Consider the following 55,153-nt stretch of genomic DNA (forward strand, 5'->3'; position numbering starts at 1 on the left):
CCGCCACCGCCGCCGCCACCACCGCCACCTCCGATGCGGCCGGCCGCCCGGCCGCATCGGTGCGGGTGGTGACGTGGAACATCTACAAGGGCGGCCACGGCATCGGGGCGGGCAACCTGCCGCACGCGCTCGACCAGCTCGTGGAGCTGCGGCCGGACATCTACCTCGCGGTCGAGACCTACGGCTCGGGCGAGGCGATCCGCGAGGCGCTGTCGCGCGGCGCCGGCCACGGCAGGTACACCGGCGTGCAGATCACCGACAGGCCCGCGGGCAAGGACAACCTGTGGATCTTCACCCATCTGCCCGTCGCCCACGTCTATCCCAAGCCCGCGGGCGGCACGCACATCACCGACTTCAACCTCGGCGGCATCCGCGTACGGCTGGCCGACGGGCAGCAGCTGAACGCCTTCGTCACCTGGATCAACTACACCGACCCGTGGGTCGGCTACCTCATCGACGAGAACGCCGCGGGCGTCAGGGCGGGGCTCACCCCCCGGCACACCGCCGAGCAGGTCGTGGCCGCCGACCAGCGCCAGACCGCGCAGCTCAGGGAGATCGTCGACCGGCATCTGCCCGCCATGCTCGCGGGCAACACCGATCCCCTTGTGATCGGCGGCGACCTCAACACCGTGCCCGCCGAGGACTGGAGCGCCACCTGGGCGGCGGCCCCCAACCATCTCGGCACGAGTTACCCGCTCACCGCGACGAAGGTCGTCACCGACGCCGGGTTCGTCGACACCTTCCGCGCCGCGCACCCCGACGCGGGCGCGGTGGAGGGCAGGACCTGGTCGCCGCTGCCGACCGAGCGGCTCATCACCCCGCAGCGCATCGACATGATCTTCGCCAGGGGCCCGGTCGCCGTCGAGGGCGCCCAGGTCGTCGACCAGCGGATGCGCCGCCATGGCCCCGGCACGTTCTACTCCGACCACGCCGCCGTCCTCGCCGACCTTCGTCTCTCCCGCTAGCGCCCCTCCCACCGATCCTGGACCTCACCCCCGTCACCCGGCCGGGACGTCACCCGGCCGGGTGACGTCCCGGCCCGCGCGAACCCGCGTGGGGCCGGCGCTAGCGGCCGAGCATCCGCAGCAGCAGGTCCCTGAGCTGCTCCCGCTCGGCCTCGCTCAGCGCGGCCAGCGGCTCGCCCGCGAACCCCAGTACGCCTCTCAGCTCCTCCGCCACGCCCAGACCCGCCGGGGTCAGCGTGACGTTCTTCACCCGCCGGTCGGCCGCGCCGGGTTCGCGGCTGACCAGACCGCGCCGCTCCAGCCGGTCGACGATGCCGGTGACGTTGGAGGGATCGCAGCGGAACACCTCGGCCATGCGCCGCATCGGCAGCGGCTCGCGCGCCAGGAGCACGAGAGCCTTGGCCTGCAGGGCGGTCAGCCGTCTGGCGGCCGCCGCCGCCTCGTAGCCCTCGTTGTACCTGGCCGCCACCTCGGCGAACAGGGCCACGACCTCCCGTGTCTCGCTCATGCCCTGGAGTATAGTTGATGTGCATCAATCTTTTAGGGGAGTCAACTATGCCGCGACAGATCAACCTCGCCTCCAGGCCCTCGGGGTGGCCGACCGCCGACAACTTCGACCTGGTCGAGGTCGCCTCGCAGCCGCTGGAGGAGGGCCAGGTCAGGGTCCGCAACCAGTTCATGTCCGTCGACCCCTACATGCGGGGACGGATGAACGACGTGCCGTCCTACATCCCGCCCTTCCAACTCGGCCGGCCCCTCGACGGCGGCGCGGTCGGCGTGGTCGTGGAGTCAAGCTCAGCAGACCTGGCCGAGGGAGACCTGGTCCTGCACGGCCTCGGCTGGCGTGACGAGGCCGTGCTCGACGCCGCGCGAGCGCGCAAGCTCACCCCCGTCGAGGGCCTGTCCAACTCGGCCTTCCTGGCCGTGCTCGGCATGACCTCGCTCACCGCGTACGCGGGCCTGCTGGACGTGGCCTCCTTCAAGGAGGGCGACGCCGTCTTCGTCTCAGGAGCCGCGGGGGCGGTCGGGAGCATCGTCGGCCAGATCGCCAAGCTGAAGGGCGCCTCACTCGTCGTCGGCAGCGCGGGCTCGGCGGAGAAGGTGGAGTACCTGCGCGGGATCGGTTACGACGCGGCGTTCAACTACAAGGACGCGCCCGTGGCCGAGCAGCTGAGGAAGGCCGCTCCCGACGGGATCGACGTCTACTTCGACAACGTCGGCGCCGACCACCTCGAGGCGGCCATCGGGTCGCTGCGCACTTTCGGCAGGGTGGCGATGTGCGGGGCGATCGCCGTCTACAACAGCACCGAGCCGACGCCCGCGCCGCGCAACCTCGCGCTCGCGATCGGCAAGCGGCTGACGCTGCGCGGCTTCATCGCCAGCGACCACGCCGACCGGATGCCTGCCATGGTGGACGAGGTCGGCGGATGGCTGCGTGAGGGCAGGCTGTCGTACGAGGAGACGATCGTGGACGGCCTGGAGAACGCGCCCGAGGCCTTCCTCGGGCTGCTGCGGGGCGAGAACACGGGGAAGATGATCGTCCGGCTGTAGCCGGCGGGTCAGGCGCGGAAGGTGTCCTTCGCCATCCTGCGCACGCGCTCCTCGTCGATCGTGTGGCCGAGGCCCGGCTGGGTGAGCGGAACGGCCACCACCCCGCCCGAGGCGCCCACGGCGGGGGTCACGATCTGCGCGTTGCGGGGCGGCTGCGTCACGTCGCACGGCAGCGTGCAGCCCGGCAGGCTGGCCACCGCGACCGCCGCCGCCCTGGACAGCCCCGCGCCCTGCCCGCCCGCGCACTGGATGTCCCAGCCCGCGGCCACCGCTCTGTCGTGCGCGCGCCTGGCGTCGCTCAGGGACGGCAGCGCCGCGGGCCTCAGGAGCAGCACCTTCGCCGCGCGCAGGGTGAGGTAGTCGTCGAGCTCGGCGGTCGAGCGGGGCTCCACGGCGACCGAGGCGCGCACCCTGTCCTGGAGGTCGGCGTGGGCGTAGGCGTCGTCGATGCCGAACGGGCGCTCGATCACCTCGAGGCCGTACTCGTCGAGGGCCACCAGTTGCTCGGGCGAGGTGTAGGCGCCGCCGCAGTCGACGGCGAGACTCAGCGCCGGGTAGGCCTGCCGTACAGCGCGCACGGGCTCGACGTCCCAGCCGGGCCGCACGTCCAGCGTGACGTGCGCGTAGCCCCCGCAGACCTGCTGGTTGACCCTGGCGACCATGCTCTCGGTCGAGGGGTCGAGCCCCAGCCTGACGGTGGCCATCAGCGAGGTGCCTGCGCCGCCCAGCGCGTGGGAGAGGGGGACGCCGCGCATCCTGGTCCACAGGTCCCAGAGGGCCATGTCGACCGCGCTGCCCCCACCAGGCACCTGGTCGGGGTGCTCCCAGTCGACGCCGATCAGCTGGGCGGCCAGCCCTTCCTCCAGCGCGCTCCACAGCTTCGGTTCGGGCGAGACGAGCTCGCCCCATCCGCTCATTCCGCCGTGGTCGGTGAGCCGGACGAGCAGGGTCTCCGGCCGCCTGCCGTACGGCAGGACCAGCCGGAAGACCTCGAGCTCCCGCACTCGCGGCATGTTCCCCCCTAAGAACGGACTCCTTCCATGGTGCCCGTAGGAGTGGAGTGCGCAAAACGGGGCGCGATCAGCGCGGCCAGGATGGCCAGGACAAAAGTGAATCCGAACCCAACGAGATACATTTCGCCCGAGGCGGTGAAAAGCGCTCCGGTGCCGGCGACGGCGCCGACGGTGAAGACGGACTCGCCCACCCCGACGGCGGCGCTGTTCTGCCCCTCCTCGCCCTGCCTGGACATCTCCAGCACCAGCACGGAGACCGTGGGGTGCAGGGCGCCGATGCCGAAGCCGGAGATCGCCATGGCGATGTAGGCCAGAGCGATGGGCACCGCGTCGATCAGCACGAGCGCGATGAGCGCGGTGCCGAGGGCGATGAGGAAGGCGCCGCCGCGCATGGCGGTCAGGCTGCCGATCGTGCCCCTGCCCTTGAACCACGAGCCGGTGGACCAGCCGAGCGCGCCGACGGTCAGCACGATGCCCGCCCCGGTCGGCGACAGGCCGCGCTCGCTGATCAGCATGAGCGGGATCAGCACCTGCGAGGCGGTCAGCGAGCCGAAGGCCAGGCCACGCAGCACAGGAGCGGACGGCAGGCCGCGGGCGGCCCTCAGGGAGCCGGGCATCAGCAGCTTGGGCAGCGCCACGGCCAGCAGCACGACGCCGGCGACCAACAGCGGGATCCCGGCCAGGGCCAGCGCGCTGCCGTACTGGATCAGGGCGGCGGCCACGGCGGTCAGGGTGGCCCACACCAGCTTGCCGCCCAGGCCGGGAGCGGGCTGGGCGCTGCCGGTGTCGAGGCGCTGGCCGGCCGTACCGCGCCAGAGCAGCAGGGCGGAGGGGACGACGATCAGGGCCACGCCGAGGAAGACCCAGCGCCAGTCGATGTTCTCCACGACCAGGCCGGCGATCGCGGGACCCACCATGGAAGGCACCACCCAGGCCGCCGAGAACAGCGCGAAGACCTTCGGATGCATCGCCTGCGGGTAGGCCCTGGCGACCAGGACGTACAGGGAGACCTGGATCAGGCCCGCGCCGAGACCCTGAACGAAGCGGCCGCCGACGAAGACCTCCATCGTGGGGGCGAAACCGGCGAGCAGCAGTCCCGCGACGAAGGTGACCACTCCGACCGCGATGGGCGGCAGGGGCCCCTTGACGTCGCTCCATCTGCCGCCCAGCACGGTGGCGATCACGCTGGCGGCCAGGGTGGCGCTGAAGGCCAGGTTGTACAGGTGCATGCCGTCGAGCTCTCTGGCGACGACCGGCATGGCCGTGGCCACCGCCATCGCCTCGAACGCCACCAGCATGACGAGGGCGACCAGGCCCGAGCTCAGCGAGCGGTACTTGGCGGACATCACACTGACAGGGGGTGCGGTCTCAACAGTCGCGGTCATGCAGCGAAACGTATGGCCGAACCCCAGGTCAGCACATCGGGCGGCGGTCCTAGGTCATTCGGCGGACGGCACCTGCGCCGCCAGCCCCGCGATCATCAGGTCGAGACCGAAGGCGAACCTCTCATCCCCGCTCGGCTTCACCATCTCGTCGGCGTAGCGCGCCAGGTAGGGAAAGCGGTCGGCGGGCAGGCTGCGCATGTACTCCTCGATCTGCCTGAAGTGCTCGGCGACGAACTCCTCCGACTCCATGCCGCTGGCGCGCTGCATGCCGCGGTAGAGCGAGCCCTCGTGCGCGTCGGCCGCGACCAGCTGGCCGATGCGGTCGATGGCGATGGCGGCGGCCCTCGGCGGCACCCCTCCCTCGACCATGATGGCCATCATCCCCTCGGCCAGGCGCAGGGCGTTCGGGCCCGTCGGGATGTTGGCCAGCGAGACCCTGGCGACGTCGGCGTGACGGCTGAACACCGCGTGCTGCGCGAACACCGCCTCGCGCAGCTGCTCGGCCCAGCGTCCGGGCTCGGGCGCGGGCAGCTCGATCTCCTCGAGAACCCGCTCGTAGATCAGCTCCAGCAGCTCGTCCTTGTTGGCGACGTGCGCGTAGAGGGAGGCGGGGCCCGTGTCGAGCTCCTGGGCGACCCTGCGCATGCTCAGCGCGTCGAGGCCCTCGTGATCCACGATCCGCAGACCGGTCTGCACGATGAGCTCCTGGGTGAGCTGCGGCTTCACCGGCCTGGCACGACGGGTCTTTCGCCACGGAGGCGCGGGCACTGGATCCATACGAACAATGTACTTGACACGAACGGCGTTCGTTAATAGAACGGTGTCTGCGAACGAACAGTGTTCGCCCTAAGAACAACGTTCCCCCGAGGAGATCCCCCATGACCGCCACGCTGGAGCGTGCCACCGCCTACCGGTGGCGCTGGCCCGCCCTCTTCGTCATCCTCGCGGCCGAGGTGATGGACCTGATCGACGCGATGATCACCCAGATCGCCGCCCCCACCATCCAGAAGGAGATCGGCGGCTCGGCCGGCCTGATCCAGTGGCTCGTCTCCGGCTACACGCTCGCGATGGCGGTCGGCCTCATCACCGGAGGCCGCCTCGGCGACCTCTACGGCCGCAAGCGCATGTTCGTGATCGGCGCGCTCGGCTTCACCGTCGCCTCGCTGCTGTGCGGCGTGTCCATGAGCCCCGAGATGCTGATCGGCTCACGGGTGCTGCAGGGCCTGTTCGGCGCCGTCATGATCCCCCAGGGCCTCGGCCTGATCAGGGAGATGTTCCCTCCTGAGGAGATCGGCAAGGCGTTCGGCCTGTTCGGGCCCGTCATGACCATCTCCTCTGTCGGCGGCCCCGTGCTGGCGGGCTGGCTGGTCGACGCCGACCTGTTCGGCACCGGCTGGCGCATGATCTTCCTGATCAACCTGCCGATCGGCGTCGCCGCCGTGCTCGCCGCGCTGAGGTTCCTGCCGGAGTTCCGCCTCTCGAACGCCACCAGGCTCGACCTCGGCGGCATGGTCCTGGTCTCCGCCGCCGCGTTCCTGCTGATCTTCCCGCTCATCCAGGGCCAGGAGGCAGGCTGGCCGGCCTGGACCTTCGCCTGTATGGCGGGCTCCGTCGTGATGTTCGCGCTGTTCGGCGCCTACGAGGCGCGCCGCCAGCGTTCCGGCAAGGACCCGCTCGTCACTCCCGGCCTGTTCCGCGAGCGGGCCTTCACCGGCGGTCTCGTCGCGGGGCTGTCCTTCTTCACCGGCATGATCGGGCTGTCGCTGGTCTTCACGCTCTACGTCCAGGAGGGCCTGCACTTCAGCCCCCTCAAGGCAGGACTGGCCAGCCTTCCCCAGGCGGTCGGCGGCGTGGTCGGATTCGGCATCGCCATGGCGCTGGTCGCCAAGCTCGGCCGTACCCTTCTGCAGCTCGGCACCCTCGTCATGGCGGCGGGCGCGGGCGTGCTCGGCCTGACCATCCACCTGGCGGGGCTCGACATCGACGCCTGGCAGCTGGCTCCGGGGCTCGCCCTGGTCGGCATCGGGATGGGCCTGACCATGGCGCCGTTCTTCGACATCGTCCTGGCGGGCGTCGAACCGCACGAGTCGGGCTCGGCCTCCGGCACGCTCACCGCCATCCAGCAGCTGGGCGGCGCGCTCGGCGCGGCCCTGCTCGGCACCCTCTTCTTCCACCTGCTCACGAGCCGGTGGAGCTTCGGCGAGGCCATGCAGGCGATGGTGGCGGTGGAGATCGGGCTGCTGCTCCTCACCTGCGCCCTGTCCTTCCTCCTGCCCCGCCACGCGAGGGAGGAGCCCTCCCACTGACCCCCGTACGGCAGGCGCCCCGGGCCCTGCGGGCCGGGGCCTCGGCCGTCGGCGGTCAGGACGGGGCGCGCTCCGCCCACCCGGCCAGGTCGCGCCTTTCGATGGCGGCGGCCATCAGGGCGGGGAAGGCGTCGGGCGTGCACGCGAACGCGGGCACCCCCATGGCCGCCAGCGCGGCCGCGTTGTCGTGGTCGTAGAAGGGCGCGCCGTCATCGGAGAGCGCGAGCAGCACGATCACCTGCACGCCCGCCCTGGTCATCGCCGCGATCCTGCGCAGCATCTCCTGCCGCGCACCACCCTCGAACAGATCGCTGACCAGCACGAAGATCGAATCGGCCGGCCGGGAGATCAGCCCCTCGGCGTAGGCGACCGCCCTGTTGATGTCGGTGCCGCCGCCGAGCTGGGTGCCGAACAGCACCTCCACAGGATCGTGCAGATGCTCGGTGAGGTCGGCCACGGCGGTGTCGAACACCACCAGCGACGTCTTCAACGACCCCATCGAGGCCAGCACCGCCCCGAACACCCCGGCATGGACGACCGAGGAGGCCATCGAGCCGCTCTGGTCGACGCACAGCACGACCTCGCGCTGCACGCCGCGCCGTCTGCGCGCGTAACCGACCAGCCTCGACGGCACGACCGTGCGCCTGTCGGGCAGGTAGTGCCTGAGGTTGACCCTGATCGTGCGGTCCCAGTCGATGTCGGCCGCGCGCCTCGGCCTGTTGGTCCTGGCCGACCTGTTCAGCGCGCCGTCGACGGCCGACCTGACCCGCTGCGCCATCTCGCGTTCGAGCTCGGAGACGACCTTGCGCACCACCGCCCTCGCCGACTCGCGCGCCCTGTCAGGCATGACGTTGTTGAGCGCGAGCAGCGTGCCGACCAGGTGCACGTCCGGCTCGACCGCCTCCAGCATCTCGGGTTCGAGCAGCAGGCTCGTGAGGTCGAGCCGCTCGATCGCGTCCTGCTGCATGACCTGGACCACCGTCGAGGGGAAGTACGACCTGATGTCGCCGAGCCAGCGCGCCACCCTCGGCGCCGACGCCCCGAGCCCTCCCGCCCTTTCGGGCCGCAGGTCGTAGACGGCGTCGAGCGCCTCGTCCATCCGCACGTCGCTCCCCTGTGGGACGAACCCGGTGCCGTCGGCCTCGCCGCCGCCCAGCACCATCCGCCACCTGCGCAGCCGTTCATCCACGAGCGACCCCCAAGATCATCTCCACCGTTCGGACGGCGGGCGCTGCCCTGCCCTCGTCCACCTGCCGCCGTCTGCCCTCCTCCTCGCCGCCGGAGGCCCGCACCCGCTGGCCGATCGCGCGCCTCTCCGGAGCCTCGAACCTGCTGAAGGTACGGCGCAGCAGCGGGAGCACGCCGGTGAACTCCTCGGGTGTCAGTCCGGTCAGCCAGTCGTCGACCAGGGTGAGCAGGCGGGAGTCGTGCACGAGCAGCAGGCCCTTGCCCGCCATGAACCCCTCCACCCATGCGGCGGCCCTGGCGGGGGGATTGCCCCTGGACATCGACCTCGCCATGCGCTCGCCCGCGCCCGAGGGGGTGAGCTCGCCGGCGTCGAGCAGGAGGCGGACCAGGCGGCCTTCGATGAGGGCGTGCAGGCGTGGGCGGTCGCACACGGCCCGCAGCGTGGCGAGCCACCGCTCGCGCGCCGCCACCCGCCCACGCCCCGTAGGGGCCTCCGCGTCGGGCGCGCCCGGCTGAGGGGGCGATCCCGGCTGCCTGTCCCCACCATCAGCCGGCGACTGCCCCCCAGGGCCTGAGGACGCGGGGTTGCCGGGGGGTGGGGTCAGGAGGGCGACGGCGGCGTGGACGGCCTCGAGCTGTCCGACCAGTCCCGCCGCGGCCTCGTCGGAGATCCCCGTGACCGCCGCCGGCAGCCCGGCGCGGATGCGGTCGAGCATCGACTCCGCGATCGCCTCGAGCCCGTCGGCCGGGGTTCCCCGCACGTCCCCGTAGCGCTGGGCACGCACCATCGAGGGAAGGGCCGCCATGAGGTGGGTGACGTCGGTGTCGAGGGCCGCTCTGTCCGACAGCGCCGCCAGCACCTGCGGCAGCGCCCCGCCCAGATCGGCCAGCAGGCACCGCTCCACCAGCCCGGCCAGCTCCGCCAGCGACACCGCCGGCTCCGGCGCCGTGCCGCCGAAGGCCGCGCCGCCGGGGGTCGCGCCGCCGGGGGTCGCGCCGCCGGGGGTCGCGCCGGGAACCCCGTGCGCGCTGGGGCGAGCCGCGCCCCCCGGCCGGGGACGCCCTCGGGCTGCCGATCCTGGAGACCCGTGGGCAGCCGCGCCACCGGGGCCGGAAGGGGCGGAGGCGCCGCGGGCCAGGGCGCGGGCGCGCTGGGTGGCGGCGGACTCCACGGTGGTGCCGAGGGCGGCCGACTCGATCAGCACGAGGTCGTACTCGGGACGCCACGCCAGATGCCACACCTCCCTGAACGTCCCCCTCCCCCGCGCCTCGCCCGGCCTGCCCCACTCGACCCCGAGCAGCCGCAGCCGGTGCAGCAGCCGGCTGCGCGTCAGGTCGAGCGGCTTGCGCAGGTCGAGGTCGAGCTCCCGCTCCAGCGCCTCCATCCCGAGCTTCGCCCTGCGCTGCTGCTCGCGCAGGTCGCGTTGCAGCGGCACCATCGGGGTGCGCGGGCTGACCGAGCCGAGCCTGTCGCCCACCACCAACCGCCGCTGGACCAGCCGCACGAGGAGCTCGTCGCCGTCGCACAGCACCGCGCGCACCGCCTCGGTGACCTCGCCCAGCCCGGCGAGGGGCCGCCCGCGCAGCGCCGCGAGGGTCTCCGCCAGCCGTACGGCCTCGATGACGTGGGCGGGGGAGACGGCCGTGCCCTCCTGCCTGAGGGCCGCCGCCGCGGAGGTGAGCCAGCGTTCGACGGGCCGGTCGGGCGCGGTGAACAGGTGGTGGTACCAGCCGGGCGAGGTGACACCCGCGCCGTAGCCGCTGTGGGAGGCGAGCCTGCCGTACGTCCACGGCACCCAGGTCAGCTCGGCCTTGACCTTGGGCAGCCCGCGCAGCAGCGCGTTGTCGGCGGTCGCGGACGGCAGCGCGCCGGTGAGCGCGGGGACGTGCCAGGCCCCGCACACCATCGCGACGCGCTCGAAGCCCTCCTTCAGCGCCGCCCTCAGACAGCGGCGCATGTGGGCCTCGCGGCGCGCCTCGTGCGGGCCCGGCTGGTGGCCCTCCCGCACGGCCGCCATGGCCTCGGCGATCGTCTGGAAGGGGGTGTCGCCCCTGTGCTCGACGACGTCCTCCCACCAGCGCTCGGGGTCGTCGTATCCGGCGGCCGCCGCCAGCTCGCCGAGGGGGTCGGCGTGCGCGGTGCCGCCGCCGTCCGTGGCCAGCGTGTGCACCGCGGGCAGGTCGACGAAGCGCACGGGGACGCCTTCGGCCGTGCCGTACAGGATGGCCTGCCATTCGGGCGAGAAGAGCGCGAACGGCCAGAAGGCCGAGCGCGTCGTGCCGGGCACGTGGGCGAGCAGCGCGACCGGCGGCTCCATCTCGGGCGCGAGCGCGATCAGCGGGTCGGCCTCGGGCGGGCCCTCGATGAGGATCGCGTCGGGGCGCAGGCGCGCGAGCTCGGCGCGGACGGCCCGCGCCGAGCCCGGCCCGTGGTGCCTGACCCCGAGGACGGTGACGCTCACGACACCTCCGAGCAGCCGCCTCGCGGCATCAGGAGACCTCCCTGCAGGCGCGGTAGAAGTCGCGCCAGTCTTCGCGCTCGCGCACGACGGTCTCGAGGTACTCGCGCCACACCACCTGGTCGGAGACCGGCTCCTGCACGACCGCGCCGACGATGCCCGCCGCCACGTCGGCCGCCCTGAGCACCCCGTCGCCGAAGTGGGCGGCCAGGGCCAGGCCGTTGGTCAGCACGGAGATGGCCTCGGCGGTGGACAGGGTGCCGCTCGGCGACTTGACCTTGGTGCGCCCGTCCTCGGTGACGCCGTCGCGCAGCTCCCTGAAGACGGTGACGACCCTGCGGATCTCGGCCATCCCTGTCGTCGTCTCCGGCAGCTCGAGCGACCTGCCGAGCTGGGCGACGCGCCGAGTGACGATGTCGACCTCCTCCTCGGCGGTGGCCGGCACGGGGAGCACGACGGTGTTGAAGCGCCGCCGCAGCGCGCTGGACAGCTCGTTGACGCCCCTGTCACGGTCGTTGGCGGTGGCGATGATGTTGAAGCCGCGCCGCGCCTGCACCTCCTCGTTGAGCTCGGGGATCGGCAGCGTCTTCTCCGACAGCGCGGTGATCAGCGCGTCCTGCACGTCGGAGGGCATGCGGGTCAGCTCCTCCACCCGCGCGATCCTGCCCTCGGCCATGGCCCGCATGACGGGCGAGGGCGTCAGCGCCGCCCGCGAGGGCCCTTCGGCCAGGAGCCTGGCGTAGTTCCAGCCGTAGCGGATCGCCTCCTCGGCGGTGCCCGCCGTGCCCTGCACCAGAAGGGTGGAGTCGCCGCTGATGGCGGCGGCCAGGTGCTCCGACAGCCAGGTCTTGGCGGTGCCCGGCACGCCGAGCAGCAGCAGCGCGCGGTCGGTGGCCAGCGTGGCGACGGCGACCTCGACGATGCGCCTGGCGCCGACGTACTTCGGGCTGATCCGGTCGCCGTCGCCCAGCAGGTAGGTCGTGACCGCCCACGGCGACAGCTTCCAGCCCGGTGGCCTGACCCTGTCGTCCTCCTTGGCGAGCAGGGCCAGTTCCTCGGCGTGGTCGTCTTCGGCGTGCGGCCGCAGCACGGTGGTCAACGCAGCTCCTTCATCATGTTGGCGCGAAAGCGCAGCAGGCCGGGGACCTCTCCGACGCCCTCGGCGAGGAAGTGCAGGGCGGGGTCGATCCGCTCACCCGCCATCGCCGACAGCTCACTCAGGTTCCACGGCTGGGTCACCGCCACCTGCCTGATCTTGCTCAGCACGGCCTGGGCGAGCCCCTGCCGCCACGGGGTCGCGGCCCCGCCCAAAACCATGATCATCTGTCCGTCGACGCCGTGCCTGCGCACGAAGTCGGCGGCCACCTCGTCCTGGTCGACCGGCGGGAGGACGGCCAGCAGGTCGGCGAGCGGGTCCCACGCGAACAGCGCTCTGGCCCACTCGGGATCGCGCTGCAGCACCGCGGCCCGCACCCACCCCGAGCGCACCTCACGAGCCCACTCGGGGATCTTCGAGCTGAGCAGCGCGGTGCTCCACTCGCGTAGCGGCGCCCGCGAGACCACCTGCTGCAGCCACCAGGCGCGCTCCCCCGTGCCTCTCGGCGGCCTGGCCCTGATGCCGTCGCGCTCCATGGCCCTGTCGCAGGCGGCGGGCGGCTCGACCACGAGCGTCGTGCCCTCGACCCTGAGGCAGCGCGCGGCCCTGTCGGCCATCCTGGCGGCCAGGCGGGAGTCGGGCAGCCTCGTCAGCAGGTCGGCCGCCACCTGGCGCACCTCCCTGCGGCGGTCGTCGAGCGCGCTCTCGAGGAACGGCTCGTCGGCCATCGACAGCCCTTCGTCCAGCAGCGGGAGGAAGCGCGCCCTGTCGTCGGGCGTCTCCTTCTCCCACGCCTCCTCCAGCAGCACCCTGGCCGCCTCGGGATCCCTGCCCCTCAGCTCGCCGAGGTAGGCCCTGCGATCTCCCTGGCTGCCCAGCTCCCAGATCTCGCCGGTCGGCTCCTCCAGCAGGTAGGCCCATGAGGGGTTGAGCCCGGCCAGCCACCTGCCCCGCCGCCCCGCCAGCACGCCGAGGTGCGCCCTGATCGAACGGTCTCTGGCCCCCTTGTCGAGCAGCTCGGGCAGCGCCTGCGGCGGCACCCTCCGCCCGGCGGCGGCCGCCGCGGCCAGCCATTCGGGCAGCACGCGAGGGTGCTCGCCGCCGAGGATGCGCGCCAGCCTCGCGGCCGCCGCGGCCCCGACCACCTCGCGCTCCTCCTCGGGGGCGGGCGTGAGCGCCCGCGGCTCCTGCTCGGGCGCGCTCTGCCCCGCCCGCAGGCGCACCACCTCGACCGCCGCGTCGCCCAGCAGGTCTCCGTCGTACGGCCTGCGGTCCGTGCCGACCAGCGCCGCCGACACCAGCTCCTCCCATCTGCCGCTCACAGGATCACCGCCAGGCCTTGCTCGTCCCACGCGGTGAGCGGCACCAGGCCGCGCGGTGTCCATTCGGCGGCCACCGTCAGCGGACGCCCTCCGGACAGCGCGATCAGCCGCCAGGGGGTGGCGAGCCCGGGGTGGAGGGGGAGGCCCGCGAGCGTGCCCGCGGTGGGGAGCGCCCCCGCCAGGACCAGGGGCCACGAGTCGGTCCACGGGTCTCCCGCGAGGGCCTTCGCCACCGTGTCGAGGGCCACGCTCACCGATCCGCCGGGCGGCACCGGCGCGCTGACGCGCCGGCCCTGCTCGGGCCCCTGGAGCCGCTCGATCCGCTCGATCCCCGTCACGGAGGAGGGCTCGTCGTGGCGGGTGGCGACCAAAGCTCGCAGGGGAGAGGCTCCCGGGTAGAAGGCGAGCGAGGCGTCGAGGAGTTCCCCGGTGACCAGCGAGTCGTCGAGCGGCAGGCCGACGGGCGCGAAGGACAGCACGAGGGCGGCCCGCCCCGTGCTCCGCCCCAGCAGCCACACCCTGCGCGCCACCAGCCGGTCGTGGGTCTCATCCCGCCGCCCGAGGACGTGCCAGAGATCGCGGACCGCGGGCCCTGCCAGCACCTTCTCTCGCGTGACGAGGTAGCCCACCCTGGTGCGCACCGTCTGGGCGAGCTCGTCGGGCAGCTCGTCGAGCCCGCGGTGGCCCGCCGCGAGCAGGTGGAGCATCGCGATCTGGGCGAGCAGCCGCTCTGGCCAGTCGGCGGCCGAGCGCGCTTCGGCCAGCCCGCCCACCATGGCCGCCACTCCGGGCGCCTGGGCGTCGACGAGCCGCCTGGCCAGATGCTGCCACTCGCTCTCGCTCGCCGCGGCGAGACCCTTGCGCACCTGGTCGGCCAGCCACCTCTCCAGCTCCGCCAGCCCCGCCTCCACCCGCGCCCGCCTGCCCGCGCCGCCCCGCGCGCCACCGCCGACACCCTTCGAGCCGGCGCCGAAGGCCGCGACCCCGGCGGAGGAGAGGGCCGCGCCGGGAGGACCGGCCACACGGGAGACGGTGTGCGGTGCCGAGGGAGACCACCGTTCGATCACTCGCGGCACACTAACGGCCCGCACCGACAATTCAAGGCCAGGCGACACATCCCCAGGAAAGCCTGAGCCGGCCGCGACAGCGCGCAAACGCGCCATAAACCGCCGGAATGCTGCCAGGCGAGAACTTCTCCCGACGAACAGCCATCTAACCCGGCATGATCACATCTTCTCTCAGGCCCCTGACGCTCACCGCGACCGCCCTGCTCGCCATGACGATCACCGCGGCGCCCGCGTCCGCGCTCACCGGCACCGCGACCGCTGACACCGCCGCCGTCACGGCCGCCTCCGGGAAGAAGGTCCACTTCCGATCCATGACCCTGACGTTCCCCTCGGGCTGGAAGGTCGTGAAGGCCGCCGGTCACGGCGGGGACTGGGTCAGCGTGGAGCCCGCGGGCTGCGGCCCCACCTGCGCGCACGTCCAGCTGATCGGCCCCAAGGTGCTCAAGCCCGGCCCCGAGGACTTCCTGGAGACGTACAAGACCAGCCACCCCTTCGCCCCGGGAACCGGCGTGTCGACCTGCCGCCTCACCACCGGCACGGAATACGGCGAGCGCTTCCCCGACCGCAGGCCCGTCGCCTCGGGCACCCGCAAGGTCGGGGCCGGCCACACGGCGCAGTACCGCGCCTGGCGGGGGGAGTGCTACAGCATGAAGACCGACAAGAAGACCAGGACCTTCGTCCAGCGGGAGTGGTACCTGCCCAAGGAGCGGATCCTCATCGTGGACAGCTCGGGCGTCGCGGGGCTGGACCAGATCGTGAAGGCGGCCACCTGGAAATGACGCGATGAGCCGACCGGCCCTGACGGAGCCCGCCCGCGCCTAGAATCGGCGGGATGAAGCTGAAGGTCCACCCCGACGGTCCCAGCGTCGACGTCGCCGACGAGGCGGAGGCGCTGGCCAGCGACCTGCCGGGTCAGCTCGTCCTCGACGGCAACCGCTTCCTGCGCCGCGACGTCACCGGCAGGGCCGTCGCCTTCGTCGAGCGCCCGCCCATCGCCGAGGCCCTCGACCTGCTCCCCCATCCCGAGGGCGGCTGGTTCAGGCAGACGTGGAAGAGCGCGCTCACCTTCGAGCCCGACGGCTACGACGGCCCCCGAGCCACCGCCACCGGCATCTACTTCCTCCTCCAGCCCGGCGAGGAGTCCGTCCCCCACATGGTCAAGTCCGACGAGGTCTGGCTCTGGCACAGGGGCGGCCCCCTCATCCTCACCATCGGCGACGAGCGCCTCACGCTCGGCCCCCTCGTAGAGGAGGGTCAGGTGCCGCAGGCCAGGGTGCCCGCAGGGGTCTGGCAGGCCGCCCGCCCTGCGGGTGAGGAGGCGGTGCTGGTCAGCTGCGTGGTCTCCCCCGGCTTCGAGTTCGCCGACTTCACGGCCTGAGACCATGACCGTCGACGACTACCTCGCAGCGGTGCCGCCCGAGCGCGCCGAGGCCATGATGCTGATCAGGCGGATGTGCCTGGAGGAGCTGACCGGCTTCACCGAGACCATCATGTACGGCATGCCCACCTACACCCGCGACGGCGTCGGGGAGGTGGCCTTCGCCAGCCAGAAGCAGTACATCTCCATCTATCTCATGCGCACCGACGTCCGCGACGCGCACGCCGACCGTCTGGTGGGGCATGACATGGGCAAGAGCTGCCTGCGCCTGCGCCGTCCCGACCGGCTGGACACCGACCTCGTCCGCTCCATGCTGAGGGCGACGGCCGCCGCGCGAGGTCCGGTCTGCTGAGGGAGCTTCCCCGCAAGACGTGCGGAATGATTGGCTGGCTCCAGGAAAATCCACGAGGAGGTCACCGGTGACCCGTCAGATCGTCTCCGTCGTCGGCGGCAAGGATGCCGCCTCCTTCACGACCTACGACTCCACCAACCCCGCGAGAACCTCCGAGGTCGTGGCGCGCGTGGGGCTGGCCGACGCGGGCACCTTCGCCGCCGCCTGCCGTACCGCCAAGGAGGCGCAGCGGGAGTGGGCGCGCACGCCCGCGCCGGTGCGCGGCAGGGTGATCGCCTCGATCGGCCGCCTGGTCGAGGCCAACGCCGAGTCGCTGGCCGCGCTGGTCACCGAGGAGATCGGCAAGCCGTACGTCGAGGCGCTGGGAGAGGTCCGCGAGATCGTCGACACCTGCGACTTCTTCCTCGGCGAGGGCCGCAGGCTCTACGGCCAGACGGTGCCCTCGGAGATGCCCGACAAGAACCTGTTCACCTTCCGCAACCCTGTGGGGGTCGCCGCGGTGATCACGGCGGGCAACTTCCCCGTGGCGGTGCCGAGCTGGTACCTCGTGCCCGCCCTGCTGTGCGGCAACGCGGTGGTGTGGAAGCCCGCCGAGTACGCCGCCGCCTCGGCGCACGCGATGTACCGCCTGTTCGCCGCCTCGGGGCTGCCCGAGGGCGTGCTCAACGTGGTCTTCGCCGACGGCGTGCAGACCTTCGAGGGGCTCGAGACGGCCCTGGAGGAGGGCACGGTGCAGAAGGTCGGCTTCACCGGCTCCTCCGAGGTGGGCAGGAAGATCGGCGAGCTGTGCGGACGGCACCTGCAGTCGCCGTGCCTGGAGCTCGGTGGCAAGAACCCGATGGTCGTCATGCCCGACGCCGACCTCGACCTGGCCGTGGAGGGCGCGCTGTTCGCCGGGTTCGGCACGGCGGGCCAGCGCTGCACCAGCCTCGGCACGGTGATCGTGCACGAGTCGATCCATGACGCCTTCGTCGAGCGCTTCGCCTCGGCCGTCGAGGAGGCCGTCGTGGGCGACCCGGCCGGTGAGGTGCTGATGGGGCCGCTGCTGGACCAGAAGTTCGCCGACCGGTTCGAGGAGTTCATCGGCTGGATCGCCGACCACCACACCGTCCTCGGAAAGGTCGGAAAAATCACGAGGAGTGAGCCGCACGGCGACTTCACCGGCGAGGGCGGCATCTACTACCACCCGACGGTCGTCGACGGCGTCACCCCCGAGGACCGGCTGTTCCTGGAGGAGACCTTCGGCCCGATCGTCGGCGTGACCACCTTCAGGACGCTCGACGAGGCGATCGAGCTGGCGAACCTGCCCGGCTACGGCCTGTCGTCGTCGATCTACACCACCGACCCCCGCCACGCCTTCCGCTTCCGCGAGGGCGTCTCGGCGGGCATGGTCAGCGTCAACAACTCCACCAGCGGCGCCGAGGCGCACCTGCCCTTCGGGGGCAACGGCAAGTCGGGCAACGGCAGCCGCCAGTCGGGCATGTGGGTGCTCGACCAGTTCACCCGCTGGCAGGCGATGAACTGGGACCACTCGGGCAGGCTGCAGAAGGCCCAGATGGACGTGGCCGACATCGTCCCGGACCTGGAGTTCCGCCTCTGACGTTGATCCGGGTCGAAGCTGGCTCACCCCGGGTGGGGGAAAACCATATCCGCCCCTCCGCAGGCCAACGCCGGTATGTGTCACGATGACGGCGCCTGCGATTACGGGGAGAGACCGATGCGTGACGATCCGATGCTTCCAGAGCCCGTCGCCCGGATGCTGGAGGAGTACCGACAACTTCTCGCCGATCACGGGATGACCTGGGGCGAACCCCCCATCGCCTACGTCAGGGTCATGAGCCAGTCACGGTTCGTGGAGGTCGGCCCGTTCTGGCGGGAGGCCAGGCGCCTGGCCAGGGAGCAGGCTCCCGGCGCGGTGCCGGCCGAGCTGCAGCGGCTGGAGTGCGAGCTCGACTACGACGAGGTGCTGCGCGGCGCGCTCGGCCCCATCCCGCCCGAGGGGCTGGCGGTGCTGCGCCTCACCCCCGACGGCCATGACCTGCGCGGCCGGACCAGAGCGGTGCTGGGCGGCGCGCCGCTGCCGCTCACACTGTTGATCGACAGCGTCTGCGACCACGCCGCCTACGTGACGGTGGGCGGGCAGGAGCACGAGGTCGGCGTGAAGGGCGCCCGTCTGGTGGAGCTCGACACCTCCGCCGAGGTGCGCGTCGACGGGCGCGTCATCGACCTGTCCGGCCTGACCCGCACCGCCCCGAGGGCCGCCCTCCGGCTGCGCGCGGGCTTCCCGTGCCGGTGGAGCGTGTGGAGCGCCGACGGCCAGGGCTGGTATCCGCCGGGCGTGCCGCCCAAGCGCGACTACAACGGCGTGCCGTACTTCCACGGCGACGACCTGATCCTGCCGGTGCCCGCCGAACCGCTGACCGTGCGCGTCACCAGGGGCATGGAGTACGGCTGCGCCGAGACCTCGCTCACCCCGCCCGAGCACATCGAGACGCTGGTGGAGCTGGCGCCCAAGCGCATCTACGACGCGGCGGCCAGAGGCTGGTACGGCGGCGACCTGCACGTCCACCTCAACTACGTCGGCGACCTGGTCGCGCCGCCGAAGTGGGCGGCCGACTCCCAGCACGGCGAGGACCTCCACGTGCTGAGCCTGCTGGCGGCCAACGTCTCGGGCGAGCGGGTGCTCGACAAGGAGGCGCTGGAGCACTGGGCGGGCCAGGACCTGCCGTGGTCCGACGCGACCCACGTGGCCAGGATGGGCGTCGAGCACCGCAACGACCTGTTCGGCCACCTGCACGCCTTCGCGCCCGACGGCCCTCCTTCGCTCTACTCCACGGGGTTCGCGGGCACGCCCGACTGGCCGCCGACGACGCAGGCGCTGAAGGAGCTGAGGGAGCTGGGCGCATTGGTCGGCTACGCCCACGCCTTCCGCGGCCCGACCGAGACACCCGAGCAGTTGGTCGGCACGCCGGGGTGCACGGCCAGGATGGTCGTCGTCGACGCGGCGCTCGGCCTCGTCGACGGCTTCGAGCTGCTGCACTTCTCCAGCGCGACGGGCTCGGCGCAGGCCTACCGGCGGCTGATCGGCGCGGGCAACAGGCTGGCGGCGGTGGCGGGCACCGACTCGATGCTCACCTTCACCAGGCAGCGGATGGAGATGGTGGCCAGCCCCATCGGCTGGGAGCGCACCTACGCCCGCGTGGAGGGGCCGCTGACCGCGGCCGCCTACGCCGACGCCGTACGGCGGGGCCGCACGTTCGCCACCACGGGGCCGTTCCTGGAGCTGTCGGTGGAGGGCAGAGGCCCGGGTGAGACGCTCGACCTGACGCAGGGCGAGCGCGTGCGGGTGACGGCCAAGGTGGTGGGGCCCGAGGTCGAGCGCCTGACGCTGCTGACGGCCGACGGCGAGCTGGCCTCCTCCTCGGGCTCGGAGGTGAGCGCCGAGCTGACCGTGCAGTGGCCGACGTACGTGGTGGCGGTGGCCGACGGAGGGGCCCATCCGCGCTCGCTGTTCACCCACGTCTACGCCCACACCAGCCCGGTGTACCTGGACGTCGACCACCGCAGGGTGGCGAGGGAGGACGACGTGACGTTCTGCCTGCGGTGGATCGACCTGCTGGAGGAGCTGGTGCGTACGACGGCCAGGCTGGAGCACCGGCGTCAGCTCGAGGACTACCTGTCGGTCTTCGACGAGGCCCGCAGGGTCTACCGCGCCCGCCTGACCTGAAAGGGAGGTCATGGTTGCATATATCATGCATGCATCGCATACTGGCCGTATGGCTGAGACTCCCAGATCGACGTCCATCCGGGTACCGGAAGACCTGCGCGACCAACTCGCCGCGATCGCCGGCCGCCGCCCTCTCGCCGATGCGCTCGCCCAGCTCATCGAGGAACACGAGACCCGAAGGATGCAGGCTCAGGCGGCGTTCGCTGATGCCCTTGAGAAGGGCCGCATGGAGCACCCGGAGATCCACGAGTTGTCTCAGAAGCGTGCGGACAACGCCATCGAACTGCTGCGGCGGATGAGCGCGCAGTGATCGATCTGGGATACGTGCTCGACACCTCGCTGCTGGCCGAGATGGGCCGGGGAGACTTCGGTCTGATCGATCTGATCGCCACACTCGACGGGCGAAGCGTCCGGATGAGCGTCCCGATCCTTGCGCTGTCAGTCGCAGCGGCGCATCTGCACAAGGAGCAGCGAGACCGTCTCGCCGGGGCGCTGCTGCTCGATCACGTCGAGCTCGACGCTCTCTCCAGCATCGATGACGCCGCGCGCCTCACCTTGCTGGTCGAGCGGTTGGCGGACGCACCGAGCGAGCGGCCCTCGGAGCTATCCGTGGCGCACACAGCAGCGGTGGCGCGCCGGCTTGGCTGGCCCGTCCTGACGGCCGATCGCAAGCCCTGGGATGCGGAGGTCAGGCCGCTGCTGCCTTGGGACCTAATCGTGGTGGATCTACAGGAGCTCGACAGGTGATGGTGGCAGGACACGACGAAGCCCGTCGCTGCGACGCAGCGACGGGCTTCGTCGATGTCTGTCTCAACCCGCCGAACGCGGGTGAGCCTGCGGTCAGACCTGGCCGGCCTTCTCCAGGGCGGCGCAGCAGGTGTCGACCAGGAGGCGGGTCACCACGTAGGGGTCGACGTTGGCGTTCGGGCGGCGGTCCTCGATGTAGCCCTTCTTGTCCACCTCGACCTGCCACGGGATGCGCACCGAAGCGCCGCGGTGGGAGACGCCGTAGCTGTACTTGTTCCACGGGGCGGTCTCGTGGGCGCCGGTCAGGCGCGACTCGATGCCCGAGCCGTACTGGGTGACGTGCTCCATCGGCTTGTCGCCCTCGCCCAGCGCCTCGCAGGCGGTGATGATGGCGTCGTAGCCCTCGCGCATGGCCTTGGTGGAGAAGTTGGTGTGCGCGCCTGCGCCGTTCCAGTCGCCGCGGGCGGGCTTGGCGTCGAGGGTGGCCTCCACGCCGAACTCCTCGGCGGTGCGGTAGAGCAGCCAGCGCGCGATCCACAGGTGGTCGGAGACCTCGAGGGGGCCGGCGGGGCCTACCTGGAACTCCCACTGGCCCGGCATGACCTCGGCGTTGATGCCGGAGATGGCCAGACCGGCGGCGAGGCAGCGGTCGAGGTGCAGCTCGACGATCTCGCGGCCGAAGATGGCGTCGGCGCCGACACCGCAGTAGTACGGGCCCTGCGGGGCGGGGAAGCCGCCCTCGGGGAAGCCGAGCGGACGCGAGCCCTTGAAGAAGGTGTACTCCTGCTCGATGCCGAACCACGACTCCTGGTCGGCGTAGCGCTCGGCGATGGGACGCAGCAGCGCACGCGTGTTGCTGGTGTGCGCCTGGCCGTCGATCTCCTCCACCTCGCACAGGACGAGAATGTGCTCGCCACCGCGAATGGGGTCGGGACAGGTGAAGACAGGGCGGAGCACGCGGTCGGAGGAGTGACCCTCGGCCTGGTTCGTGCTCGAGCCGTCGAAGCCCCACACCGGCGGCGTGGCGCCGTCGGCCAGGATCTTGGTCTTCGAGCGGAGCAGAGCCGTGGGCTCGGTGCCGTCGATCCAGATGTACTCAGCCTTGATGCTCACGGCGGTCCTTTCGGGGTGTTTCTCAGCCACGCCGAGATTCGCATTGCGCCGTTTCGAGGTCTTTGCCCATATGTGAACGCCGTGTTAATCGGTGCGGCTGTGAGCAAGGTCACTCGTCGGGTCGGTCATCAGCGACATGGGGATGAGCACCACCGCGGTCGTGCCCCCGTAGGGCGAGCGTTGCAGGGTGACCTTGATGCCGTGCCGGACGGCCAGCCGCCCGACGACGAACAGGCCGAGCCTGTCGCTGTCGGCCAGGTCGAACTCGGGCGGCTCGGCCAGGCGGCGGTTGTGCTCGTCGCGCTCGGCGTCGGCCAGGCCCAGGCCGCGGTCCTCGATCTCGACGGCGAAGCCGCGAGCGACCAGCTCGCCGCTCACGTTGACGTGGGTGTTGGGCGGGGAGAAGACGGTCGCGTTCTCGACCAGCTCGGCCAGCAGGTGGATGACGTCGGCCGCGGCGCCGCCGGTGAGCGTGGAGTGCGGCATGGGCTGCACGTTGACGCGCAGGTAGTCCTCGACCTCGGCGACCGCGCCGCGCACGACGTCGATCATGGCGACGGGGCGGCGCCAGTGCCGGCCGGCGGGCGCGCCGGACAGGATGACCAGTCCCTCGGCCTGCCGCCGCATGCGGGTGGTGAGGTGGTCGAGCCTGAACAGGTCGCTGAGCTGGTCGGGCTCGGTGGTCTTGCGCTGCATCGCGTCGAGCTGGCCGAGCTGACGGTGGACGAGCGACTGGTTGCGCCTGGCGAGGTTGCGGAAGACCCTGTTGAGCCCCTGGCGCAGCTCGGCCTGGCCGACGGCGGCCTGAACGGCGGTGCGCTGCACGCTGTCGAAGGCGTTGGCCAGGTCGCGTACCTCCTGGGTGGCGGCGGTGGCGGCGATGCGCGGGGTTCCCGCCTCGACAGGCTGGCCGAGGCTGAGCCGCCTGACGAGCTGGGGCAGGCGCACCTCGGCCAGGTCGGTGGCGGCGCCGCGCAGGCCGTCCAGCTCCTCGACCAGGCCGCGGCCCAGCCGTACCGACCAGATGACGGCGGCCAGGATGGCCGCGAGCCCGAGCCCGCCGACGATGACGATCGTGGCGATGATGCCGCCCGCCGAGTCGTCGGCCCTCTCGGTGAGCAGGCCGATGCGTGAGGCCAGCAACTGGTCGAGGGCGGGATCGAGCCTGGCGGTGACGGACTGCCACGCGGCGCGGTCGGCGGGCAGTTCGGCCTCCTCGATGATCTCGTGCTCGAGGCCGATGAGCTGCTTGTGGTCGGGCGAGTCGACCATCCGCTCGAAGGGGGCGCGCAGTTCGGCGTCGAGCGTGGCGACGCCCTCGGCCAGCAGGAGCTGCCGGTTGGGAGAGAGCACCTCCATGGCCTCGTACTCGTCGTGCGTGAGCTTGCCGGACATCACCGCGCCAGAGACCAGCGCGTCCTCGCGGGAGAGCAGGTCCTGGGCGTGGGCGATGCGCCGCAGGCCGACCGCCTGCTGGAACAGCCGCACCTGCGGCACGGTGATGAGCTGGTCGAAGAGCCGGTAGACCGTGTCGGTCACGCCGCCGTAGGCCTGGACGGCCTCCAGCCTGTTCGTCAGCCGCTCGTCCACCTTCTCCCTGAGCCTGGCCAGGCCCTGCGCGCCGTCGAGCACCGCCTCGACGGCCACGCGAATTTCCTCCGTGGTCACGGTCGAGGCCCGCTCGCCGGTGGCCATGGTCCTGAACAGCGCGACCGCCTGGTCCGTACGGCGGCGCGAGTCGGCCAACCGCACCGCGTCGGGCCGATCGGAGCTGAGGAACAGGGCGGAGTCCCTGCGTTCCTGCTGGAGCGCGCCGACCAGGCCCGTGGCGGGCGAGCCGATCTCCTCGAAGACCGCCGTGGCGGTGGACAGCTCGAAGAAGTCGCCGAGCGTGTGTCCCGCCACGAACGTCCACAGCCCGATGAGCGCCACGATCGGCAGGCTGAGCAGCGAGTACAGCTTGAAACGGAGACTCTGGGAGGCCATGTGTCCTAGGTCATTTCGGTCAGGGGTGAACCGCCCACCACGGTCGCCGCGCAGCGGCCCGCGCCGCGCTCGGCCAGCGATCTGTAGGGGTTCTCGGAGAAGGGGTCGAGGTCGAACACCGCGAAGTCGGCGCGGTGTCCTGGGGTGAGGCTGCCGATCTCGTGCTCCAGGCCCATGGCGCGCGCTCCCCCGAGCGTCGCCGCCTCGATGAGGCGCTGGTCGAGGTCGGGCTCGTGGTAGCCCTGCCGTACAGCCAGCTCTCTGAGCGCGGCGACGTCGGCGAGCAGGTCGAGTGAGGGCGAGGACGACAGCGAGTCGGTGCCGACGGCGATGGGGTTGCCCTCGCGCAGCAGCGCCGCGACGTCGGGCCCCGGCAGTCCGAGCACGTGGTTGGAGCGGGGACAGAGCGCGACGGCGGTGCGCCGCTCGCGCAGCAGCGCGCGGTCCTCGGCGGTGAGGTCGACGCCGTGCGCGATGTGGCAGCCGGGCCCGAGCAGGCCCGTCGAGTCGATGTAGGCGGTGGGCGGCAGGCCCGAGCCGTGCTCGCGCAGGATGGCGAAGTCGAGGCCGAGCTTGGTGACGTACTGCTCCAGCGGCCCCGAGCCGTGCACCGTGAACTCGCGCTCGTGGACCGACTCCGAGAGGTGGATGTGGGTGCGCATGCCCCGCTCGGCCGCCAGGCGGGCCAGGTCGGCCAGCACGCCGGTGTCGAGGGAGTAGGGGGCGTGCGGGGAGATGCCGTCGGCCTTGGCCAGCAGGTCGAGGAAGCGGCCGCGTCCGCCGTCGCGCCAGCTGGCGTCGCTGTCGCCGATCGCCTCCAGGTAGCGCAGGCCGCCGAGCGGGGTGTCGACGAGCGCCTCGGGGTCGGTGACGATGTCGGCGGCGGCGGTGGTGCCGGTGCGCAGGCACTGCCAGGCGCCGTCCATGGCGCCCGCTGCCCAGTCCCACACACCCTCGCGGTGGGCGGAGTTCCAGCTGCCGTCCTGGCCGCCGAAGTAGGCCAGGTCGAAGGCGCGCGCCCAGTCCTCGAAGGAGGCGTAGACCCGGCTGCCGATCTCGGCCATGGCCGTGTACTGCAGGTGGGTGTGCGCGTTGACCAGCCCCGCGACGAGGATGCCCTCGTAGTGGACCTCGCCTCGTCCCGTGCCGACCTCCTCGATCCTGCCCTCGCGCACGACGATCCTGCCGTCGCGCACGGGCGGCCCCGAGATGGGCAGGACCAGCGGGGCGCTGAAGCTCACGGGACCCATACGACGTCGCTCCCGAAGATCTTGAAGGCGAGCAGGGCCGCCGCGAGAGCGGCGAAGCCGGACAGCACAAGGTAGTCGGTGCGGTCGAAGGCCAGCTCGCGCATCCAGGTGCGGTGCTTGGCGCCGAACCCGCGCAGGTCCATGGCGTTGGAGGTGTCCTCGGCGTCGATCAGGGAGTTGACGGTGAGCGGGATGACGATGGGCTTGAGCGACTTCAATCGCCTGACGGGGTTGCTGGTGCGGGGGTGGTTGTAGCCGCGTACGCGCTGGGCGTCGACGATCTCCTGCATGCGCGCGGCGGTGGACGGCAGGAAGCGGAAGGTGAGATCCACCCCGAACGCCAGCCGCTGCGACACCCTGAGCCTGGCGAAGGTGACACCCAGGTCGCCCGGCGCGATGCAGAAGGCGACGGGAAAGCCCATCATCGCCAGCGACACGAACCGCACGAGCAGCGTCGCCGAGTACGACAGCGTCGCGGTGCTGACCGCGTTGCCGGTGACGGGCATCGAGAACAGCGTCGGCGCCTCGGCGGCCGCCTCGATCTGCAGGGCGTCGGTGAAGACGCTGTTGACCACCACGGTGATCGTCATCAGCGTGAGCACGAACGCCCAGTTGGCCCTGACCGCCCGCCACGGAATTCCCGCCGACAGGTAGTAGGCCAGGGCCACCAGGCCGCAGAGCAGGATCACCCGCAGGTCGCTGAGCCGCGCCACGGCCACGAGGTAGAACACCGGGACCAGCAGGAGCACGCGCGGATCACGGCGACCGAGGAAGGAGTCCCCTCCCAGGTAACGTGGCGTGACGTCCATCGGCTACCTGCCGATGCGCTTGGAGATCGGCTCCCAGACCGCGTCCAGCGCGGGCGTGAGGATGAGCGCGACGAGGGTGTTGCTGAGCAGCAGCGGGCCGAAGGCCACCCCTGCCCATGCCCCCAGGGTCAGGTCCTGCAGCCACATGTCGGTGATCGTGGTGGCGAAGGCGATCAGCATCGCCACCCAGGTCAGCACGCCCACCGCGACCAGGCGCACGGCCTCCTTGTTGATGCGGGAGACGACGAGGGCGAACAGGAGGCCGGCGATCAGTCCCGTGAGGGCGTTGGCCAGGCTCCAGTTCCAGTAGGTGAGGGCGCCGTAGCCCTTGATCTGATCGATGACGATGTTGCCGACCAGGCCGGTGAAGAACCCGGCGATGGGCCCGAACCTCATGCCGAAGAACGGGACGAGGGCGAAGGCGGGGCGGATGTCGACGTTCTGGGTACCGGGGATGGTGAAGCTGATGAGGCCGAGCACCGCGTAGAGGGCGGCGCCGACGGCGGCGAACACCACCACCCTGGAGTTGATCTCCCAGAGCGGGGGCCGGACTGTCTCGGACTTCATGGGGGGTGAGTCCTTCCTCATGGATGGGTTAATCGCGCCAACTCGAAGGGGTGCGGGACGGTTCCCGCTCCCTGAAGACGGTCGCGGACGGCACGCACCAGGCTGGTGGCGCGCAGGCCGGAGTCGGCCCACAGCTGCTCGCGATGGGCCAGCTCGGAGGGGGAGGCGTCCGCGACGATCCGTCCCCCGTCGACGATCACGATGCGGTCGGCGGAGGTGATCGCCAGGTCGACGTCGTGGGTGATGAAGTAGACGCTGCGCAACCCGCCGAGCACCCGCTCCATGAACGTCGTGGTCGTGTGGAGGTCCTGTCCCGCGGTCGGCTCGTCGAGGATGAGCGTCTCGGGGCGCATGGCCAGGGCGAGCGCCACGGTGAGGCGGCGCTGCTGGCCGTGCGAGAGCGTGTGCGGCGAGCGGTTCATGATGTCGGGCTCGTGGTGCAGCAGCATCGTGGCCAGGGCCTCGCTCGACACCTCGGCGATCTGCTCGGCCGTCCAGCCGAGGTTGCGGGGGCCGAAGGCCAGCTCCTCCTTCACCGTGGCGGAGAACAGCGCCTGGCTGGGGTTCTGGAAGACGTAGCCGAAGGTCGTGGCCAGGCTCAGCACCGAGCGGTCACCGATGGGGGCGCCGTCCACGAGCACCTCGCCCTTCGACGGCTCGATCAGCCGCACCGCCGCCCGCAGCAGCGTGGACTTGCCCGCGCCGTTGCGGCCCAGCACGGCGACCCGTTCGGTCGCGCCGAGCGCGAGATCGACCTCGCGCAGGACGGGCCGCTCGCCGTAGCCCAGGCTGACCCCTCTGTACTCCAGGCGGGTCGCCTCGGAGACGGCCTGCGCCCTCGGTACGGACGGCGCCTCGGGCAGCTCGCCCGCCCTGGCCACCAGCGCCTCGAAGGGCAGCTTGACGTGCGCGACGGGCGCCTCGCGCAGGAAGCCCGGCACGTCACCGGTGTAGCGGGCTCGCCCCTCCTCCAGGTAGAGCACCTGGGTGGGGCCGAACTCCAGCAGCTCCTCGACCCTGTGCTCGACGACGACCGCCGCGCCGCCGTCGTCCACGAAGCGGCGCAGCTCGCCCAGCAGGCGGCGGCTGGCGGCGGGGTCGAGATTGGCCAGCGGCTCGTCGACCACCACCACCCGCGGGCGCATGACCAGGACGCCCGCGAAGGCGACCATCTGCAGCTCGCCGCCGCTCAGCTCGTGCGTGGCGCGCTGGAGCAGGTGGGTGATGCCGACCCTGGCGGCGACCTCCTCGATGCGGGCGAGGATGTCGGCCCTGGGCAGGGCGAGGTTCTCGGGGCCGAAGGCGAGCTCGCTGAAGACGGTGGCGCCGACGATCTGCTTGTGCGGGTCCTGGAGCAGGGTGCCGACGACGGTGGAGAGCTGCCTGATCGTCTGCTCGGCGACCGGCCTGCCGCCGACGTTCACCGTGCCCTGGACCTCGGACCTGTAGGAGTGGGGGACCAGGCCGTTGACCATCCTGAGCAGCGTGCTCTTGCCGCACCCCGAGGGGCCGCTCACGAGCGCGAAGTCTCCTGCCGCGACGGCGAGGGAGACCCCGCTCAGCACCTGCTGCCCGGTGCTGCGGTAGCGGACGGACGCGTCGCGGATGTCGATGATCACTGGTCGAGCTCCAGTCCGAGCGCGTCGAGCTTGAGCCTGGCCACCCGTTCGTCGAGGTGGTCGGGCAGCAGGTGCAGCCCCGGCGGGAGGTCGTGGGTGAGCAGGTGCCCGACCGCGAGCGCCTGCAGCGACAGGGACAGGTCCATGATCTCGATCGGGTTCCCCTCGGCGGCGGCGCAGTTGACGCACTCGCCGTCGGCCAGCAGCCGGTACGCGCCCTCCACCCCCGGCTCGACCTCGTCCAGCACCCCTCCTGCGACGGCCACGAAGGCGCCGGGTCTGAGCGCCCGCAGGTGCTCGCGGGTGATCGTGTGCCGTACACCGGTCGCGGAGAAGACCAGGTCGGCCTCGGGGCAGGCGTCGGCCAGCCGCCTGACCTCGTGTCCGTCGTGGTGGGCGCGCAGGGCGGCCAGCGGGTCGGTCTCGCTGACGATCACCCTGGCGCCGAGCGCGGCGGCGTAGCGGGAGACGCCCTGGCCGACATGGCCGTAGCCGGCCACGGCGACGGTGGCGCCCTCCAGGTCCAGGCCTGACAGGTCGAGGGCGGCCATGACGCACGACTGCCCCGTGCCGTGGACGTTGTCGAAGAGGTACTTGGAGCGGGCGTCGTTGACGGCCATGACGGGCACCCGCAGCGTCATCTCGCGCAGCGGGCGCAGCCCGCTCGTGGTCTCCTCGGCCGCGCCGCGCAACCCGCCCAGGCGGTCCTCGGCGTGGGCGAGCCTGATGACGCGCGAGCCGTCGTCGACCAGGACGTCGAGGCCGGCGTCGAGCATGCGCCTGGCCAGCTCGTCGTCCTGGTCCCTGCCGGAGTCGGAGCGGGCCAGCACCGCGACGCCCTCGTGGACGAGCGCGGCGGCCACGTCGTCCATGGTCTCCCTGCCCGGGCAGGTGACGGTCACCTCGGCCCCTGCGTCCCTGAGCGCGAGCGCGAGGTTGGCCGTCTTCGGCTCGAGGACCAGCACCAGCCCCACCCTGGCGCCCTCGAGCGAGAGCTCCGAGCGCAGGGCGCCCAGGACCGGCATGAACCGGCGCGCCCAGGCGATCTTCTCCAGCCCCTCCCGCCAGCGGTCGGGGTGGCGGATGTCGGTCAGCACGTCAGGTCCACCACGAACACGTGACCGCTGGCCACCACTCCCTCGCGCATCCGCTCCCCCTCGACCGGCCGGGTGGTGGCCAGGATCGCGCCGGGTTTGAGCGTGCCGAGGTCCACGCCGTCCCCGATCACGAGGTCGGCGTCGGCGGGCGCGGCGCCGGGGTGGGCGCCCATCGCGCGCAGACGCGAGGCGAGCCCTGGCACGTCGCCCACGATCGCCACGCGTCTGCCCGCCATGAGGAGGTTGGTGCGGCGCAGGAAGGTCTGGATGACGACCTGAGCGCCAGGAAGCCGGGTCAATGCTCTCCGTCCGAATGCGCAGAGTCCGATTAAAGGGGAGATCAGGGGCTCACTGCAAGGAACAGGAAAGCACCGAAAAGCACCAGATGGACGGTTCCCTGCATGAGTGTCGCCCTTCCCGGAGCGACTGTCAGCGTTGTCACCACCACGGTCAGCGCGAGCAGCACCATCTGGAGCGGTCCAAGGCCGAGCGCGAGGCTGCTGCCGGTGATGATCGAGACGACCGCGATCGTCGGGATGGTGAGGCCGATGCTCGCCAGAGCCGAGCCGAGCGCGAGGTTGAAGCTGTTCTGCACCCTGTCGCGGGCCGCGGCGCGCACGGCGGCGGCCGTCTCGGGCAGCAGCACCAGCATCGCGATGGCGACGCCGACCGTGGTGCGCGGCGCGCCCACGGCCGCGATGCTCGCCTCGATGGCGGGCGAGGCCGTCTTGGCCAGCCCGACCACGGCGACCAGGCAGAACACGAGCAGGCCGAGGCTGATCAGGGCGGTGCGCGCGGACGGCGGGTCGGCGTGGTCGTCCTCACCCCCCGCCTGGACGGGCAGGAAGTAGTCGCGGTGACGCACGGTCTGCATGAAGACGAACACGCCGTAGAGGACCAGCGAGGCGACACCGGCGAAGGCCAGCTGCGCGGTGGAGTACGTCGGGCCCGGCGTGGTCACCGTGAAGGAGGGCAGCACCAGCGCGAGCGTGGCGACCGCGCTCAGCGTGGCGAGCGCCGCGGTCACGCCCTCCACCCTGAACTCCAGCACCCGGTGCTTGAGCGCGCCGACGAGCAGGCACAGTCCCATCACGCCGTTGCACACGATCATGAATGCGGAGAACACCGTGTCGCGCGCCAGCGACTCCGACCCTTCGCCGCCAGCGCTCATCAGCATGACGATCAGGCCGACCTCGATGACGGTGACGGCGATGGCCAGGATCAGGGTGCCGAACGGCTCGCCCACCCGATGGGCGACGATCTCGGCGTGGTGGACGGCGGCTATCACCGCCCCGATCAGGGCCAGGGCGACCACCGCGACGAGCAGGCCGCCGGGCGAGCGGCCCCAGGTGAGCACGAGTACCAGAAAAGCGACGATGGGCACGATAAGGGTCCAACGCATCATGTGATCACCCTATCGAACAGGCTTGACGGAGTGAGTACTCACTCCTTAGCGTGTTCGGTATGACGACTCCCTCTCCCCGGCGCCGCGCGCCGGGCATGAGCCCCGATCAGCGCCGCGCCATGATCGTCGCGGCGGCGCTGCCGCTGGTCGCGGAGTCCGGCACCGCCGTGACGACCAGCCAGATCGCCCGCGCCGCGGGCATCGGTGAGGCGACCGTCTTCCGCGTCTTCGCCGACAAGGACGAGGTGCTCAACGCCTGCATGGCCGAGGCGCTGCGCCCCGACCACGCCGTCGCCGAGATCGCCGCCATCTCCATGGACCGGCCGCTGGCCGACCGCCTGACGGAGGCCGCCGACGCCCTCCAGGCCCACCTGGCCCGCATCGGCACGGTCGCGGGCGCCCTGATGGCCTCGGGACACGCCAGGCGTGAGAGCGCCGCCCGCCACGGCGACCGCGAAGGGTCCATGGAGGCGATCAAGGCCGCGGTCGCCGAGTTGTTCGAGCCTGGCACGCTGCGGGTGCCCGCCGACCAGGCCGCCGCCGTCTTCCTCGGCCTGCTGTTCACCCGCGGCAGGACGGGCGAGCCCGGCACGGCCGCCCTGGTCGAGATCTTCCTGCACGGCGCGCTGAGCGGCGGGCCCGCATGAGCCCCACGCGCCCGGCGCTCAGGTCGCCTCGCTGAGCCCGCCGTCGCCCGAGACCGTGATCGCGGCCTGAGGGCCGCCCTCACCGCAGTCGGGACCGTTGGGGAAGCTGCCCCGCGGCGTGACCGTCAGCGTCCTGTCCAGCACTGTGCCGCCGTCCGCCCCCTTCAGCTTCACCCGCACATCCACCGGGGCCTTCGGCAGGCCCGCGACGTCGCCGAAGCCGCGTTTGCCGCCCGTCCGGGTGAGCGTCGCCCCGCAGCTGTCCGCGTCGCAGGTCTGCGTCGTCACCCGATCGGCAGGGCTCAGCAGCGGCCGCGCCGTCGTGCACGAGCCACCCCAGCAGGCCATCAGCTCCGCCTCCGACACCCTGGCCGCCAGCGGCGGGGCGATCGTCAGCGAGACCCCCGCGGGGGCGCCGATGAGGGTGCAGACCTTCTCGGGGGCGCAACCGGGCAGCGCGAGCATCACGCTCAGCGCGCAGAGCATCGTCAGCCGACCTGTCACACCTCCACAGACGTGAGCCGGTCCCGTCAGGTTCACTCTTGATAGCGTCGGGCTGTGCGCGCCCGTGATCTGCTCGCCGACTTCCCCGTCGTCGCGCTCGACTCCTCAGCGATCGAGGCGGCGCGGCTGCTGGCCGACCAGGACCTGCCCGGGCTGATCTTCGTCGACGACGCGGGGTCGCCCTTCACGATCCTGCCGGGCACCCAGGTGCTGAGGCTGGCCGTCCCCGCCTACTGTCAGGACGATCCCGCGCTGGCGCGGGTGGTGGACGAGGCGCACGCCGACCGGTTCCTGCGCGGGCTCGACGGCCTGTCGGTGCGCCAGTGCCTGCCGAAGGAGCATCGCGAGCTGCCGGTCGCCAGGCCTGAGGCGACGGTGCTCGAACTGGCGGCGCTGATGGCCCGTACCCGGAGCCCGCTGGTGGCGGTCGTGGAGGGCGGGAGGCTGCTCGGCGCGGTCACGCTCCAGGCGCTGCTGGACAGGGTCCTGTGACCGTCCTGGCCTGGATCTCACTCGCCGTCTTCCTGTGCTCCTACGCCCTGATCGCCACCGAGCGGATCCACCGTGTGGCGGCGGCGCTGGGCGGCGCGGGGATCATGCTGCTCATCCACGCGACCGACGCCAGGGCCGCCTTCTTCACCGAGCACACCGGCATCGACTGGAACGTCATACTCCTGCTGCTCGGCATGATGATCATCGTCGGTGTGCTCAAGGAGACCGGCGTCTTCGAGTACCTGGCCATCTGGGCGGCAAAACGGGCCAGGGGCAGGCCCTTCCGGTTGATGGTGCTGCTGATCCTCATCACCGCCTGCGCCTCGGCGCTGCTCGACAACGTCACCACCGTGCTGCTGATCGCGCCCGTGACGTTCCTGGTCTGCGAGCGGCTGGCGCTGCCCGTCGCGCCGTACCTGATCGCCGAGGCGATGGCCGCCAACATCGGCGGCACCGCGACGCTGGTCGGTGACCCGCCCAACATCATCATCGCCAGCAGAGGCGGGTTGTCGTTCAACGACTTCCTCGTCCACCTCGCGCCGCTGGTCGTGGTGCTGCTCGTGATCTTCATCGGGCTGTGCAGGTTCCTCTTCCGCGGGTCCTTCGCCTACCACCCCGAGCGCGCGGCCGAGATCATGGCGCTCAACGAGCGCGAGGCCATCCGCGACCGGAGGCTGCTGTGGCAGTCGCTCGGCGTGCTCACCCTCGTCATGGTCGCCTTCGTGCTCCACCCCCTGCTGCACTACGAGCCCTCGGTCGTGGCGCTGCTGGGCGCGGGCGCGCTGGTGGCGGCCACCAGGGTCACCACCGAGCAGGCCATCGCCGAGGTCGAGTGGCCGACGCTGGTCTTCTTCGCGGGGTTGTTCGTCATGGTCGGCGCGCTGGTGGAGACGGGCGTCATCGGCACGGTCTCCGACAGGGTCGTCGACCTCACCGACGGCGACCTCAGGTTCACCACGATGCTGCTGCTGTGGGGGTCGGCGGCCATCTCGGCGATCGTCGACAACATCCCCTACGTGGCCACGATGAGCCCGATCGTCTCCGACCTGGTCAACGCCACCGGCGGTGACGGCACCTCGCAGGTGCTGTGGTGGGCCCTGGCCGTCGGCGCGGACCTCGGCGGCAACGCCACGGCCGTGGAAGCGGCGGCGAACGTGGTGATCATCGGCATCGCCGCGCGGAACAGGACCCCCATCAGCTTCTGGGAGTTCACCCGATACGGTCTGGTAGTGACGTTCGTGACGGTTCTCGCGAGCGTGCCCTACTTCTGGGTGAGATACCTGATTTGAACCACGCACTACCTGAGGGACGGGTCATAGTTGGTTGACATGAGGAACGACCCGGTCGTCGTGATCGGTCTCGGCCGGTTCGGCACCGCGCTCGCACTGGAGCTGACCAGACGCGGCACCGAGGTCCTGGCCATCGACAACCGCCCCAAGCTCGTCCAGGCGCTCTCCGGTCAGATCACCCAGATCGCCGCCGCCGACTCCACCGACCTCGAGTCGCTCACCCAGCTCGGCGTGCCCGACTTCTACCGGGCCGTCGTCGCGATCGGCAGCGACCTCGAGGCCAGCATCCTGACCACCTCCCTCCTGGTGGACATGGGGATCGACGACATCTGGGCCAAGGCGGTCAGCAGGCAGCACGGGCAGATCCTCAGCAGGATCGGCGCCCACCACGTCGTCCTGCCCGAGCACGACATGGGCGAGCGCGTGGCCCACCTGGTGAGCGGCAGGATGCTCGACTACATGCAGGTCGACGCCGGCTTCGCGCTGGCCAAGACCAGGCCGCCCAAGGACTACGTCGGGGTGCGGCTGGGCACGTCGGGGATGCGCAAGAAGTTCGGGGTGACCGTGGTCGCGGTCAAGAGCCCCGGCGAGGAGTTCACCTACGCCACGGCCGAGACCGAGCTCACCTACGACGACGTCATCCTGGTCTCGGGCAGGACCGCGGACGTCGAACGCTTCGCCGAACTCCCCTAGCTCCACGCTTTTCGCGGTCGTGGCCACGGGCCTGCGGCCCTTCCCCCGCCACGGCGTGACCGCTTCCCGCGACCCGCGCCGCACCGCTTCCCACCGCCATACGAATGCCCGAAATATCATGATCAATCAGTAAATGATCTGCTAGTTTTCAGGCATGCGGGGGGGTTTATCCAGGCAGGGCAAGGCATGGCGGCTGGCAGCGGCGGGGGCCGTGATCGCCGCACTCGGGTACGGCACGGTGCTGGGGGACGACGACCTGTTCCCCTTCGGGCCCATGGTGCAGTACGCCTTCAGCATCCCGCCTGACGGCGAGATCAAGTCGCTGCACCTGCACGCCGAGACCGCCGCGGGCACCAGGGTCGAGATCCCGATCGAGCCCTACTACGTCGGCATCCGCAGGGCCGAGCTCGAAGGACAGCTCAGCCGCTACCTGGCCCGTCCCGAGCTGCTCCAGGGGCTGGCCGACGCCCACGCCAGGATCAGGCCCGGCGACCCGAGGCTCACCAAGCTCATCGTGGTGACCAAGGTGATCACGCTCAGGGACCGCCGTCCCGCCTGGACGACGAACGTGGAGAGGCTCTCATGGGTGGTGCGCTAGATCGCTGGTGGTTCGCGCCCGTCTCGCCGCGACGCGTGCGGATCCTGTCGGTGGTCGTCTACCTGTTCCTCCCGCTGGACATGATCCTGTTCACCGGCGGCGTCTGGGGCAACGCCGGCAACCCCTCCGGCTACCGGCCCGTGCTGGTGGCCCGCCTGCTGCACCTGCCGGGCGCCAACCCTGCGCTGGTCTACGCGCTGTTCGCGGTGGTGGTCGGCGCGGCCCTGATCGCCGCATGGGGCAGGCTGCCGCGCGCGGCGGGCTACACCGTCGCGGCCGGCTACCTCTACTGGGCGCTGCTGGCGATGTCGTACGGCAAGGTCGACCACGACCACCTCGCGCTGGTCGTCGCCCTGTTCGTGCTGCCCACCGCCGTCCGCGCAGGAGAGCAGGCGGCGGGGTGGGCGATCAGGTGCGTCCAGATCGCGGTCGTGGCCGCCTACTTCCTGTCGGCCTACGCCAAGATCAGGCACGGCGGCTGGGAGTGGCCGAACGGCGCCACCTTCCAGTGGGCGGTCAGCAGACGCGGCACGTTCTTCGGCGAGTTCGTCGCCTCCCTGCCCGGCGCGCTGCTGGTCGGGCAGTGGGTCGTGCTGCTGGCCGAGACGGCCGCGCCCGCGCTGCTGTTCACGCGCGGGCGCGTGCTGTACGCGGGGGTCGGCTTCTTCGCGCTGTTCCACCTGATGACGTGGGCGGCGATCACGATCCACTTCCTGCCGCACGTGATCTGCCTGCTGGCCTTCCTACCGCTGGAGCGGGCGGCGATCGGCGGGAAGCGCGCACGCAGGGGTACCGCCGGGCAGCCTGCCACGGTTGTCGGCGACGGCGCGGTAGAGCCAGTGAGCTAGCCAGCGCACCGGCGGCACCCGCAGCAGCAGGCCCGGCGCGCTCCACGGCAGCCCCGCGTGGATCAGCAGCTTGGCCACGGCCTGCGCGCCGCCGAAGGCCCTGCCGCGCTGGTCGACCCACAGCAGCTCGTACTCGGCCCGTTCCCTGGTCACCCCCAGCTCGCCCAGGTCGGCGAACTGCCAGGCGATGATCGTCGCGTCGGGGCGCAGGTAACGTTCGACGAAACGCACGCAGGTGGTGCAGAAGCCGCAGTCGCCGTCGAAGACGAGCACAGGTCTCATGATCCGACTCTACGCCCCGAGGAGCTTGCGGACGCGGTCGGCCCCGACGGCCAGCAGCAGCGTGGGCAGCCTCGGGCCGGTGTCGCGGCCGACGAGCAGCGTGTAGAGCAGGACGAAGAACTCGCGCTGCGCCGCCTTCAGCTCCGGTGTCGCCTTCGCGTCGGCGGGCAGGCCCGCCTGGAGCTTCGGCACGCCGTACACCAGGGCGGTCAGTCCCTCCAGCGACCAGTGCTCGTCGAGCCCTTCGAGCAGCAGCCGCAGGGACTCGCGCTGCTCGTCGCCGAGCCCGGCCAGCAGGTCGGCGTCGGGCTCGGCCAGGACACTGGTGCGCTGCTCGGCGGGCACCTGCGTGCTCACCCACCGCTGCGCCCTGTCCAGGCGCGGACGCACCGACTCCAGGTCGGTGACCGGGTCGGCGGGGTCGAGCTCGCGCAGGATCCGCAGCGTCTGCTCCTCGTCGCCGGTGGTGACGTCCGCGATCGAGGCGAGCATCCGGTACGGCACCCGCCGCCGCGTCGACTCGAGCGGCCCCTCCGCCGTGCGCACCGACCTGGCGTGGACGGTCAGGTCCGCGGGCAGCGCCGTGCCGTCGGCGACCTTGCGCTCCAGCGCGTCCCACTCGTCGTAGAGGCGCTGGATCTCCTGGTCGAAGGCGACCTTGAACGACTGCGCGGGCTTGCGGCGCGCGTACATCCAGCGCAGCAGCGGCGCCTCCATGATCTCCAGGGCGTCCGCCGCGGTCGGGACGCCGCCCTTGGAGCTGCTCATCTTCGCCATGCCGCTGATGCCGACGAAGGCGTAGCGGGGGCCGATCGGCTGCTGCCCGCCGAACACCTCGCCGACCAGATGGCCGCCGACCTCGAAGGAGGAGCCCGGCGAGGTGTGGTCGACGCCCGAGGGCTCGAAGACGACGCCCTCGTAGGCCCAGCGCATCGGCCAGTCGACCTTCCACACGAGCTTGCCGCGGTCGTGGGTGGCCAGCCGTACGGTCTCGCCGTAACCGCACGCGCAGGTGTAGGCCAGCTCGGTCGTCTCGTCGTCGTAGCCGGTGACGGTGGTGAGGTCGCGCCCGCACAGCGCGCAGTAGGGCTTGTACGGGTAGTAGCCCGCCTCCTCCTCGGCCGCGCCTGAGCCTTCGAGCGCGGCGGCCTCGTCGGCGTCCTTCGCCTTCGGCTTGGCCTTGGTGCGGAAGCGGGACAGCACCGCGTCGATGCGGTCGCGCTCGCGCATCGCGTGCAGGATCTGCTCGCGGTAGACGCCCGAGGTGTACTGCTTGGTCTGGCTGACGCCCCGGTAGGTCACGCCCAGGCGCGCCAGCGCGGAGATCATCGGGGTCTTGAAGTGCTCGGCCCAGTTCGGGTAGGCGCTGCCGGGCGGGGCGGGGACCGAGGTGAGCGGCTTGCCGATGTGCTCGGCCCACTCCTCGGGGATGCCCACCGGCACCTTCCTGAAGCGGTCGTAGTCGTCCCACGAGAGCAGGTGCACGCAGTCGAGGCCGCGCCGCCTGATCTCGTCGGCCACCAGGTGCGGGGTCATCACCTCGCGCAGGTTGCCCAGGTGGATCGGGCCGGACGGGCTGAGCCCCGAGGCGCAGACGATCGTTTTGCCGGGGGCGCGGCGCTCGGCCTCGGCGATGACGTCGTCCGCGAGTTGGGAGACCCAGTCGGTCATGGAACAACCCTTCGATCGAGGTGTGGCGACCCATTCTTCCCGAAGAATGGGGACCCATGGACTGGACTGCCCTCCGCGACCGTTTCCGCCGCGCTCCCCTGCGCCCTCCCCCGGCCCCGTGGCGGCCCGTGCCCGCGCAGAAGACGGGCGGCATCACGGACGTCGGCTTCGGGAGGCCCTCGCGGGAGGAAGGGCTCACCGCGCCCGATCTCCTGCTCGTCGCCTCGAGCACCGGCAGAGGCGTCTTCGACTGCGCGAACGGGCAGCGGGTGTACCGCGACCACGGGGAAACCTACCCCGACGACTCTCTGGTGCGCGAGGGCATCGGCCCGCTGGAGGGCGTCCAGGTCACGATGGCGGGGCTGTGGGGCGGCGGTCTGCGCACCACGACGGACGACGGATGGGCGGTCCACCTCGTCGCCCCCGACTGGCCTGCCGAGAGCGTGCTCCTGTCGAAGGACGACGAGCCCTACCGCGGCTCGAACTGGTGGCACATCCATCGCGAGGAGGCCTGCGAGCTGCGCGCCTCCGGCTTCTCCCCCAGCGGCAGGACCCTGGTCATCGCCACGGCCTGCGACCTCGTCATCTACTCCAGAGGGGTAGAAAGGAGATCATGACCGATCCCGCCACATGGGTGGACGCCTACGTCAGGGCGTGGCACACCAACGAGCCGGCCGACATCGGCGCACTGTTCACCGACGACGCCGCCTACTTCACCGAGCCCTACGCCCGGCCGTGGCGAGGGCGCGACGCGATCGTGCGCGGATGGCTGGAGCGCGAGGACGAGGGCGGCCCCTCGGCGTTCGAGTACGAGCCCGTCGCCGTCGAGGGCGAGACGGCCGTCGTCAAGGGCGTGACGACCTATCCCGACCGGGTCCTCAGCAACCTGTGGGTGCTCAGGCTGGACGGCGAGGGCCGCTGCGCCGAGTTCACCGAGTACTGGATGGAGCAGCCCGCATGAGATCACCGGTCGTCTTCGACCTCGACGGCGTGCTCGTCGACTCCGAGCCGGTCTGGGAGGAGGTCCGCAGGGCCTTCGTCGCCGAGCACGGCGGCACGTGGCGCGAGGAGACGCAGTCGAGGTTGATGGGCATGAGCACCGGCGAGTGGTCGGCCTACCTGGCCGAGCTCGGCGTACGGCTGCCGCCCGAGGAGATCGCGCGCGGGGTGGTCGGGCAGATGGCCGAGCGCTATCGGCACGGCGTGCCGCTCCTGCCCGGCGCCAAGGAGGCGGTCGAGCGGCTGGCGGCCGGCCGTCCCCTCGGCCTGGCCAGCTCCTCCCCCCGCGCGCTGATCGACGTGGTGCTGGAGGCCACAGGGCTGGGCGCCTTCTTCGGCGCGACGGTCTCGACAGAGGAGGTCGCGTACGGCAAGCCGGCCCCCGACGGCTACCTGGAGGCGGCCTCACGGCTCGGCGTGGACCCCTCGGACTGCGTGGCGGTCGAGGACTCCAGCAACGGGCTGCGGTCGGCGCACGCGGCGGGGATGCGGGTGGTCGCGGTGCCGCACCCGCTCTACCCGCCCGCTCCCGACGCCCTGGCCCTGGCCGCCGGCACGGCCAAGACCCTGGACGATCTGACCCCCGATCTGGTCGACTCCCTGTCCCGCTAGGCCAGGGGAGGCCGTGCCGTGCCCCGGAGGTCTTCGGGGCACGGCGTGAGCGGGTTCATGGACGGTCGTCGGGGCGCTGGCCGTCGTAGCCGAGCAGGCGCATCGCCGTTTCCGGGTCCATCGCCGCGGCCAGCAGCTGGGCCCTGGCGTTGGCCCTGTCGCGTTCCTGTTCGGCCCTTCGCTGGGCGGTGCGCACCGCCTTCACCGCGATGAGCGCCACCGCGACGCCCACGACGATCGCGACGACGATGATGAACAGCACCAGCAGCAACCCGGGCGACAGCGCCCCTGCCACGCTGCCGATCGCGCCCGTCGCGGCCAGCGCGCCGAACAGCGCCAGGCCCACCAGCACGATCACGCTGCCCGCCACGACCCACACCGTCGCGGGCGACCTGCGGGAGGGCGGTGGCTCCGCCGTACCGAAGGCATGGGGGGCGCCTCCCGCGAGACCCGGGGTGGCCGGCGCGCTCGCGGTCATGGCCTCCGGCGACCAGGGGACGAACTCGGGACGGCGTTCCTCCCCGTGGGCCGCCGGCTGCACCTGGGCGGAGCCCTGCGTCGCCGGCTGAACCACCGCCGGCTGGATCGGGACGGGCGCGGCCCCCGCGGGGGCGTAGACCACGTCGGCCTCGACGACCTCGGCCTCCACGGTGACAGGGCCCGGCAGGTCGCGCTCGACCCTGTTGTGCTCGCGGTGCGCCCTGGCCGCGTCGCGGTGGTACTCCTCCAGCTCCTCGAGGAGCTCCTGCGAGCGGTAGATCGCACCGTCCACCAGCGGGCCCTGCCTGCCCTCGAGGACAGCGACCACGTCCTCGCCGTTGAGCGTCTTGTGGGTCTCCAGCGCGTGCGCCAGGCACAGCACCTCGCGCCGGTGCTCACGCAGCAGCTCCTCGGTCTGCTCCAGAAGCCTGACCAGGTTGAACTCGACCCGCTCGCTGAGGTGCTCGGGGACGGCGGCCTCGCGCGGCGCGGGATCCTGGGCGGCGCCCTGCTGCCCGCGCATCGCCTTGCCCGCGTGGATGCCCAGCTCCTGCAGCGCGGGCAGCGAGGCGATGCCGGTGCCCATGCCCCAGTGCGACTCCATGAGCCCGACGAGGTAGGTCGCCGACATCAGGTCGCCCGAGACGCCGGAGGAGTTGTCGTCGCCGAAGAACATCCGCTCCCCCGCCAGCGAGGCGAGCGAGACCATGATGTCGGCCTCGTGCTCGGACTTCCACCGGGTGAACTGGTCCTCGGGCTTGATGGAGGCGACCATGCCGAGGTAGTCGGCGCCCTTCTCGATCGTGGCGATGTCGATCTCGAGGTGGTAGCGGGTGCGGTAGGCGACGACCGCGTGGCAGGCCTCGTGGACGGCGACCGCGTGCCGTTCGCGCTCGATGTACTCGACGTCCTCGGGCGGGCCGAGCTGCTTGAGCCTCTTGGCGCGCAGCACGTCGGACCAGGTGATGACCTCGCGCCCGTCGCGGATGGTGGTGATCAGCGCCTCGTTCACCAGGTCCTTGATCGTGGCGCCGGTGGCGTAGGGGGTGATGGTGGCGAGCTTGTCCATCTGCTCGTCGGTCAGCTCGTGCTGGACCTTGGCGAAGTAGCCCTGGTAGGTGCGCACCCTTCCGGCCTTGGACGGGTAGCCCACCTTGTAGATGCGGTCGATGCGCCCTGGCCGCAGCAGCGCCTCGTCCAGGGCGTCGGGCATGTTGGTCGCCATCATGACGAGGATGCGGTACTTCGGCGGCGGCTTGGGCCGCATGCCGAGCGCGCGCCGTACGAGCCTGTTGAACAGGCCGCGCGGCTTCTTCAGCCCCGACAGCTCGGTGAGCAGCGCCTGCAGCGTGCCCATGTCGCCGCTACCGCCGTTCATGCCGCCGCCCATGAAGAAGCGGTTGTCCTCCGCGCCGGCCGCGGGTCTGGTGAGCAGGACCGAGCGGGAGTGCTCGGACAGGTAGTTCAGTCCGTGGCAGCCGTCGGTGGTGAAGCCCTGCCCCGGGGGCGCCTGTCCGGCGAGCCTGCCCCTGCGGCCGAGGGAGTCGGCCTCGTCGAAGAAGACGATGACGCCGCCGTAGCGGAGCGCCAGCTTGCGCAACTTCCTGAAAAGGGCCTTCACCTTCAGGATGCCGATGCCCATGAACATGTTGACGAAGGCGCCGGGGTCGACGAAGACGTACGGCTTGCCCGTCTCCCCTGCCACGGCCTCGGCCATCAGCGTCTTGCCCGTTCCCGGCGGGCCCCACAGCAGCAGGCCGCTGGGCACGTACCCGCCCCTGGCCTCGATGGCGTCAGGCTGCTCGAGGAAGACGATGTTCTCCTTGACGCGCTCGACGACGTGGTCCTGGCCCCACACGTCACGGAAGCGGGTCTTGATGTCGTCGGGATAGTAGGTCTCCACGCCGCCGCGCGACAGGAACCAGAACAGTCCGACGAACTGGAAGATGATGAAGAAGAACGCGAAGGCCAGCTGGGCGACGTACGGCAGCGCCTGGAAGGCCAGCGCGGGCGCCTGGAAGAGGGCCAGGAAGGGGCTGGTGTCGAGGACGGCGCCGAGCACGAGGGCGAGCAGCGTGACCCAGAACACGATCTTGATGAGCCTGGCGAGGCGGAACCTCGTCCAGTCGCTGAACCTGCGGTGCGTCCAGCGCTCGAACCCGCCGAAGACACCCCTGCTCCAGAAGCGGTGGTAGCCGGAGGAGCGCTCGCTGACGAAGAAGTGGACCTGCCTGACGAACTCGGCGCCGAGCAGGTAGAAGATCCACGGATGGTTCTCCCCGATCCTGCGCAGGGCGTCGTCGAAGGGCATGATGCCCGCGTAGTCGGCCATCTCCTTCCACGCCAGCACCAGGAAGACGATCGACAGCACCAGCAGGATCTTGATGCGGTCCCAGAAGACCATCCGCTTGCGGGTCACGGTGTCGGGATCGACGGGGCCGCTGCCGGGAGCGCGCAGGCCGCCCTCTTGGTAGGTCGTGGTCACTGTGGCACCCTCATCCCGGCAACTTGAGCAGCTTGAAGGATTCGGCGATCTTGTCGAACTCCGCGGCCCTCTTGCCGAAGCACTCGGCCGTGCAGCGGATCAGCAGCACCGACACGGTTCCGCCCGTCCTGTCCAGATAGGCCGTCTGGTCGAAGGTCTGGACCGTGTCGCCGATCTGGTAGTTGAAGCGCACCCGCACGCCGCGCGCGCCGTCGCCGAGCGCGAGCTGCTGGTCGTTGAGCAGTTCGAAGCCGGTGAGCATGGGCCGCTGGCCCGCCTCCATCAGGCGCTGGGCGTAGGCCTGCCGCATCTCCTCCGTCACGGGCAGCACGAAGTCGCGCATCGTGTTGAGGGAGATCATGTTGCGCTGGGGCTCGGTGAGCAGGTGAACGGTCGAGTAGACGAACGGGTCCTGGGAGCCCAGCAGGTGGTCGACCGCCGGTTCGGCGGACTGGTCGAAGGCCGTCGACCAGACCAGCTGCTTGCGCAGCTTCGCCGTCTCGGAGTTGGGATGGTCACCGCTGAGCAGGAGATCGATCTGCGTGGAGTCGACCTTCGAGAAGGAGGAGGGCACCCTGAAGTAGGTGGTCCCTTCCCTGTCGCGCACGTAGGTGTATTCCGCCTGACCGCAGGCGGCGGTTCCGGCCATCAAGAAGGCCGCGACCGTGATCGCGGCCCATCTCGTCCAAGCCCGTGTCTCTTTCACCAGGGCTTACCTCCGCGTTACCCGCCAACGCCTTGGTTGTGCCCGTTTTTGCCGTCTAATCTCCTCTTTGCCGCCAGAAGTCTTCACCAAATCTTGGCCGACCCTTGGCTCCATTTGTTACAGATCGCCGAAGTGGGGGTCATTCATCCGCATGATGGCTTCCTCTCCCCGTCTCTACCCGGTCGCAACGTTTGCGCAACCGAGACCTGGTGATGATGTCTTCTCGAAGGGCCTATCTCTTGCCGCCGAACTGGCTAAGGATAGGGAGCTTCGGAATCCCCTCCCGCCTCGCTCGGAGCGCGCCATGAAGGAACCTCTCAACTTCGCCATGACCGTGGAGCACCTGTTCGCCGAGGTGTGGTCACGTGAGGCGATCAGCGACCGCGACCGGCGCCTGCTGCTCGTCGGCCTGCTGGTCGGCCAAGGACTCGACGAGGCGGTCGAGGTGCAACTGGAGACCGCGCTGCGCACCGGCGACCTGAGCGCGGAGGAGCTGAGGGAGACCGTCGTCTTCCTCACGCACTACGCCGGCTGGGCACGCGGAGCCAGGCTCAACGCCCTCGCGGAGGACCTCATCGACCGGGTGATCATGAACTGATCGTCGCCGCCACCGTCGCTCCGAGCTCCCAGCACGCCTCGAGGTCCGTCCTGGTGACGGCGCCGATCACCACCACCGGCGCCGCCACCGGGCTCCAGCCGAGCCCGCCCGCGATCGACTCGACCGCGCGCACCGCGCCTGTGGCGTCGTCGTTGCCGTGCACGTACAGCCCGTACGGCAGGCGCCGCGTCTCCTCCAGGCACGGGTAGTAGATCGTGTCGAAGAAGTGCTTGAGCGCCCCGCTCATGTAGCCGATGTTGGCCGGGGTGCCGAGGATGACCGCGTCGGCGGCGAACACGTCGGAGGCGGTGGCCTGGAGCGCGGCCCTGGTCACCACCTCGACGCCGTCGAGCTCGTCGGTGCCCGCGCCCTCGCGGGTCTTCTCCAGCAGCTCGTGGGTGGCCGGTGAGGCGGTGTGGTGCACGATCAGCACCCTGCTCACGGCCCGTCCACCCGGTAGACGGGCCCCTGGAGGCTGAGCGCGTAGAGCTCGCCGTCGTGGTCCTGGCCGAAGGACGACAGCTGCTCGACCTTGCCCACCTCGACGCTCTTGGCGGGGTCGTCGGCGGGGGCCGCCCTGATCCAGCCCGCGCAGAAGTCGCCGTAGAGGAAGTGCCCGCGCAGGCCGGGGATCTTGGTGCCCCTGTAGACGTATCCGGCGATCACCGAGCAGTTGCCGCCCTCGCCGAGCGGATAGGTGATGACGGGCGCGACGGCCTTGCCGATGTCGACGCTCTCGTCGAAGGGCCTGTCGCCCTCGAAGGCGTTCCACCCGTAGTTGTTGCCGCCCCGTCCCCTGGGCTCGTGGTCGACCTCCTCCCAGGCGTTCTGCCCGACGTCGCCGATCCAGAGGTCGCCTTTCTGCCTGTCGAAGCTGAAGCGCCAGGGGTTGCGCAGGCCGTACGCCCAGATCTCGGGTTCGGCGCCGCGCCTGCCGACGAACGGGTTGTCCTCGGGCACCTTGTAGGGCTCGCCGCGAGGGTCGATGCGCAGGATCTTGCCCAGCCACGTGCCGAGGTCCTGGCCGTTGCCCTCGGGGTCGCCGCCGCTGCCGCCGTCGCCCAGCGCGATGTAGAGGTGGCCGTCGGGACCGAAGGCGAGCTGCCCTCCGTTGTGGTTGGCGTACGGCTGGTCCTGGGTGAGCACGTCGCGGCGGCCGGTGGCCTTCGTGCCGTCGAAGGCCCATTCGGTGACGTGGGTGTCGCCCTCGGCGTCGGTCCAGTCGAGGTAGAGCCACCGGCCCGACGGGTGGAAGGCGACGCCGAGCAGGCCCTGCTCGTTGCCCTTGCTGACCTCAGCCGACAGGTCGATGATCTGGGTCGTGGCGCCGCCCTTCACCGCGTGCAGCCTGCCGCCCTGCTCGGCGATGTAGAGCGCGTCGTCGCCGGCGCGCACGGCGAGGGCGACGGGCTTGTCGAGCCGGGCGATCTGGGTGAACCTCAGCTTGTCCTGCAGCCCTTGGCCCGCGTTCACGCTCGGGCCGGAGGTCGGGCTCACCGCGAGCGAGGGAGCCGCGGGCGGAGGGGGCGGGGACGCGGGCGTCGTGTCCGCGGTCGGGGTGGCCGAACAGGCGGTCAGCGCCGCGACCAGCACGGCGAAGGGAAGCGCGAGGCGCACGCTGTCGATCCTCTCATGTGGGCTCTTTCCAGGGTCCTACCCCCTGCGACCGGCGGAGGTTCCCGCGGCCTGCTGGCATTACGCTGGCGGCATGCCTACCGCAATGATCACGGGCGCGACCGCCGGCATCGGCGCGGCGTTCGCCCGCCGCCTGGCCGCCGACGGCTTCTCGCTGGTCCTCGTCTCACGCGACGAATCCAGGCTCGCCGAGACGGCGGGCCGGCTCAAGCTCAGGTACGGCGTCGCCGTCGAGACGCTCCCCGCCGACCTGGCCACCGACGACGGCCTCGAGGTCGTGGAGTCCCGCCTGCGCGACGGCGTCGATTTCCTGGTCAACAACGCCGGCTTCGGCCATCAGGGCCACTTCCCCGACGTTCCCGTCGAGGACGAGCTGCGCATGCTCAAGCTGCACTGCGAGGCCGTGCTGAGGCTGACGCTGGCCGTCCTGCCAGGCATGCGCGCCCGCGGCAGGGGCGCGGTGGTGAACGTGGCGTCGGTGGCGGCGTTCTTCACCCGCGGAACCTACAGCGCCTCCAAGGCCTGGGTGGTCAACTTCAGCGAGTCCACGGCCGCGGAGGTCGGCAGCCCGCGCATCCGGATCATGGCGCTGTGCCCGGGGTTTGTGCGCACCGAGTTCCACCAGCGGGCCGCCATGGACATCTCCGGCATCGCGAACTTCCTCTGGCTCGAGGCCGACGACGTGGTGAACGAGGCGATGCGCGACCTCGCACTCGGCAGGCGGGTCTCCATCCCCGACCTGCGCTACAAGGCGATCGTCGGGATCGGCAGGCTCATCCCGCGCGCCCTTATGGAGCGGGTCTCCGCGCGCATCGCCCGCAGATGAACGTCTAGACAGCGCGATCGGGGGCACCTTGAGGGTTCAGGCGACCCTCGGGGAGGTGCGTGCGGGTGCGGCTCGAGGACTGGTTCCTTACGCACGAGGAGCGGGGCAACCCCTCGACCAAGCTCGAGGGGTGGACGACGGGAAACCTGGTGCGTCCGCTCATTCACGGCGCGACCTACTTCGCCGAGCTGGCCGAGCGCATCGACGGGCTGGGCAAGGACGACCTGCTGCTGTTCGCCGACTGGCGCGGCGACCCCGACGAGCTGCTCACCGGCGGCGGGCAGCCGGTGGCCGAGGTCATGGCGGAGGCCGCCCGCAGGGGCGCGCTGGTCAGGGGGCTCATCTGGCGCTCCCACCTCGACTTCCTGCGCTTCAGCTCCGCCGAGAACAGGCACCTGGGCGAGGACATCGAGGCGGCAGGCGGCCAGGCCCTGCTCGACACCCGGGTACGGCACGGCGGCTCCCACCACCAGAAGTTCGTCATCCTGCGCCACGACCGCGACGCCGAAAGGGACGTGGCCTTCGTCGGCGGCATCGACCTGTGCCACAGCCGCCGTGACGACGCCGCCCATTTCGGCGATCCGCAGGCCGCTCCCATGCCGAAGTCCTACGGCGAGCGTCCGCCCTGGCACGACGTGCAGGTGGCCATCCACGGCCCGGCCGTGGGCGAGGTGGAGAAGGTCTTCTGCGAGCGCTGGGAGGACCCCGCACCCGAGACCCGCCAGCCGATCAGGCGGCTGCGCGACCACCTGCAGCGGATGGACGACGTGCCGCCGCTGCCGAAGCCGGGGCCGCCGCCCGACCCCGTGGGCACGCACGCCGTCCAGCTGCTCAGGACCTATCCGCACCTGCGTCGTGCCTACCCCTTCGCGCCCGAGGGCGAGCGGAGCGTGGCCAGGGCCTACCACAAGGTGCTGGGCAGGGCGCGCTCCCTGGTCTACCTGGAGGACCAGTACCTGTGGTCCACCGAGGTGATCGAGCCGTTCGCCGAGGCGCTGGAGCGCGAGCGGGAGCTGCGCATGGTCATCGTGGTGCCCCGGTACCCGGACCAGGACGGCTGGCTGGCCGGCCCCGCCAGCCTGATCGGCAGGTCCGAGGCGCTGGCCAGGCTGATGCGCGCGGGTGAGGGCCGGGTCGCGATCTACGACCTGGAGAACCACCTCGGCACGGCGGTGTACGTGCACGCCAAGGTCTGCGTGGTGGACGACGTCTGGGCGAGCGTCGGCTCCGACAACGTCAACCTGCGGTCGTGGACGTTCGACTCCGAGCTCAGCTGCGCGGTGCTCGACGAGGAGCCCGATCCGCGCCCGCCGTCGGGCGCGAGCAGGTACGCCAGGCGCCTGAGGCTCGCTCTGGCTGCCGAGCACCTCGATCGCGACCCCGACGACGTGGACGAGTTGTGCGACCCCGTGACCGCCTTCGAGGCCTTCGCCGAGTCGGCCGCGCGGCTGGAGTCCTGGCACAAGAGCGGCCGCAGGGGGCCGCGCCCGCCCGGCCGCCTGCGTCCCCATCCGCAGCCCGAGCTCGGCCGCCTGCGCAGGACGCTGGCCATGCCGCTCTACCGGATGGTCGTCGACCCCGACGGGCGGCCGCCGAGGCTGCGCCGTTCGAAGGACTTCTGATGCGTGGCGCACGAGGGAATTGATCGACGCTTCTAACGCTTACATCTATGTGTAAGCGTTAGATTGGAGGCGTCATGAGCAGTCGGTTCGCGCAGATCGCGTTCACCCCCGGCGTCCAGCGGCACCAGCTGGAGCACGGCAGCCACGCCTATCGAAGGCTGATGGAGGGCGCGGGCGGCGCCGACCTGCTCGGCGACGCCGAGCGGCTGTTCATCGGCGAGCGCGACAGCTTCTACCTGGCCAGCGTCGGCGAGAGCGGCTGGCCCTACATCCAGCACCGCGGCGGGCCGCGCGGCTTCCTGCGGGTGCTCGACGAGCACACCCTCGGCTTCGCCGACTTCCGCGGCAACCGGCAGTACATCACCCGCGGCAACCTCGACCACGACGACAGGGTCGCGCTGTTCCTGATGGACTACGCGAACAGAGGCAGGCTGAAGGTGCTCGGCAGGGCGCGCGCGGTGGAGGACGACCCCGAGCTGATCGGACGGCTGGCCGTCGAGGGCTACCAGGGGAAGGTGGAGCGGGCCGTGCTGATCGACGTCGAGGGCTTCGACTGGAACTGCTCGCAGCACATCCCTGAGCTCTACCCTCGCGACCTCGTGGAGCGGGCGCTGGGGTCGGCCCGCGACCGCATCGCCGCGCTGGAGCGCGAGAACGCGCGGCTGCGGGCCGGCCTGGCCGCGACCTGAACGTGACGACGGGCCCCCGCCGGGCGAGCCGCCGCCGATCGAACCGGTCGACGCGGGGACAAAAAGATCCCCCCGCCGCGGGAGGGGGTCGCGGCGGGGGGACGTTTCCTTCGCTGGGTCAGCGGTTGGCCTCGTGGCCGATGGCCAGGCCGCTCTCGGAGTCGAAGAAGTGCAGGTTGTGCGTGTCGACGACCAGGTCGATCGTCTGGCCGGGACGCACGTGGCTGCGGGCGTTGACGCGGGCGGTCCACAGCGACTTGTCGCCGATCAGCGGGAGCGCCGCCTCCTCGTCGTCACCCGTGTCCTGGGCGGCGACGGTGTCCTTGTGCTCGACCGGCGGGGCGTCGATCAGGAACAGGACGTTGATCTCGGAGCCGAGCTCCTCGGTGACCTCGGCCTTGGCGGGCAGGGTGGCCCAGCCGTTGGCGTGGCTGCCGGCGGCGCTGGCGTCCTCGAAGTCGGAGGGGCGGATGCCGAGGATGAGCGACTTGCCGATGTACTGGTCGAGGCCGGGCTTCTCGGTGAAGGTCGAGGCCGGGATCTGCAGCTTGACGTCGGCGAAGGTGACGGCCGCGCCGTCGCCGTCGCGGACCACCTGGGCGGTGACGAAGTTCATGGACGGCGAGCCCATGAAGCCGGCGACGAACAGGTTGACCGGCTTGTCGAACAGGTTCTGCGGCGTGTCGACCTGCTGGAGCAGGCCGTCGCGAAGGACGCACACCCTGTCGCCGAGGGTCATGGCCTCGACCTGGTCGTGGGTGACGTAGACCGTGGTGACGCCGAGGCGCTCGTGCATCTGATTCAGCGAGGCGCGCATGGAGACGCGGAGCTTGGCGTCCAGGTTGGACAGCGGCTCGTCCATGAGGAAGGCCTGCGGCTCGCGGACGATGGCGCGGCCCATGGCGACACGCTGGCGCTGACCACCGGAGAGGGCGGCCGGCTTGCGCTTGAGGTAGGTCTCGAGGCCGAGCATCTTGGCGGCCTCGTTGACGCGCTTCTGGATCTCCGGCTTGGGCATCTTGCGGAGCTTCAGACCGAAGGCGAGGTTCTCCTCGACGGTCATGTGGGGGTACAGCGCGTAGTTCTGGAAGACCATCGCGATGTCGCGGTCCTTCGGAGGCAGGTGGTTGACCACCTTCTCGCCGATGGAGATCTCGCCGCCGCTGATGTCCTCCAGGCCGGCGATCATCCGCAGGGCGGTCGACTTGCCGCAACCGGAGGGGCCGACCAGGACCATGAACTCGCCGTCCTTGATCTCAAGGTTCAGCCCGTTCACTGCCTTCACGCCACCGGCGTAGATCTTGTCGACATTTGACAGGACGATGGATGCCATGACATTCCTTCGCGCAACGGGCGGGGGCCCGGATGGTCGTGGGGGTCACCACGCACTGTGGATACGTTTTCATGCATCTCACCCGAAAGGGACATCGCTGTCAAGAGACCAGCCCCTGTTGTTGATTAGAGGTGGAAACCTCGTGGAACCCATGATGGAATCGTTTCCATGAAGCGCACCACCATCAAGGACGTGGCCGAGGCGGCCGGGGTGGGCGTGGCCACCGTCTCCAGGGTGCTGTCGGGCGGGTCGGCCAGCCCCGAGACCCGCGAGCGCGTGCTCGCGGTGGCCGCCCATCTCGACTACCGCCCCAGCGCGCTGGGGCGCAACCTCCGTCAGCAACGTACCGGCGGCATTGGCCTGCTGCTGCCCGATCTGACGGACCCGCTGTACGGCAGGCTGGCCGAGGGCGTGCTGGCGTGCGCCCGCTCGGCGGGCGAGCCCGTGCTGGTGGGCTCGACCGGGGGCGATCCCGAGCAGGAGTCCGAACTGATCGGCATGCTGCTCGAGCAGAGCGTCGACAAGGTGGTCGCGGTCCCCTCGGGCGACGCCGACACCTGGGGCCCGGCTCTCAGGACCGGCATGACGGTGGTCTTCGCGGGCGAGCGGCCCGACGAGCCCACCGAGGAGCCTGTCGACGACCTGCTGCTGCTCGACGGGCTGAGGGGCAGGCCCAGAGTGGAGGGCGGCATCCCCACGGTGCTCGCCGACGACCGCTCGGGCGTCCGCACGGCGGTGCAGTACCTCAAGGGCCTCGGTCACCGCCGCATCGCCTATCTCGGCGGTCCCGGCCACGCCCGGCGCGTCTCGGCCTTCAGGGAGGCGCTGGGGCCGCTCGTGGACGACGAACTGGTGGTCTTCGCGGGCGGCTCCCGCGACGCGGCCTACGCGGCGGCCTCGGGGCTGTTCCAGAGCCGTCCCGACCTGACGGCCGTCCTCGCGGGCGGCAACCAGCTGGGCGAGGCGGCCGTGCTGGCCGCCAGGGAGCTCGACCTGCGCATCCCCCGGGACCTGTCGCTGGTGATGTACGACGACGTGCCGTGGGCCGAGCTGTGCTCGCCGCCGCTGACCGTCATCGCCCAGCCCGCGCAGGACCTCGGCTACCGCGCGGCGGAACTGGTGCTGCGGGCGGGCATCCGCCGTCCGCGCAGCGTGCTGCTGCCCACCGAGCTCATCGTCAGGGGGAGCTGCGGACCTCGCCGTTGACGTAGACCCATGCGCCCTCGTGCCTGGCGAACCTGCTCACCTCGCGCATCTCCCCCGCCCTGCCGCGCCGGCTGAAACGGGCGCGGAACTCCACCGTCCCCTCCTCGTCGGCGGGTCCGCCCGCGCCGGTGGCGACGACGGACAGACGCTTCCACCGCAGGTGCGGCTCGAAGGCGAGCTCGGCGGGCCTGGTGGAGGGGTGCCAGCTCCTGAGCAGGTAGTCCGCGTCACCCACCGCGAAGGCGCTGAAGCGCGAGCGCATGAGCTGCTCGGCGGTCTCGGCCGCCGCCTCGCCCCTGTGCAGGCGCCCGCAGCACTCGTCGTAGGGCGCGGGCAGCCCGCACGGGCACGAACTCACAGGAGCTTCTCGATCGCGGAGACGACGGCGGGGTCGGTGGGCTCGGTGCCGGGCCTGAACCTGGCCACGACCGAGCCTTCACGGTCGACCAGGAACTTCTCGAAGTTCCACTGGACGTCGCCGGCCTGACCCTCGGCGTCGGGCGTGGCGGTCAGCTCGGCGTAGAGCGGGTGCCTGCCCTCGCCGTTGACCTCGGCCTTCTCCAGCAGCGGGAAGTCGACGCCGTAGGTGGTGGAGCAGAACTCCTGGATCTCCTCGGCCGAGCCGGGCTCCTGGCCCATGAACTGGTTGCAGGGCACGCCGACCACGCTGAAGCCGCGCTGGCCGTACTCCTTCTGAAGCTCGACCAGGCCTGAGTACTGCGGGGTCAGTCCGCACCTGGAGGCGACGTTCACGATGAGCAGCGCGCTGTCGCCGGCCAGCTCGGCAAGGGTGGTCGGAGCGTCCGCGATCGTGCGGACGGGGATGTCTCGGAGACTCATGAGCCGACCCTACCCCTCGCCGAAATGTGACAGGGTCCACATTTGGCGGCTATAAGCCCTGAGTAACCACAAGATCGGATCTTTACTAACGATCTACCTTTTCATGGTCAATTAGCGACAAATGCTCCCTTTGCGGCAGGGTGACGCAGTCCCCCGATCGCCTTCGAAAGGGAATACCGCATGTCACGCCGTACCAGAGCCCTGCTCCTCGCCGCCACGTTCGTGGCGTCGGGAGCGGGCACAGCGACGGCCGCCTACGCGGAGAGCGGCAGCAGCAGGAACAAGTCCATCGCCAGGCCGATGGTGGCGGACAAGGGCTGGGGCAGGGCCCAGTTCGGCTGCCTCGAGCGGCTCTGGACCAGGGAGAGCGGCTGGAACCACCGCGCGGGCAACGGCTCGGGCGCCTACGGCATCCCCCAGGCGCTGCCCGGCCACAAGATGGCCAGCGCGGGCAGAGACTGGCGCACCAACCCCAGGACACAGATCGAATGGGGCCTTTCCTACATCAAGAAGCGGTACGGCTCGCCGTGCGCAGCCTGGTCGCACTTCCTGTCGCGCGGCTGGTACTGATCACTTTCCCACCCTCGCGTCCGCTGTTCGAATAGTCATGGTCACCAGGGCTCCGGGGCGCGCCAACGCGGGATCGCCACCTCGCAAAGTCCTTTCCTTTCCCTGCTTCGGCTGCCTGACCAGTGGCGACATGGCGTACTAGAAACCGCCTAGAGACACGTCGCGGCGTCTTCGGGGCCGTCCAGCACGATCGGACGGAAAAAGATCCCCGCAAGGCCACGCGGGCCCTCCTCGCCCGAGCCACGGGCGCGGTCCGGCAGGGTGCTCCCTCACGTGGAGGCCCGCCCGCACGCGACCGGACAGCAAGGATCGAGTTGGACAGCAATCGCGTGCTCGCCGTGATGATCGCCTCTGTCGCTTTCACCGGCGGGACAGCCTCGACCGCCCTGGCCGACATGGACTCGGCCAGGAAGGTCCACCAGCGGACCTGGACGCTGGACGCGGAGCCTCGGGTGTTCCATCACCAGACCTACAGGGTGACGGCGCGGCCCATGGTGAGCCATCAGGCCACCTGGGACACCGAGGCGCTGCCGAAGGCGAGACCCATCACACCGGGCAAGGGCACCAACAAGCGGATCGCCCTCGACCTCGTGAGTCAGAGGTCATGGTCGCTGCGCGAGTTCCAGTGCCTGGACAGCCTCTGGACCAGGGAGAGCAACTGGAACCACCGGGCCGAGAATCCCTCGTCCGGGGCGTACGGCATCCCGCAGGCGCTGCCTGCGGTCAAGATGTCGGGCGTCGGACAGGACTGGCGGCACAACCCGACCACCCAGATCCGCTGGGGGTTGAAGTACATCCAGGGCAGGTACGGCAGGCCGTGCGGCGCCTGGGGCCACTTCAGATCGCACAACTGGTACTAGGAAGCCGCCAAGGGGAAGTGGCGGCTGCCGTGGAAGGGCGCCCTGGGCTCAGCCCCGGGTGCCCTTCCTGTCCAGGTGGACGGCGATCGCCTGGATGAGCAGTTCGAGGCCGAAGTCGAACTCCTCCTCGTGGTCGCACGCGCCGAGGAGCGGGGCCAGCGCGCTCACCTCGGGAAACAGCTCGGGGTCGACCTTCTCGACCTTGGTGGCCCCCTGAACGGGCGCGAACGTCGGCGTGACGCCCACCTCGCGCAGCAGCGAGCCGATGATGTAGGCGATGAACAGGCGCAGCATCCGCACCGCGTCGGCCCCGTCGAAGCCGGCCTCGCGCAGCGTGGACAGCGCCCGCTCGACGGGCAGCAGGCCCGCGTTGGAGTGCAGCTGGCGGCTGACGACCAGCATGGTGGAGCGCGGGTGGTGGTGGGCGATCTGCCGGAAGGCCCTGGCCTGCATGCGCACCCTGTCGGTCCAGTGCGCCTCGGGATCGTCGGTGAACTGGATCTTCGACAGCACGGCCTCGGCGACGCCGTCGAGCAGCGAGGCCTTGTTCGGCACGTGGTTGTAGAGCGACATCACCCCCACGCCGAGGTCGGCGGCGATCCTGCGCATGGACACCGCGTCGGCGCCCTCCCGCTCGATGAGGTCGATCGCGGCGGCGACGATGCGCGCGCGGGACAGCGGCTCAGAGGGCATAGCTCATTCTATTGACGCACGTACACCGTACGTGCAAGTCTCGAAGACGTACGTACGGTGTACGTCCCCCGGGAGGCCGCATGTCGACGCACGATCTCTACACGATCCCCGCCGAGCTCTCCACGTGGAATGTGGACATGGCCGGGTCCAGCCGTTTCACCTGGGAGTACGACGACGGCCGTGACCGCATGCTGGCCCTTTACCAAAAGGGCAAGGACAAGCAGTGGGACTCCGTGAAACGGATCGACTGGGATCTCGAGGTCGATCCCTACAACGTCCTCGGCATGCCCGACAACACCATCGCCATCTACGGCACGCCGCTGTGGGAGCGCATGGACGACAGGACGCGGGCCGAGGTCCGAAGGCACGGCGCCGCCTGGCAGTTCTCCCAGTTCCTGCACGGGGAGCAGGGCGCGATGATCTGCTCGGCGAGGATCGTCGAGTCGGTGCCCGACCTCGACTCCAAGTTCTACGCCGCCACCCAGACCATGGACGAGGCCAGGCACGCCGAGACCTACGCGCGCTTCCTGCAGGAGAAGGTGGGCCTGGCCTACCCGATCAACGAGCACCTCAAGGCGCTGCTCGACTCGACGCTGTCCGACTCCAGGTGGGACATGCCGTACCTGGGCATGCAGGTGCTGATCGAGGGCCTGGCGCTGGCGGCCTTCGGCGTCATGCGCGACATCACCACCAAGCCGCTGCCCAAGCAGATCCTCGCCTACGTCATGCAGGACGAGGCGCGGCACGTCGCGTTCGGCCGGATGGCGCTGCGCGACTACTACAAGAACCTGTCGGAGGCGGAGCTGCGCGAGCGCGAGGACTTCGTCATCGAGGGCTGCTACCTGATGCGCGACCGCCTGCGCGGCAGGGAGACCTGGGAGACGCTCGGCCTCTCGCGCGCCGAGGTGGACGAGGCGATGACCTCGGTCGACCAGTCGGAGTACCTGCGCATCTTCAGGTCGCTGCTGTTCAGCAGGATCGTGCCGTGCGTGAAGGACATCGGCCTGTGGTCGCCGCGCCTGCAGCAGGCCTACGCGGACATGGGCGTGCTCGAGATGGCGGGACAGTCGCTCGAGGCGCTGATGAAGCAGGACGAGGACATCGCCGACAAGCTCGACGCGGAGCGGTTCGCCGCCGAGGAGGCCGAACGCCACGCGGAGGTGTCGGAGACCATCGCGATGGGCGCGACCTCCTGACCGTCCTGGGCGAGGGGGCGGGGGATCCCGCCGAAGGCGCGATCCCCGGCCCAGGGCCGCCGGTCAGAGCCGGTCGGCCAGTTCTCTGAGCACCTGCCAGAAGTAGTCGATGTCCGCCTCGGTGGTGCGCCAGTTGACGATGGCAGGGCGCAGCGCGGTCACGCCCCTGTAGGTGGTCGTCCCCGCGTAGACGCGGCCGTCGGCCAGCAACGCCGCGCCGAGCCGGCGGTTGAGGTCGTCGAGCTCCTCCTTCTCCTTCGTCCCCTCGGGGCGGTACCTGAAGCACACCACGCACAACGGCACAGGGGCGAGCAGCTCCATGTCGGGCGCCTTGTCCACGGCCTCGGCCAGGTGCAGGGCCAGGTCGTGGTGGCGCT

58 protein-coding genes (2 of these 58 cut by a window edge) are annotated in these 55,153 nt (G+C 71.0%); 27 read left to right on the forward strand and 31 right to left on the reverse strand.

From position 1 onward, the window contains the following. Positions 1-965, forward strand: partial view of an endonuclease/exonuclease/phosphatase family protein gene (locus tag FHR33_RS11030; RefSeq protein WP_183645856.1) — the 3' portion only. The gene continues 79 nt to the left of window position 1, outside the view; the window shows 965 of its 1,044 coding nt (coding positions 80-1,044); its start codon lies off the left edge, out of view; it ends in the stop codon at positions 963-965. A 100-nt stretch (positions 966-1,065) separates the two neighbouring features. Here the strand turns inward: FHR33_RS11030 and FHR33_RS11035 are convergent, their stop codons facing one another. After that, positions 1,066-1,473 (reverse strand): MarR family winged helix-turn-helix transcriptional regulator, encoded by a 408-nt coding sequence (locus tag FHR33_RS11035; protein ID WP_183645857.1) that lies wholly within the window; start codon positions 1,471-1,473, stop codon positions 1,066-1,068. 47 nt (positions 1,474-1,520) lie between these two features. Between FHR33_RS11035 and FHR33_RS11040 the strand changes: the two genes are divergently transcribed. Continuing rightward, positions 1,521-2,516, forward strand: coding sequence for an NADP-dependent oxidoreductase (locus FHR33_RS11040; RefSeq protein WP_183645858.1), 996 nt, complete (start codon positions 1,521-1,523; stop codon positions 2,514-2,516). Positions 2,517-2,524: 8 nt separating this feature from the next. On the opposite strand, the gene FHR33_RS11045 is transcribed toward FHR33_RS11040, so the two are convergent. Genes FHR33_RS11045 through FHR33_RS11055 form a run of 3 tightly spaced genes read right to left on the reverse strand, consistent with a single transcriptional unit; the run spans position 2,525 to position 5,691 of the window. Further along, the gene (locus tag FHR33_RS11045; RefSeq protein ID WP_183645859.1) at positions 2,525-3,529 is read right to left on the reverse strand and encodes an enolase C-terminal domain-like protein; all 1,005 of its coding nucleotides are present in this window, start codon (positions 3,527-3,529) and stop codon (positions 2,525-2,527) included. Positions 3,530-3,537: 8 nt separating this feature from the next. Next, positions 3,538-4,914 carry an MFS transporter gene (locus FHR33_RS11050; protein ID WP_221241051.1) on the reverse strand — a complete coding sequence of 459 codons (1,377 nt, stop codon included), beginning with the start codon at positions 4,912-4,914 and terminating at the stop codon, positions 3,538-3,540. A 54-nt stretch (positions 4,915-4,968) separates the two neighbouring features. Beyond that, entirely contained in the window at positions 4,969-5,691 is a 723-nt protein-coding gene (locus tag FHR33_RS11055) for a TetR/AcrR family transcriptional regulator C-terminal domain-containing protein (RefSeq protein ID WP_183645860.1), read from the reverse strand. Between the two features lie 101 nt (positions 5,692-5,792). On the opposite strand from FHR33_RS11055, the gene FHR33_RS11060 reads away from it, so the two are divergent. Continuing rightward, complete coding sequence (locus FHR33_RS11060) at positions 5,793-7,220, forward strand: DHA2 family efflux MFS transporter permease subunit (RefSeq protein ID WP_183645861.1); 1,428 nt, start codon at positions 5,793-5,795, stop codon at positions 7,218-7,220. A gap of 55 nt (positions 7,221-7,275) precedes the next feature. Here the strand turns inward: FHR33_RS11060 and FHR33_RS11065 are convergent, their stop codons facing one another. From FHR33_RS11065 to FHR33_RS11090, 6 genes are all read right to left on the reverse strand, one after another. Then, on the reverse strand, positions 7,276-8,382 hold the full coding sequence (locus tag FHR33_RS11065) for a VWA domain-containing protein (protein WP_183659998.1): 1,107 nt from the start codon (positions 8,380-8,382) through the stop codon (positions 7,276-7,278). 19 nt (positions 8,383-8,401) lie between these two features. Beyond that, positions 8,402-10,870: a DUF5682 family protein gene (locus tag FHR33_RS11070; protein WP_183645862.1), complete on the reverse strand. Its 2,469-nt coding sequence runs from the start codon at positions 10,868-10,870 to the stop codon at positions 8,402-8,404. A 28-nt stretch (positions 10,871-10,898) separates the two neighbouring features. Then, a complete protein-coding gene (locus FHR33_RS11075; RefSeq protein ID WP_183645863.1) occupies positions 10,899-11,966 on the reverse strand; it encodes an ATP-binding protein in 1,068 nt (355 codons plus the stop codon). Beyond that, positions 11,963-13,285 (reverse strand): DUF5691 domain-containing protein, encoded by a 1,323-nt coding sequence (locus FHR33_RS11080; protein WP_312895465.1) that lies wholly within the window; start codon positions 13,283-13,285, stop codon positions 11,963-11,965. The genes FHR33_RS11075 and FHR33_RS11080 overlap by 4 nt, the downstream gene beginning before the upstream one ends. After that, entirely contained in the window at positions 13,282-14,352 is a 1,071-nt protein-coding gene (locus FHR33_RS11085; RefSeq protein ID WP_183645864.1) for an SWIM zinc finger family protein, read from the reverse strand. The genes FHR33_RS11080 and FHR33_RS11085 overlap by 4 nt, the downstream gene beginning before the upstream one ends. 145 nt (positions 14,353-14,497) lie before the next feature. Further along, a complete protein-coding gene (locus tag FHR33_RS11090; protein WP_183645865.1) occupies positions 14,498-14,665 on the reverse strand; it encodes a hypothetical protein in 168 nt (55 codons plus the stop codon). On the opposite strand from FHR33_RS11090, the gene FHR33_RS11095 reads away from it, so the two are divergent. From FHR33_RS11095 to FHR33_RS11125, 7 genes are all read left to right on the forward strand, one after another. Then, positions 14,664-15,131 (forward strand): hypothetical protein, encoded by a 468-nt coding sequence (locus FHR33_RS11095; RefSeq protein ID WP_183645866.1) that lies wholly within the window; start codon positions 14,664-14,666, stop codon positions 15,129-15,131. The genes FHR33_RS11090 and FHR33_RS11095 overlap by 2 nt on opposite strands. Before the next feature lie 53 nt (positions 15,132-15,184). Beyond that, positions 15,185-15,730, forward strand: a complete 546-nt coding sequence (locus FHR33_RS11100; RefSeq protein WP_183645867.1) for a cupin domain-containing protein — start codon at positions 15,185-15,187, stop codon at positions 15,728-15,730. Positions 15,731-15,734: 4 nt separating this feature from the next. Next, entirely contained in the window at positions 15,735-16,082 is a 348-nt protein-coding gene (locus tag FHR33_RS11105) for an iron chaperone (protein WP_183645868.1), read from the forward strand. A 67-nt stretch (positions 16,083-16,149) separates the two neighbouring features. After that, positions 16,150-17,682 (forward strand): aldehyde dehydrogenase family protein, encoded by a 1,533-nt coding sequence (locus FHR33_RS11110; RefSeq protein ID WP_183645869.1) that lies wholly within the window; start codon positions 16,150-16,152, stop codon positions 17,680-17,682. Between the two features lie 117 nt (positions 17,683-17,799). After that, positions 17,800-19,809 (forward strand): CehA/McbA family metallohydrolase, encoded by a 2,010-nt coding sequence (locus tag FHR33_RS11115; RefSeq protein ID WP_183645870.1) that lies wholly within the window; start codon positions 17,800-17,802, stop codon positions 19,807-19,809. Between the two features lie 49 nt (positions 19,810-19,858). Beyond that, a complete protein-coding gene (locus FHR33_RS11120) occupies positions 19,859-20,119 on the forward strand; it encodes a magnesium transporter CorA family protein (RefSeq protein WP_183645871.1) in 261 nt (86 codons plus the stop codon). After that, positions 20,116-20,556, forward strand: coding sequence for a hypothetical protein (locus tag FHR33_RS11125; RefSeq protein WP_183645872.1), 441 nt, complete (start codon positions 20,116-20,118; stop codon positions 20,554-20,556). The genes FHR33_RS11120 and FHR33_RS11125 overlap by 4 nt, the downstream gene beginning before the upstream one ends. A 93-nt stretch (positions 20,557-20,649) precedes the next feature. Here the strand turns inward: FHR33_RS11125 and glnII are convergent, their stop codons facing one another. The 9 genes from glnII to FHR33_RS11170 all read right to left on the reverse strand — a co-directional run bounded on the left by glnII (position 20,650) and on the right by FHR33_RS11170 (position 30,402). Further along, on the reverse strand, positions 20,650-21,669 hold the full coding sequence (glnII, locus tag FHR33_RS11130; RefSeq protein ID WP_183645873.1) for a glutamine synthetase: 1,020 nt from the start codon (positions 21,667-21,669) through the stop codon (positions 20,650-20,652). 84 nt (positions 21,670-21,753) lie between these two features. Continuing rightward, positions 21,754-23,655 carry a sensor histidine kinase gene (locus FHR33_RS11135; protein ID WP_183645874.1) on the reverse strand — a complete coding sequence of 634 codons (1,902 nt, stop codon included), beginning with the start codon at positions 23,653-23,655 and terminating at the stop codon, positions 21,754-21,756. Between the two features lie 5 nt (positions 23,656-23,660). Then, complete coding sequence (locus FHR33_RS11140) at positions 23,661-24,896, reverse strand: amidohydrolase family protein (RefSeq protein WP_221241053.1); 1,236 nt, start codon at positions 24,894-24,896, stop codon at positions 23,661-23,663. Beyond that, positions 24,893-25,714 (reverse strand): energy-coupling factor transporter transmembrane component T family protein, encoded by an 822-nt coding sequence (locus FHR33_RS11145; RefSeq protein ID WP_281388154.1) that lies wholly within the window; start codon positions 25,712-25,714, stop codon positions 24,893-24,895. The genes FHR33_RS11140 and FHR33_RS11145 overlap by 4 nt, the downstream gene beginning before the upstream one ends. A 3-nt stretch (positions 25,715-25,717) precedes the next feature. Further along, entirely contained in the window at positions 25,718-26,281 is a 564-nt protein-coding gene (locus tag FHR33_RS11150) for an ECF transporter S component (RefSeq protein WP_183645877.1), read from the reverse strand. 17 nt (positions 26,282-26,298) lie between these two features. Continuing rightward, positions 26,299-27,900 (reverse strand): ABC transporter ATP-binding protein, encoded by a 1,602-nt coding sequence (locus tag FHR33_RS11155; RefSeq protein ID WP_183645878.1) that lies wholly within the window; start codon positions 27,898-27,900, stop codon positions 26,299-26,301. Further along, entirely contained in the window at positions 27,897-28,997 is a 1,101-nt protein-coding gene (locus FHR33_RS11160; RefSeq protein ID WP_183645879.1) for an adenosylhomocysteinase, read from the reverse strand. The genes FHR33_RS11155 and FHR33_RS11160 overlap by 4 nt, the downstream gene beginning before the upstream one ends. Continuing rightward, complete coding sequence (locus tag FHR33_RS11165) at positions 28,991-29,296, reverse strand: hypothetical protein (protein WP_183645880.1); 306 nt, start codon at positions 29,294-29,296, stop codon at positions 28,991-28,993. The genes FHR33_RS11160 and FHR33_RS11165 overlap by 7 nt, the downstream gene beginning before the upstream one ends. Positions 29,297-29,337: 41 nt before the next feature. Then, positions 29,338-30,402, reverse strand: a complete 1,065-nt coding sequence (locus tag FHR33_RS11170; protein WP_221241054.1) for a calcium:cation antiporter — start codon at positions 30,400-30,402, stop codon at positions 29,338-29,340. A gap of 59 nt (positions 30,403-30,461) precedes the next feature. Here FHR33_RS11170 and FHR33_RS11175 point away from each other — a divergent pair, with 59 nt between their 5' ends. Further along, positions 30,462-31,049 carry a TetR/AcrR family transcriptional regulator gene (locus FHR33_RS11175; RefSeq protein ID WP_246451751.1) on the forward strand — a complete coding sequence of 196 codons (588 nt, stop codon included), beginning with the start codon at positions 30,462-30,464 and terminating at the stop codon, positions 31,047-31,049. An 18-nt stretch (positions 31,050-31,067) separates the two neighbouring features. Here FHR33_RS11175 and FHR33_RS11180 read toward each other — a convergent pair whose 3' ends face one another. Continuing rightward, the gene (locus FHR33_RS11180; protein ID WP_183645881.1) at positions 31,068-31,553 is read right to left on the reverse strand and encodes a hypothetical protein; all 486 of its coding nucleotides are present in this window, start codon (positions 31,551-31,553) and stop codon (positions 31,068-31,070) included. A 54-nt stretch (positions 31,554-31,607) separates the two neighbouring features. Here FHR33_RS11180 and FHR33_RS11185 point away from each other — a divergent pair, with 54 nt between their 5' ends. From FHR33_RS11185 to FHR33_RS11205, 5 genes are all read left to right on the forward strand, one after another. Further along, positions 31,608-32,045 carry a CBS domain-containing protein gene (locus FHR33_RS11185; protein WP_183645882.1) on the forward strand — a complete coding sequence of 146 codons (438 nt, stop codon included), beginning with the start codon at positions 31,608-31,610 and terminating at the stop codon, positions 32,043-32,045. Next, complete coding sequence (locus tag FHR33_RS11190) at positions 32,042-33,334, forward strand: ArsB/NhaD family transporter (RefSeq protein WP_183645883.1); 1,293 nt, start codon at positions 32,042-32,044, stop codon at positions 33,332-33,334. Before FHR33_RS11185 ends, FHR33_RS11190 begins: the two co-directional genes overlap by 4 nt. Before the next feature lie 39 nt (positions 33,335-33,373). After that, a complete protein-coding gene (locus FHR33_RS11195) occupies positions 33,374-34,027 on the forward strand; it encodes a potassium channel family protein (RefSeq protein ID WP_183645884.1) in 654 nt (217 codons plus the stop codon). Positions 34,028-34,181: 154 nt separating this feature from the next. Continuing rightward, on the forward strand, positions 34,182-34,625 hold the full coding sequence (locus tag FHR33_RS11200) for a hypothetical protein (RefSeq protein ID WP_183645885.1): 444 nt from the start codon (positions 34,182-34,184) through the stop codon (positions 34,623-34,625). Then, positions 34,610-35,473 (forward strand): HTTM domain-containing protein, encoded by an 864-nt coding sequence (locus FHR33_RS11205; RefSeq protein ID WP_183645886.1) that lies wholly within the window; start codon positions 34,610-34,612, stop codon positions 35,471-35,473. The genes FHR33_RS11200 and FHR33_RS11205 overlap by 16 nt, the downstream gene beginning before the upstream one ends. Here FHR33_RS11205 and FHR33_RS11210 read toward each other — a convergent pair. Further along, positions 35,369-35,755 carry a thiol-disulfide oxidoreductase DCC family protein gene (locus tag FHR33_RS11210; protein WP_183645887.1) on the reverse strand — a complete coding sequence of 129 codons (387 nt, stop codon included), beginning with the start codon at positions 35,753-35,755 and terminating at the stop codon, positions 35,369-35,371. The two genes, FHR33_RS11205 and FHR33_RS11210, sit on opposite strands and share 105 nt — an antisense overlap. A 9-nt stretch (positions 35,756-35,764) precedes the next feature. Next, a complete protein-coding gene (lysS, locus tag FHR33_RS11215; protein WP_183645888.1) occupies positions 35,765-37,426 on the reverse strand; it encodes a lysine--tRNA ligase in 1,662 nt (553 codons plus the stop codon). 56 nt (positions 37,427-37,482) lie between these two features. Here lysS and FHR33_RS11220 point away from each other — a divergent pair, with 56 nt between their 5' ends. Genes FHR33_RS11220 through FHR33_RS11230 form a run of 3 tightly spaced genes read left to right on the forward strand, consistent with a single transcriptional unit; the run spans position 37,483 to position 39,037 of the window. Then, entirely contained in the window at positions 37,483-38,043 is a 561-nt protein-coding gene (locus FHR33_RS11220) for a hypothetical protein (protein WP_183645889.1), read from the forward strand. Then, on the forward strand, positions 38,040-38,387 hold the full coding sequence (locus tag FHR33_RS11225) for a nuclear transport factor 2 family protein (RefSeq protein ID WP_183645890.1): 348 nt from the start codon (positions 38,040-38,042) through the stop codon (positions 38,385-38,387). The genes FHR33_RS11220 and FHR33_RS11225 overlap by 4 nt, the downstream gene beginning before the upstream one ends. After that, positions 38,384-39,037, forward strand: coding sequence for an HAD family hydrolase (locus FHR33_RS11230; protein ID WP_183645891.1), 654 nt, complete (start codon positions 38,384-38,386; stop codon positions 39,035-39,037). The genes FHR33_RS11225 and FHR33_RS11230 overlap by 4 nt, the downstream gene beginning before the upstream one ends. Positions 39,038-39,092: 55 nt before the next feature. Here FHR33_RS11230 and FHR33_RS11235 read toward each other — a convergent pair whose 3' ends face one another. After that, positions 39,093-42,002 (reverse strand): AAA family ATPase, encoded by a 2,910-nt coding sequence (locus FHR33_RS11235; RefSeq protein ID WP_312895466.1) that lies wholly within the window; start codon positions 42,000-42,002, stop codon positions 39,093-39,095. A gap of 10 nt (positions 42,003-42,012) precedes the next feature. Continuing rightward, positions 42,013-42,708, reverse strand: a complete 696-nt coding sequence (locus FHR33_RS11240; protein ID WP_183645892.1) for a hypothetical protein — start codon at positions 42,706-42,708, stop codon at positions 42,013-42,015. 304 nt (positions 42,709-43,012) lie between these two features. On the opposite strand from FHR33_RS11240, the gene FHR33_RS11245 reads away from it, so the two are divergent. Continuing rightward, positions 43,013-43,306, forward strand: coding sequence for a carboxymuconolactone decarboxylase family protein (locus FHR33_RS11245; protein WP_183645893.1), 294 nt, complete (start codon positions 43,013-43,015; stop codon positions 43,304-43,306). Here the strand turns inward: FHR33_RS11245 and FHR33_RS11250 are convergent. Together FHR33_RS11250 and FHR33_RS11255 are read right to left on the reverse strand one after the other, a co-directional pair. Further along, the gene (locus FHR33_RS11250; RefSeq protein ID WP_183645894.1) at positions 43,296-43,748 is read right to left on the reverse strand and encodes an NAD(P)H-dependent oxidoreductase; all 453 of its coding nucleotides are present in this window, start codon (positions 43,746-43,748) and stop codon (positions 43,296-43,298) included. The two genes, FHR33_RS11245 and FHR33_RS11250, sit on opposite strands and share 11 nt — an antisense overlap. Next, positions 43,745-44,923 carry a PQQ-dependent sugar dehydrogenase gene (locus tag FHR33_RS11255; protein ID WP_312895467.1) on the reverse strand — a complete coding sequence of 393 codons (1,179 nt, stop codon included), beginning with the start codon at positions 44,921-44,923 and terminating at the stop codon, positions 43,745-43,747. The genes FHR33_RS11250 and FHR33_RS11255 overlap by 4 nt, the downstream gene beginning before the upstream one ends. A gap of 91 nt (positions 44,924-45,014) precedes the next feature. Here FHR33_RS11255 and FHR33_RS11260 point away from each other — a divergent pair, with 91 nt between their 5' ends. The 3 genes from FHR33_RS11260 to FHR33_RS11270 all read left to right on the forward strand — a co-directional run bounded on the left by FHR33_RS11260 (position 45,015) and on the right by FHR33_RS11270 (position 48,078). Further along, the gene (locus FHR33_RS11260) at positions 45,015-45,767 is read left to right on the forward strand and encodes an SDR family NAD(P)-dependent oxidoreductase (protein WP_183645895.1); all 753 of its coding nucleotides are present in this window, start codon (positions 45,015-45,017) and stop codon (positions 45,765-45,767) included. Between the two features lie 59 nt (positions 45,768-45,826). Beyond that, on the forward strand, positions 45,827-47,389 hold the full coding sequence (locus tag FHR33_RS11265) for a phospholipase D family protein (protein WP_312895468.1): 1,563 nt from the start codon (positions 45,827-45,829) through the stop codon (positions 47,387-47,389). 74 nt (positions 47,390-47,463) lie between these two features. Beyond that, the gene (locus tag FHR33_RS11270) at positions 47,464-48,078 is read left to right on the forward strand and encodes a pyridoxamine 5'-phosphate oxidase family protein (RefSeq protein ID WP_183645896.1); all 615 of its coding nucleotides are present in this window, start codon (positions 47,464-47,466) and stop codon (positions 48,076-48,078) included. Positions 48,079-48,196: 118 nt separating this feature from the next. Here the strand turns inward: FHR33_RS11270 and FHR33_RS11275 are convergent, their stop codons facing one another. After that, positions 48,197-49,411 (reverse strand): ABC transporter ATP-binding protein, encoded by a 1,215-nt coding sequence (locus FHR33_RS11275; protein WP_183645897.1) that lies wholly within the window; start codon positions 49,409-49,411, stop codon positions 48,197-48,199. A gap of 168 nt (positions 49,412-49,579) precedes the next feature. On the opposite strand from FHR33_RS11275, the gene FHR33_RS11280 reads away from it, so the two are divergent. Beyond that, positions 49,580-50,617: a LacI family DNA-binding transcriptional regulator gene (locus FHR33_RS11280; RefSeq protein WP_183645898.1), complete on the forward strand. Its 1,038-nt coding sequence runs from the start codon at positions 49,580-49,582 to the stop codon at positions 50,615-50,617. On the opposite strand, the gene FHR33_RS11285 is transcribed toward FHR33_RS11280, so the two are convergent. Beyond that, positions 50,589-50,975: a YchJ family protein gene (locus FHR33_RS11285; protein ID WP_183645899.1), complete on the reverse strand. Its 387-nt coding sequence runs from the start codon at positions 50,973-50,975 to the stop codon at positions 50,589-50,591. The two genes, FHR33_RS11280 and FHR33_RS11285, sit on opposite strands and share 29 nt — an antisense overlap. Continuing rightward, entirely contained in the window at positions 50,972-51,457 is a 486-nt protein-coding gene (locus FHR33_RS11290) for a glutathione peroxidase (protein WP_183645900.1), read from the reverse strand. Before FHR33_RS11290 ends, FHR33_RS11285 begins: the two co-directional genes overlap by 4 nt. A 180-nt stretch (positions 51,458-51,637) precedes the next feature. Between FHR33_RS11290 and FHR33_RS11295 the strand changes: the two genes are divergently transcribed. Together FHR33_RS11295 and FHR33_RS50070 are read left to right on the forward strand one after the other, a co-directional pair. Continuing rightward, on the forward strand, positions 51,638-52,027 hold the full coding sequence (locus FHR33_RS11295; RefSeq protein ID WP_183645901.1) for an aggregation-promoting factor C-terminal-like domain-containing protein: 390 nt from the start codon (positions 51,638-51,640) through the stop codon (positions 52,025-52,027). A 314-nt stretch (positions 52,028-52,341) separates the two neighbouring features. Beyond that, positions 52,342-52,887: an aggregation-promoting factor C-terminal-like domain-containing protein gene (locus FHR33_RS50070; protein ID WP_246451767.1), complete on the forward strand. Its 546-nt coding sequence runs from the start codon at positions 52,342-52,344 to the stop codon at positions 52,885-52,887. Between the two features lie 48 nt (positions 52,888-52,935). Here FHR33_RS50070 and FHR33_RS11305 read toward each other — a convergent pair whose 3' ends face one another. Further along, entirely contained in the window at positions 52,936-53,580 is a 645-nt protein-coding gene (locus FHR33_RS11305) for a TetR/AcrR family transcriptional regulator (protein WP_183645902.1), read from the reverse strand. A gap of 80 nt (positions 53,581-53,660) precedes the next feature. Between FHR33_RS11305 and FHR33_RS11310 the strand changes: the two genes are divergently transcribed. Continuing rightward, on the forward strand, positions 53,661-54,776 hold the full coding sequence (locus FHR33_RS11310) for a ferritin-like domain-containing protein (RefSeq protein ID WP_183645903.1): 1,116 nt from the start codon (positions 53,661-53,663) through the stop codon (positions 54,774-54,776). A 63-nt stretch (positions 54,777-54,839) separates the two neighbouring features. Here the strand turns inward: FHR33_RS11310 and FHR33_RS11315 are convergent, their stop codons facing one another. Beyond that, positions 54,840-55,153 carry the end of a pyridoxal phosphate-dependent decarboxylase family protein gene (locus tag FHR33_RS11315; RefSeq protein ID WP_183645905.1) on the reverse strand. The gene runs 1,099 nt beyond the window's last position, so 314 of the gene's 1,413 nt are visible here — the last part of the coding sequence; the start codon falls outside the window, past its right edge; its stop codon occupies positions 54,840-54,842.

Origin of the sequence: Nonomuraea dietziae, assembly GCF_014195505.1 — a bacterium.
Classification (GTDB): Bacteria; Actinomycetota; Actinomycetes; order Streptosporangiales; family Streptosporangiaceae; genus Nonomuraea; species Nonomuraea roseola.

Coding starts and splice junctions, on each gene's coding strand:
- FHR33_RS11035 (WP_183645857.1), bottom strand. CDS start 1,473: ATGAGCGAGACACGGGAGGTCGTGGCCCTGTTCGCCGAGGTGGCGGCC.
- FHR33_RS11040 (WP_183645858.1), top strand. CDS start 1,521: ATGCCGCGACAGATCAACCTCGCCTCCAGGCCCTCGGGGTGGCCGACC.
- FHR33_RS11045 (WP_183645859.1), bottom strand. CDS start 3,529: ATGCCGCGAGTGCGGGAGCTCGAGGTCTTCCGGCTGGTCCTGCCGTAC.
- FHR33_RS11050 (WP_221241051.1), bottom strand. CDS start 4,914: ATGACCGCGACTGTTGAGACCGCACCCCCTGTCAGTGTGATGTCCGCC.
- FHR33_RS11055 (WP_183645860.1), bottom strand. CDS start 5,691: ATGGATCCAGTGCCCGCGCCTCCGTGGCGAAAGACCCGTCGTGCCAGG.
- FHR33_RS11060 (WP_183645861.1), top strand. CDS start 5,793: ATGACCGCCACGCTGGAGCGTGCCACCGCCTACCGGTGGCGCTGGCCC.
- FHR33_RS11065 (WP_183659998.1), bottom strand. CDS start 8,382: ATGGTGCTGGGCGGCGGCGAGGCCGACGGCACCGGGTTCGTCCCACAG.
- FHR33_RS11095 (WP_183645866.1), top strand. CDS start 14,664: ATGACCCTGACGTTCCCCTCGGGCTGGAAGGTCGTGAAGGCCGCCGGT.
- FHR33_RS11090 (WP_183645865.1), bottom strand. CDS start 14,665: ATGGATCGGAAGTGGACCTTCTTCCCGGAGGCGGCCGTGACGGCGGCG.
- FHR33_RS11100 (WP_183645867.1), top strand. CDS start 15,185: ATGAAGCTGAAGGTCCACCCCGACGGTCCCAGCGTCGACGTCGCCGAC.
- FHR33_RS11105 (WP_183645868.1), top strand. CDS start 15,735: ATGACCGTCGACGACTACCTCGCAGCGGTGCCGCCCGAGCGCGCCGAG.
- FHR33_RS11115 (WP_183645870.1), top strand. CDS start 17,800: ATGCGTGACGATCCGATGCTTCCAGAGCCCGTCGCCCGGATGCTGGAG.
- FHR33_RS11120 (WP_183645871.1), top strand. CDS start 19,859: ATGGCTGAGACTCCCAGATCGACGTCCATCCGGGTACCGGAAGACCTG.
- FHR33_RS11135 (WP_183645874.1), bottom strand. CDS start 23,655: ATGGCCTCCCAGAGTCTCCGTTTCAAGCTGTACTCGCTGCTCAGCCTG.
- FHR33_RS11145 (WP_281388154.1), bottom strand. CDS start 25,714: ATGGACGTCACGCCACGTTACCTGGGAGGGGACTCCTTCCTCGGTCGC.
- FHR33_RS11150 (WP_183645877.1), bottom strand. CDS start 26,281: ATGAAGTCCGAGACAGTCCGGCCCCCGCTCTGGGAGATCAACTCCAGG.
- FHR33_RS11170 (WP_221241054.1), bottom strand. CDS start 30,402: ATGATGCGTTGGACCCTTATCGTGCCCATCGTCGCTTTTCTGGTACTC.
- FHR33_RS11175 (WP_246451751.1), top strand. CDS start 30,462: ATGACGACTCCCTCTCCCCGGCGCCGCGCGCCGGGCATGAGCCCCGAT.
- FHR33_RS11195 (WP_183645884.1), top strand. CDS start 33,374: ATGAGGAACGACCCGGTCGTCGTGATCGGTCTCGGCCGGTTCGGCACC.
- FHR33_RS11200 (WP_183645885.1), top strand. CDS start 34,182: ATGCGGGGGGGTTTATCCAGGCAGGGCAAGGCATGGCGGCTGGCAGCG.
- FHR33_RS11205 (WP_183645886.1), top strand. CDS start 34,610: ATGGGTGGTGCGCTAGATCGCTGGTGGTTCGCGCCCGTCTCGCCGCGA.
- FHR33_RS11210 (WP_183645887.1), bottom strand. CDS start 35,755: ATGAGACCTGTGCTCGTCTTCGACGGCGACTGCGGCTTCTGCACCACC.
- lysS (WP_183645888.1), bottom strand. CDS start 37,426: ATGACCGACTGGGTCTCCCAACTCGCGGACGACGTCATCGCCGAGGCC.
- FHR33_RS11220 (WP_183645889.1), top strand. CDS start 37,483: ATGGACTGGACTGCCCTCCGCGACCGTTTCCGCCGCGCTCCCCTGCGC.
- FHR33_RS11225 (WP_183645890.1), top strand. CDS start 38,040: ATGACCGATCCCGCCACATGGGTGGACGCCTACGTCAGGGCGTGGCAC.
- FHR33_RS11230 (WP_183645891.1), top strand. CDS start 38,384: ATGAGATCACCGGTCGTCTTCGACCTCGACGGCGTGCTCGTCGACTCC.
- FHR33_RS11245 (WP_183645893.1), top strand. CDS start 43,013: ATGAAGGAACCTCTCAACTTCGCCATGACCGTGGAGCACCTGTTCGCC.
- FHR33_RS11260 (WP_183645895.1), top strand. CDS start 45,015: ATGCCTACCGCAATGATCACGGGCGCGACCGCCGGCATCGGCGCGGCG.
- FHR33_RS11270 (WP_183645896.1), top strand. CDS start 47,464: ATGAGCAGTCGGTTCGCGCAGATCGCGTTCACCCCCGGCGTCCAGCGG.
- FHR33_RS11275 (WP_183645897.1), bottom strand. CDS start 49,411: ATGGCATCCATCGTCCTGTCAAATGTCGACAAGATCTACGCCGGTGGC.
- FHR33_RS11280 (WP_183645898.1), top strand. CDS start 49,580: ATGAAGCGCACCACCATCAAGGACGTGGCCGAGGCGGCCGGGGTGGGC.
- FHR33_RS11290 (WP_183645900.1), bottom strand. CDS start 51,457: ATGAGTCTCCGAGACATCCCCGTCCGCACGATCGCGGACGCTCCGACC.
- FHR33_RS11295 (WP_183645901.1), top strand. CDS start 51,638: ATGTCACGCCGTACCAGAGCCCTGCTCCTCGCCGCCACGTTCGTGGCG.
- FHR33_RS11305 (WP_183645902.1), bottom strand. CDS start 53,580: ATGCCCTCTGAGCCGCTGTCCCGCGCGCGCATCGTCGCCGCCGCGATC.
- FHR33_RS11310 (WP_183645903.1), top strand. CDS start 53,661: ATGTCGACGCACGATCTCTACACGATCCCCGCCGAGCTCTCCACGTGG.